This is a genomic window from uncultured Marinobacter sp. (genome assembly GCF_947488835.1).
Lineage (GTDB): Bacteria > Pseudomonadota > Gammaproteobacteria > Pseudomonadales > Oleiphilaceae > Marinobacter.
Map to the genome: position 1 here is coordinate 1787396 of NZ_CANLBK010000001.1, position 57671 is coordinate 1845066.

At 54.0% G+C, this 57671-nt stretch carries 53 protein-coding genes, 1 tRNA gene and 1 other RNA gene (2 of these 55 running past the window's edge); 25 read left to right on the plus strand and 30 right to left on the minus strand.

Features of this window, described 5'->3' with window-relative positions:
- The 7 genes from livM to Q0824_RS08300 all read left to right on the plus strand — a co-directional run.
- A protein-coding gene (livM, locus tag Q0824_RS08270; RefSeq protein ID WP_298449226.1) for a high-affinity branched-chain amino acid ABC transporter permease LivM crosses the window boundary here: on the plus strand, window positions 1–229 show its end. It extends 1043 nt beyond the left edge of the window; the window shows 229 of its 1272 coding nt (coding positions 1044–1272); the start codon falls outside the window, past its left edge; its stop codon occupies window positions 227–229.
- Between the two features lie 6 nt (window positions 230–235).
- Complete coding sequence (gene livG / locus Q0824_RS08275; RefSeq protein WP_298449228.1) at window positions 236–991, plus strand: high-affinity branched-chain amino acid ABC transporter ATP-binding protein LivG; 756 nt, start codon at window positions 236–238, stop codon at window positions 989–991.
- 8 nt (window positions 992–999) lie between these two features.
- Entirely contained in the window at window positions 1000–1701 is a 702-nt protein-coding gene (locus Q0824_RS08280) for an ABC transporter ATP-binding protein (protein ID WP_298449580.1), read from the plus strand.
- 224 nt (window positions 1702–1925) lie between these two features.
- Window positions 1926–2213 carry a TRL domain-containing protein gene (locus Q0824_RS08285; protein ID WP_298449230.1) on the plus strand — a complete coding sequence of 96 codons (288 nt, stop codon included), beginning with the start codon at window positions 1926–1928 and terminating at the stop codon, window positions 2211–2213.
- Window positions 2214–2481: 268 nt separating this feature from the next.
- Window positions 2482–2946 carry a DUF3015 domain-containing protein gene (locus tag Q0824_RS08290; RefSeq protein ID WP_298449232.1) on the plus strand — a complete coding sequence of 155 codons (465 nt, stop codon included), beginning with the start codon at window positions 2482–2484 and terminating at the stop codon, window positions 2944–2946.
- 85 nt (window positions 2947–3031) lie between these two features.
- The gene (locus Q0824_RS08295; protein ID WP_298449234.1) at window positions 3032–4897 is read left to right on the plus strand and encodes a DUF4105 domain-containing protein; all 1866 of its coding nucleotides are present in this window, start codon (window positions 3032–3034) and stop codon (window positions 4895–4897) included.
- Window positions 4867–5745 carry an alpha/beta hydrolase gene (locus Q0824_RS08300; protein WP_298449236.1) on the plus strand — a complete coding sequence of 293 codons (879 nt, stop codon included), beginning with the start codon at window positions 4867–4869 and terminating at the stop codon, window positions 5743–5745. The genes Q0824_RS08295 and Q0824_RS08300 overlap by 31 nt, the downstream gene beginning before the upstream one ends.
- Before the next feature lie 197 nt (window positions 5746–5942).
- On the opposite strand, the gene pnp is transcribed toward Q0824_RS08300, so the two are convergent.
- The 13 genes from pnp to ftsH all read right to left on the minus strand — a co-directional run bounded on the left by pnp (window position 5943) and on the right by ftsH (window position 20547).
- A complete protein-coding gene (gene pnp, locus Q0824_RS08305; RefSeq protein ID WP_298449238.1) occupies window positions 5943–8063 on the minus strand; it encodes a polyribonucleotide nucleotidyltransferase in 2121 nt (706 codons plus the stop codon).
- A gap of 303 nt (window positions 8064–8366) precedes the next feature.
- Window positions 8367–8636 carry a 30S ribosomal protein S15 gene (rpsO, locus tag Q0824_RS08310; RefSeq protein ID WP_298449240.1) on the minus strand — a complete coding sequence of 90 codons (270 nt, stop codon included), beginning with the start codon at window positions 8634–8636 and terminating at the stop codon, window positions 8367–8369.
- A gap of 78 nt (window positions 8637–8714) precedes the next feature.
- Window positions 8715–9644, minus strand: coding sequence for a tRNA pseudouridine(55) synthase TruB (gene truB / locus Q0824_RS08315; protein ID WP_298449242.1), 930 nt, complete (start codon window positions 9642–9644; stop codon window positions 8715–8717).
- Window positions 9641–10087: a 30S ribosome-binding factor RbfA gene (rbfA, locus tag Q0824_RS08320; protein WP_298449244.1), complete on the minus strand. Its 447-nt coding sequence runs from the start codon at window positions 10085–10087 to the stop codon at window positions 9641–9643. The genes truB and rbfA overlap by 4 nt, the downstream gene beginning before the upstream one ends.
- Complete coding sequence (infB, locus tag Q0824_RS08325; RefSeq protein ID WP_298449246.1) at window positions 10087–12648, minus strand: translation initiation factor IF-2; 2562 nt, start codon at window positions 12646–12648, stop codon at window positions 10087–10089. Before infB ends, rbfA begins: the two co-directional genes overlap by 1 nt.
- Window positions 12649–12665: 17 nt before the next feature.
- Window positions 12666–14159 carry a transcription termination factor NusA gene (gene nusA, locus Q0824_RS08330; RefSeq protein WP_298449248.1) on the minus strand — a complete coding sequence of 498 codons (1494 nt, stop codon included), beginning with the start codon at window positions 14157–14159 and terminating at the stop codon, window positions 12666–12668.
- A gap of 54 nt (window positions 14160–14213) precedes the next feature.
- Window positions 14214–14675, minus strand: coding sequence for a ribosome maturation factor RimP (gene rimP, locus Q0824_RS08335; protein ID WP_298449250.1), 462 nt, complete (start codon window positions 14673–14675; stop codon window positions 14214–14216).
- A 317-nt stretch (window positions 14676–14992) separates the two neighbouring features.
- Window positions 14993–15077: transfer RNA gene (locus Q0824_RS08340), tRNA-Leu, on the minus strand.
- Between the two features lie 6 nt (window positions 15078–15083).
- Window positions 15084–15443 (minus strand): preprotein translocase subunit SecG, encoded by a 360-nt coding sequence (gene secG / locus Q0824_RS08345; protein WP_298449252.1) that lies wholly within the window; start codon window positions 15441–15443, stop codon window positions 15084–15086.
- Between the two features lie 24 nt (window positions 15444–15467).
- Window positions 15468–16238 (minus strand): triose-phosphate isomerase, encoded by a 771-nt coding sequence (gene tpiA, locus Q0824_RS08350; protein ID WP_298449254.1) that lies wholly within the window; start codon window positions 16236–16238, stop codon window positions 15468–15470.
- 76 nt (window positions 16239–16314) lie between these two features.
- Window positions 16315–17658 carry a phosphoglucosamine mutase gene (gene glmM, locus Q0824_RS08355; RefSeq protein ID WP_298449256.1) on the minus strand — a complete coding sequence of 448 codons (1344 nt, stop codon included), beginning with the start codon at window positions 17656–17658 and terminating at the stop codon, window positions 16315–16317.
- Window positions 17658–18488, minus strand: a complete 831-nt coding sequence (folP, locus tag Q0824_RS08360; RefSeq protein WP_298449258.1) for a dihydropteroate synthase — start codon at window positions 18486–18488, stop codon at window positions 17658–17660. The genes glmM and folP overlap by 1 nt, the downstream gene beginning before the upstream one ends.
- A gap of 115 nt (window positions 18489–18603) precedes the next feature.
- Entirely contained in the window at window positions 18604–20547 is a 1944-nt protein-coding gene (ftsH, locus tag Q0824_RS08365) for an ATP-dependent zinc metalloprotease FtsH (protein WP_298449260.1), read from the minus strand.
- Between the two features lie 321 nt (window positions 20548–20868).
- Here ftsH and yhbY point away from each other — a divergent pair, with 321 nt between their 5' ends.
- Window positions 20869–21180 (plus strand): ribosome assembly RNA-binding protein YhbY, encoded by a 312-nt coding sequence (gene yhbY, locus Q0824_RS08370; protein ID WP_298449262.1) that lies wholly within the window; start codon window positions 20869–20871, stop codon window positions 21178–21180.
- Window positions 21181–21267: 87 nt separating this feature from the next.
- On the opposite strand, the gene greA is transcribed toward yhbY, so the two are convergent.
- The 7 genes from greA to grpE form a co-directional block, all read right to left on the minus strand.
- A complete protein-coding gene (gene greA / locus Q0824_RS08375; RefSeq protein WP_298449264.1) occupies window positions 21268–21747 on the minus strand; it encodes a transcription elongation factor GreA in 480 nt (159 codons plus the stop codon).
- Between the two features lie 4 nt (window positions 21748–21751).
- On the minus strand, window positions 21752–24970 hold the full coding sequence (carB, locus tag Q0824_RS08380; RefSeq protein WP_298449266.1) for a carbamoyl-phosphate synthase large subunit: 3219 nt from the start codon (window positions 24968–24970) through the stop codon (window positions 21752–21754).
- Window positions 24971–25059: 89 nt separating this feature from the next.
- Window positions 25060–26190 carry a glutamine-hydrolyzing carbamoyl-phosphate synthase small subunit gene (gene carA, locus Q0824_RS08385; protein ID WP_298449268.1) on the minus strand — a complete coding sequence of 377 codons (1131 nt, stop codon included), beginning with the start codon at window positions 26188–26190 and terminating at the stop codon, window positions 25060–25062.
- Between the two features lie 392 nt (window positions 26191–26582).
- Window positions 26583–27383 carry a 4-hydroxy-tetrahydrodipicolinate reductase gene (gene dapB / locus Q0824_RS08390; RefSeq protein ID WP_298449270.1) on the minus strand — a complete coding sequence of 267 codons (801 nt, stop codon included), beginning with the start codon at window positions 27381–27383 and terminating at the stop codon, window positions 26583–26585.
- Between the two features lie 24 nt (window positions 27384–27407).
- On the minus strand, window positions 27408–28535 hold the full coding sequence (gene dnaJ / locus Q0824_RS08395; protein ID WP_298449272.1) for a molecular chaperone DnaJ: 1128 nt from the start codon (window positions 28533–28535) through the stop codon (window positions 27408–27410).
- A gap of 81 nt (window positions 28536–28616) precedes the next feature.
- Window positions 28617–30536, minus strand: a complete 1920-nt coding sequence (dnaK, locus tag Q0824_RS08400; RefSeq protein WP_298449273.1) for a molecular chaperone DnaK — start codon at window positions 30534–30536, stop codon at window positions 28617–28619.
- 103 nt (window positions 30537–30639) lie between these two features.
- On the minus strand, window positions 30640–31242 hold the full coding sequence (gene grpE, locus Q0824_RS08405) for a nucleotide exchange factor GrpE (RefSeq protein ID WP_298449275.1): 603 nt from the start codon (window positions 31240–31242) through the stop codon (window positions 30640–30642).
- 246 nt (window positions 31243–31488) lie between these two features.
- Between grpE and recN the strand changes: the two genes are divergently transcribed.
- Window positions 31489–33168: a DNA repair protein RecN gene (gene recN, locus Q0824_RS08410; protein WP_298449277.1), complete on the plus strand. Its 1680-nt coding sequence runs from the start codon at window positions 31489–31491 to the stop codon at window positions 33166–33168.
- A 96-nt stretch (window positions 33169–33264) separates the two neighbouring features.
- Here the strand turns inward: recN and fur are convergent, their stop codons facing one another.
- On the minus strand, window positions 33265–33672 hold the full coding sequence (gene fur, locus Q0824_RS08415; RefSeq protein WP_298449279.1) for a ferric iron uptake transcriptional regulator: 408 nt from the start codon (window positions 33670–33672) through the stop codon (window positions 33265–33267).
- A 122-nt stretch (window positions 33673–33794) separates the two neighbouring features.
- On the opposite strand from fur, the gene Q0824_RS08420 reads away from it, so the two are divergent.
- Window positions 33795–34121: an outer membrane protein assembly factor BamE gene (locus Q0824_RS08420; RefSeq protein WP_298449280.1), complete on the plus strand. Its 327-nt coding sequence runs from the start codon at window positions 33795–33797 to the stop codon at window positions 34119–34121.
- Here Q0824_RS08420 and Q0824_RS08425 read toward each other — a convergent pair.
- The 3 genes from Q0824_RS08425 to Q0824_RS08435 form a co-directional block, all read right to left on the minus strand.
- Window positions 34118–34408 (minus strand): RnfH family protein, encoded by a 291-nt coding sequence (locus Q0824_RS08425; protein WP_298449282.1) that lies wholly within the window; start codon window positions 34406–34408, stop codon window positions 34118–34120. The genes Q0824_RS08420 and Q0824_RS08425 overlap by 4 nt on opposite strands.
- Window positions 34408–34851, minus strand: coding sequence for a type II toxin-antitoxin system RatA family toxin (locus tag Q0824_RS08430; protein WP_298449284.1), 444 nt, complete (start codon window positions 34849–34851; stop codon window positions 34408–34410). The genes Q0824_RS08425 and Q0824_RS08430 overlap by 1 nt, the downstream gene beginning before the upstream one ends.
- A 74-nt stretch (window positions 34852–34925) precedes the next feature.
- Window positions 34926–36551 (minus strand): sodium-dependent transporter, encoded by a 1626-nt coding sequence (locus Q0824_RS08435; protein WP_298449286.1) that lies wholly within the window; start codon window positions 36549–36551, stop codon window positions 34926–34928.
- Between the two features lie 178 nt (window positions 36552–36729).
- On the opposite strand from Q0824_RS08435, the gene smpB reads away from it, so the two are divergent.
- Both smpB and ssrA read left to right on the plus strand, forming a co-directional pair.
- On the plus strand, window positions 36730–37209 hold the full coding sequence (gene smpB / locus Q0824_RS08440; protein WP_298449287.1) for an SsrA-binding protein SmpB: 480 nt from the start codon (window positions 36730–36732) through the stop codon (window positions 37207–37209).
- 63 nt (window positions 37210–37272) lie between these two features.
- Window positions 37273–37635: a transfer-messenger RNA gene (gene ssrA, locus Q0824_RS08445) on the plus strand.
- Between the two features lie 105 nt (window positions 37636–37740).
- Here ssrA and Q0824_RS08450 read toward each other — a convergent pair.
- From Q0824_RS08450 to Q0824_RS08465, 4 genes are all read right to left on the minus strand, one after another.
- Window positions 37741–38160: a cytochrome c gene (locus Q0824_RS08450; RefSeq protein WP_298449288.1), complete on the minus strand. Its 420-nt coding sequence runs from the start codon at window positions 38158–38160 to the stop codon at window positions 37741–37743.
- A 102-nt stretch (window positions 38161–38262) separates the two neighbouring features.
- The gene (locus Q0824_RS08455; RefSeq protein WP_298449289.1) at window positions 38263–39012 is read right to left on the minus strand and encodes a copper resistance protein B; all 750 of its coding nucleotides are present in this window, start codon (window positions 39010–39012) and stop codon (window positions 38263–38265) included.
- Window positions 39009–40724, minus strand: coding sequence for a copper resistance system multicopper oxidase (locus tag Q0824_RS08460; RefSeq protein ID WP_298449290.1), 1716 nt, complete (start codon window positions 40722–40724; stop codon window positions 39009–39011). The genes Q0824_RS08455 and Q0824_RS08460 overlap by 4 nt, the downstream gene beginning before the upstream one ends.
- Before the next feature lie 94 nt (window positions 40725–40818).
- The gene (locus Q0824_RS08465; RefSeq protein ID WP_298449291.1) at window positions 40819–41352 is read right to left on the minus strand and encodes a cupredoxin domain-containing protein; all 534 of its coding nucleotides are present in this window, start codon (window positions 41350–41352) and stop codon (window positions 40819–40821) included.
- A gap of 205 nt (window positions 41353–41557) precedes the next feature.
- On the opposite strand from Q0824_RS08465, the gene Q0824_RS08470 reads away from it, so the two are divergent.
- Both Q0824_RS08470 and Q0824_RS08475 read left to right on the plus strand, forming a co-directional pair.
- The gene (locus Q0824_RS08470) at window positions 41558–42223 is read left to right on the plus strand and encodes a response regulator transcription factor (RefSeq protein WP_298449293.1); all 666 of its coding nucleotides are present in this window, start codon (window positions 41558–41560) and stop codon (window positions 42221–42223) included.
- A complete protein-coding gene (locus Q0824_RS08475; RefSeq protein WP_298449295.1) occupies window positions 42210–43544 on the plus strand; it encodes a sensor histidine kinase in 1335 nt (444 codons plus the stop codon). Before Q0824_RS08470 ends, Q0824_RS08475 begins: the two co-directional genes overlap by 14 nt.
- Here Q0824_RS08475 and Q0824_RS08480 read toward each other — a convergent pair.
- Window positions 43494–44546 carry an AraC family transcriptional regulator gene (locus tag Q0824_RS08480; protein WP_298449297.1) on the minus strand — a complete coding sequence of 351 codons (1053 nt, stop codon included), beginning with the start codon at window positions 44544–44546 and terminating at the stop codon, window positions 43494–43496. The genes Q0824_RS08475 and Q0824_RS08480 overlap by 51 nt on opposite strands.
- A gap of 141 nt (window positions 44547–44687) precedes the next feature.
- Here Q0824_RS08480 and Q0824_RS08485 point away from each other — a divergent pair, with 141 nt between their 5' ends.
- The 4 genes from Q0824_RS08485 (at window position 44688) to Q0824_RS08500 (ending at window position 48755) form a co-directional block, all read left to right on the plus strand.
- Window positions 44688–45485, plus strand: coding sequence for an SDR family oxidoreductase (locus Q0824_RS08485; protein ID WP_298449299.1), 798 nt, complete (start codon window positions 44688–44690; stop codon window positions 45483–45485).
- Between the two features lie 20 nt (window positions 45486–45505).
- Window positions 45506–46561, plus strand: a complete 1056-nt coding sequence (locus Q0824_RS08490; protein ID WP_298449301.1) for a hypothetical protein — start codon at window positions 45506–45508, stop codon at window positions 46559–46561.
- A gap of 75 nt (window positions 46562–46636) precedes the next feature.
- Window positions 46637–47095 carry an AtaL-like protein gene (locus Q0824_RS08495; protein WP_298449303.1) on the plus strand — a complete coding sequence of 153 codons (459 nt, stop codon included), beginning with the start codon at window positions 46637–46639 and terminating at the stop codon, window positions 47093–47095.
- Window positions 47096–47195: 100 nt separating this feature from the next.
- Window positions 47196–48755 (plus strand): BCCT family transporter, encoded by a 1560-nt coding sequence (locus Q0824_RS08500; protein WP_298449305.1) that lies wholly within the window; start codon window positions 47196–47198, stop codon window positions 48753–48755.
- Between the two features lie 59 nt (window positions 48756–48814).
- On the opposite strand, the gene Q0824_RS08505 is transcribed toward Q0824_RS08500, so the two are convergent.
- The gene (locus Q0824_RS08505; RefSeq protein WP_298449583.1) at window positions 48815–49699 is read right to left on the minus strand and encodes a LysR family transcriptional regulator; all 885 of its coding nucleotides are present in this window, start codon (window positions 49697–49699) and stop codon (window positions 48815–48817) included.
- Between the two features lie 104 nt (window positions 49700–49803).
- Between Q0824_RS08505 and Q0824_RS08510 the strand changes: the two genes are divergently transcribed.
- The 7 genes from Q0824_RS08510 to Q0824_RS08540 all read left to right on the plus strand — a co-directional run.
- The gene (locus Q0824_RS08510) at window positions 49804–51243 is read left to right on the plus strand and encodes an aldehyde dehydrogenase family protein (protein WP_298449306.1); all 1440 of its coding nucleotides are present in this window, start codon (window positions 49804–49806) and stop codon (window positions 51241–51243) included.
- A gap of 16 nt (window positions 51244–51259) precedes the next feature.
- Window positions 51260–52237, plus strand: coding sequence for a dipeptidase (locus Q0824_RS08515; RefSeq protein WP_298449308.1), 978 nt, complete (start codon window positions 51260–51262; stop codon window positions 52235–52237).
- Between the two features lie 76 nt (window positions 52238–52313).
- Complete coding sequence (locus Q0824_RS08520; protein WP_298449310.1) at window positions 52314–53870, plus strand: BCCT family transporter; 1557 nt, start codon at window positions 52314–52316, stop codon at window positions 53868–53870.
- Window positions 53871–53921: 51 nt separating this feature from the next.
- Window positions 53922–55676, plus strand: coding sequence for a hypothetical protein (locus Q0824_RS08525; protein WP_298449312.1), 1755 nt, complete (start codon window positions 53922–53924; stop codon window positions 55674–55676).
- A complete protein-coding gene (locus Q0824_RS08530) occupies window positions 55673–56440 on the plus strand; it encodes a DUF3726 domain-containing protein (protein ID WP_298449314.1) in 768 nt (255 codons plus the stop codon). The genes Q0824_RS08525 and Q0824_RS08530 overlap by 4 nt, the downstream gene beginning before the upstream one ends.
- 10 nt (window positions 56441–56450) lie before the next feature.
- Complete coding sequence (locus Q0824_RS08535; RefSeq protein WP_298449316.1) at window positions 56451–56828, plus strand: RidA family protein; 378 nt, start codon at window positions 56451–56453, stop codon at window positions 56826–56828.
- Window positions 56829–56973: 145 nt separating this feature from the next.
- Window positions 56974–57671 carry the 5' portion of a chemotaxis protein gene (locus tag Q0824_RS08540; protein WP_298449318.1) on the plus strand. Its footprint extends 190 nt past the window's final position, so only the first 698 of its 888 coding nucleotides appear in the window; its start codon is at window positions 56974–56976; the stop codon falls past the right edge of the window.

The window sequence follows — 57671 nt, forward strand, 5'->3', positions numbered from 1 at the left end:
CCTTGAATCCGCCATCATTCTGGCAATCGTGGTTCTGGGCGGCATGGGGTCGCAGCTTGGCGTCATATTGGCGGCTATTGCGGTAACAATCCTGCCGGAACTGGCCCGGGAGTTTTCCGAGTACCGCATGCTTATTTTCGGCGCTGCCATGGTGCTGATGATGGTATGGCGTCCACAAGGTTTACTGCCTGTGCGCCGTATCCAAATCACACTGAACAAGCAGGGGTGACAGACAATGCTTGAAGTAAAAAATCTGTCCATGCGTTTTGGCGGCCTGCTGGCAGTTGACGGCGTTTCACTGGACGTACAGGAACGGGAAATCGTCTCGATCATCGGCCCTAACGGCGCCGGAAAAACCACCGTATTCAACTGCCTGAGCGGGTTCTACAAGCCCACGGGCGGCAAGGTGATTTTTGAAGGCAGGGAAATACAGGGCACTCCGGACTACAAAATTTCCCGCCTGGGCATGGTGCGAACCTTTCAACACGTGCGCCTGTTTACGCAGATGACCGTTGTGGAGAACCTGCTTGTAGCCCAGCACCGTCACCTCAACACCAACATGCTTGCTGGCCTGCTGGGCACCCCCAGCTACAAGGAACGGGAACAAAAAGCACTGGACCGAGCAGCCTACTGGCTGGAGCGCGTTGGTCTTCTGGACCTCGCCAACCGGGATGCAGGCAACCTGGCTTACGGCCAGCAGCGGCGGCTTGAAATTGCACGTTGCATGGTCACCGAGCCCAAACTGCTCATGCTCGACGAGCCTGCGGCTGGCCTGAACCCGGCGGAAACCAAAGAACTCAATCAGCTGATCGTGAGCCTGAAGGAGGACTACAACGTTTCCGTAGTGCTGATTGAGCACGACATGAGCCTGGTAATGGATATTTCAGACCGGATTAACGTCATCAACCAGGGCAAGCCCCTGGCTAGCGGCACACCGGAAGAAATCCGCCACAACGACGACGTGATCAAAGCTTACCTGGGCGAGGCCTGACCATGAGCATGCTAGTACTAGAAGATGTCCACACCCACTACGGCAAGATCGAGGCCCTCCACGGGGTTTCTGTTGAGGTTAACAAAGGTGAGATTGTCTCTTTGATCGGAGCCAACGGGGCCGGGAAAACCACCCTGCTGATGACAGTGTGCGGAATGCCTCAAGCCAGTTCCGGGCGCATCATTCTTGAGGGTCGGGATATCACCAATGAACCTACTGCGCAGATCATGCGCTCAGGTTTAGCGATAGTGCCCGAAGGTCGGCGTATATTCTCCGGCCTGACAGTTGAAGAGAACCTGCACATGGGCGGATTCTTCACCAGCAAATCCGAGATCCGCAAAAACCAGGCTCATGTATACGAACTTTTCCCTCGCCTCAAAGAGCGTGAGCATCAACGCGCAGGCACCATGTCGGGAGGCGAACAACAGATGCTGGCCATAGGCCGGGCGCTGATGAGCAACCCCCACATGATCATCCTGGATGAGCCGTCCCTTGGACTAGCGCCGCTGATCATCAAGCAGATCTTCGAGATCATCGGACACCTTCGTGATGAAGGTATTACCGTGTTCCTGGTGGAACAAAACGCGCACCAGGCACTGCATCTTGCAGATCGAGGATACGTGCTGGAAACGGGCAAGATACGTTTGCACGATACGGGCAAAAATTTGCTTGAAAACCCGGACGTGCAAAATGCCTATCTGGGGGGATAGCTAGTTTAACCAGGCCGAAGCTGGCGCATCACATGAGCCCGCTTCGGCTATCAAAGATCAGATATCTCTCTGCCACCCAGACTGCCCCGATCAAGAATCAGATCGTTTTCAACTCAGTGTGCAACTATTACAACCTTTGACAGTTAGTATTTTGAGCAAGTGTTAAAGTTCCCGCGGCCAGGGCATCAGCCCTACAGTTAAAATTTTTAGCGGGACAAAGAAACATGAAAAAAGCATTTGTAGCAGCAATACTTGCGGTCGGTCTAAGCGGTTGTTCAGCTGTAGCAATGAATTCCGGAAACACCGCCGACCTGAATCAAGTTGATTTCCAGAAAGAGTTCAAAACTGGAGAAGCCTGCGAAACTTCAGTTTTACTTTTTGGCCCGTTTGGCTACTCGTCTGTTGTCGACGCTGCCAAAAATGGCGGCATTTCCAAGGTCGAGGTAGTAGAACAGCGCTTCAACAGCTACATTCTATTTGGCCAACGCTGCACTGTGGTTTACGGCGAATAAAGAGCTCACTGATCTTACCAAACCGGAGCCTGCTCCGGTTTTTTTATACCTCCTTTTTATTTCAGCAACATGATAAAAATGAAATAGTCTGGCGAAATCAAATAGTCACAGAGGTATAGACTTGCCCTTGTCAAATCTGCACTATACTCAAGGCAACGGTCTTAATGCCTGTCTCCACGGGAGCCCGTCAGGGCCGTTCCCCACTGCCAGCAACCGAGCTGGCCATGTGGATTTTGCGACGACTGTATAAAATACAAAGGAGTGGATAATGAAAAAATTGATCGCAGGTGCAATTCTTCTGGGTGCCTCTTCCATGGCTTTCGCCCAACCTGGCTGTGGCGTTGGCGCCATGATCTGGAAAGGCCAATCAGGTATTGCTCCCCACGTACTGGCTGCTACGACTAACGGCACATTTGGCAACCAGACCTTCGGCATGACCTCCGGCACATTGGGCTGCACGACCAACGAGTCTGTTCAGTCAATGGCCATGTACATGGACAGCAACATCGATAAAGTAGCTCGCGATATGTCGCGCGGCAACGGCGAGAACCTGGAAACTCTGGCAGTTCTTCTGGGCGTTGAAGCAGCAGATCGTGGCGATTTCCGTCAGGTTCTGCAGGACAACTTCGCTGCTATCTTCCCAAGCTCCGACACCACTTCTGGTGAAGCAGTAGACGCAATCGTCGCTCTGCTGGAGAAGAATGAGTCGCTGAGCAAGTACGTAGCGGCCTAATAGCTATGCTGCAGGGATGCATCAAGCGCCAAGGATGGCGCGCTCCCCTCGCTTGAAAACACCCGACCGGAACTCGTATTTACCCATGGGCAACACGCTTCGCATTGGGCCAGTGGTGCTTTGGCTCTCCGTCAGTTTACCTCTGCAGGCTCAAACTCAAGCCAGTGACCTTCCGCTCCATCTGGATCCGGCCTGGCTCACGCTCATTCACTACCAACCCGACCTGCTCGGTAAGGGTCACACCAGCCAAGCCGACGACCCGGACTTTTTTCTGAGCGAAGAAGGCAAAACCTCTCCCAAGGCCGAGTTGGAAGCGACTCTGGAAGCTATACAGCAAACTGGTGGTGGCGATAACCATGCCCGATGTCGTTTCCCCGCACGGGATTCCTGGCTTCGCGAGCATCTTGATTTACCAACAACAGAAATAGAATGCCCCGGTTATGAAAAGTGGACCGAAACGCTAAATACTGAAAGCGTTACTCTGGTTTTTGCGGCGTCTTATCTGAACAGCCCATCGTCAATGTTCGGGCATACATTCCTGCGACTGGACCCGCCCCAGGAAGACGATCAAACCAATCTGCTGCTCGCCAATACAATTTCCTACGCGGCTGATGCCGCTGCCCACGACAGCGAACTGCTGTTTGCCTATCGTGGAATTTTCGGCGGTTACCCCGGTATTACAACTATTCAGCCCTATTACGAAAAAATCCGGCTCTACTCGGATATAGAGCACCGGGATCTCTGGGAATACAAACTGAACCTGAATCAGCAGGAAGTAAACTTCATGCTGGCTCATGCCTGGGAAATCCGGGACCGTAATTTTGACTACTACTTTTTCGATGAAAACTGCGCCTACCGCTTACTGGCACTCATCGACATTGCCCGCCCGGGCACCAACCTACTGGGCGAAGTCAGCACTCATGCCATACCATCCGACACCGTTCGCTGGGTAGTCGATAAAGACCTGGTTGACGAGGTGTACTACCGCGCATCAGCAGCCACGGCTGTGGCCCATAGTTTGTCTGCACTTCCGAAACCCCAACAGACTCTTGCCGCTGCAATCGCAAATGGCTACGTGGCTCCGAACAGCGACGAAGTACTTGCCCTACCACCTCAGGAACGGGCCCATCTGCTTGACGCTACATACGATTACGTACGCTATCAAAGCGAAGCAGATAGTTGGCCAAGAGAGGTCGCTGCGCCTTTATCCCATAGCCTGCTGCGCGAGCGCAGCAAAATTGACGGCGTAGCTTCCCTTGATCAACCACCAGAGCCACAGATTCGTGATGATCAAGGGCATGACACCTTCCGCGTAAGCTTGGGAGCCGGGCAACTGGACCACCGCGAGTTTACCCAACTCACGTTCCGGCCAGCCTATCACGACGTTCTTGATCCTCCGGCCGGCTATCGCAGCGGGGCCCAGCTACAATTCCTGCGGCTGGATGCTCGCTACTACACCAACAATGACGAACTGCAACTGGAACAGCTTACGGGTGTTGAAATCCGCTCCCTGAGCCCGAGAGATGCGTTTTTCTCGCCGTTATCCTGGCAAGTGGGCTTCGGTGGTCGCCGTACCGATACCGGTAACAAACGGGTTCTGGCGCCCTATCTCGAAGGCGGTGCGGGTGGAAGCTGGCGCATGGGCCAGCAAACACAGGCCTTCGCCGTCTTCACTGGCGATGTGGAAATCGATGACGACCTCCGTCGCGGCTACGACGCGGCACCCGGCGCTGACATCGGCCTTTTGCACCAGAACAACCAGTTCAGCCTGCTGGCCGGCGCAAAAACCAAAGCCTGGATTGTCAGCAGCCAACACCGGCAAGATCAACTTTACGCTAAGGGTGACTGGCACTTCGGCCGCGAATTCAGCCTCTTCGCTGAATTCACCCGAGAAGAACACTACGACAGGTACCAGAGCACATGGCACGCCGGATTCCACGCTTACTTCTGAAACCACACTCTCTGAAAGCGCCCCTGCTGGCGCTTTTGGTCACAGCCGCAGCCCTGCTACAAAGCGGCTGCAGCAGCCTGTTCTTCTTTCCGGACAGGAACACCTACATAACCCCCGACCGCCTCAACCTTAGCTACGAAAACGTCCACTTGGACACAGCCGACGGCGAAACCCTCCACGGTTGGTGGCTACCCGCCAAAGGCGAAGCACAAGGCACCGTCTACTTCCTCCACGGCAACGCCCAGAACATCAGCAGCCACCTGCTAAACATCGCCTGGCTGCCGGCTGAGGGCTATAACGTCTTCACCATCGACTACCGGGGCTACGGTAAATCAACAGGCGCACCAGACATAGAAGGCGCGCTGCATGATTCCGACACCGGTTTACGCTGGCTAGCCACAAAGGCAGAAACCCAAAATACCCCCATCTTCCTCCTCGGCCAAAGCCTCGGTGGTGCATTGGGGCTTACCCTCGCCAGCGAATGGGTACAAAGAAACGAAACCCCGGAACTCAACGGCGTCATCCTCGACGGCACCTTCTCCGGCTTCCGCGGCATCGCGAGAGAAAAGCTCTCCGAGTTCTGGCTAACCTGGGCCTTCCAGGTCCCCCTGAGCTGGACCATCCCGGATGACTACGAAGGCGTAGACCTTATTGCCAACATTAGCCCCACCCCCGTTATGATCATCCACAGCGTGCGTGATGGCATCATCCCTTTTCATCACGGGCAGGCGCTTTATGAAGCGGCTCGTGAGCCAAAGCAATTCCTTCCGACAGATACACCACATTCGGCTACGTTCATCATTCCTGCTTATAAGGAATCCGTACTGGAGTTTCTGAAGAAGAACTGATTTAGTAGGCGGCAGGCATAGGGGAGGGCTTTTCAAAACTGTGCGGAGCCAGGGATGGCGGAGCCAAGCGTACAGGGAAGTATTCACAGCGTGTTTTGAAAAGCCCTCCCCTATGCCTGCCATCTCCGAGCTAGAGTTCGGAAAACAAAAAACCCGCCAATCCATAGGAAAGGCGGGTTTTTACTAGCTGCTAACTATCAGTCAGAAAAGTCAGTCGGCTGCTCGCCTTCTTTCACTTCCTTCATAGACAGCTTCACACGGCCACGGTTATCAACATCCAGAACCTTAACCAGAACTTCCTGACCTTCGCTTAGCTCGTCAGTCACGTTCTCAATCCGGCGCTCGGAAATCTGGGAAATATGCACCAGACCATCCTTGCCAGGCAGAATGTTAACAAAGGCACCAAAGTCCACAATGCGCTCAACGCGACCCTTGTAGATAGCACCAACCTCAATCTCAGCAGTAATTTCCTTAACCCGGTTAACCGCTGCCTGAGCCGCTTCCTGGTTGTCTGCGTAGATCTTCACATTACCGTCGTCATCCAGATCAATGGACGCGCCAGTCTCGTCACAGATAGAACGGATCATAGAGCCGCCCTTACCGATAACGTCGCGGATCTTCTCCGGGTTGATCTTGATTGCGGTAATGCTCGGAGCGCGCGGAGACAACTCGGTGCGCGACTCAGAGATAACCTTGTTCATCTCAACCAGAATGTGCTGACGCGCTGCATAGGCCTGCTCAAGGGCAAGCTCCATGATCTCGTCAGTAATACCCTGAATCTTGATGTCCATCTGCAGAGCAGTAATACCGTCTTTGGTACCGGCAACCTTGAAGTCCATATCGCCCAGGTGATCCTCATCACCCAGAATGTCGGTCAGGATGGCAAACTTGTCGCCTTCCTTGACCAGACCCATGGCGATACCGGCAACTGCTGCCTTCAGCGGAACACCAGCATCCATCAACGCCAAGCTTGAACCACAAACAGACGCCATAGAACTGGAGCCGTTGGACTCAGTAATCTCGGACACCGAACGAACGGCATACGGGAATTCTTCCAAAGTCGGCATAACCGCCATCACACCGCGCTTGGCAAGACGGCCATGGCCAACTTCACGACGGCCAGGGGTGCCAACACGGCCCGCTTCACCTACCGAGTACGGAGGGAAGTTGTAATGGAACAGGAACGGGTCCTTACGCTCGCCTTCCAGAGCGTCGATGGTTTGCACGTCGCGGGAAGTACCCAGAGTCGTCGTAACGATTGCCTGGGTTTCACCACGGGTAAACAGAGCAGAACCGTGAACGCTTGGCAGAATGCCCACTTCGATTTCGATCGGACGAACGGTTTTGTTGTCACGGCCGTCGATACGTGGCTTACCATCGATTACCTGCTGGCGAACAACGGTCTTCTCAACTTTCCCGAAGTTCTTTTTGACTTCGTCTGCGGAAGGCTGGCCTTCCTCTTCGCCTGCAAGCTTTTCAACTGCAGCCGTTTTAATTTCACCAAGACGCGCGTAACGAGCCATTTTGTCGTGAATGCCATAGGCCTCTTCAATAGCACCGGCAAACTCAGACTTGATCGCGGCCAGCAGTTCGGTGTTTTCAGCAGCTGGCTGCCAATCCCAACGGGGCTTGCCATGTTCAGCGGCGAATTCTTTGATCGCTGTTACAGCAGTCTGCATTTCCTGGTGTGCAAACAGCACGCCACCCAGCATCTGATCTTCGCTCAGACCTTTGGCTTCGGATTCAACCATCAGAACCGCGTCTTCAGTACCCGCAACCACCATGTCCAGCAGGGAGGTTTTGAGATCTTCAAAACTCGGGTTCAGGAAGTAACCGCGCTCATTGGTGTAGCCAACACGGCTCGCACCAATAGGACCCGCGAAAGGAATACCAGAAATTGCCAGGGCAGCCGAAGCGGCCAACATAGCAGCGATATCCGGATCCTGTTGCTTGCTGGACGACATAACCGTACAGATAACCTGCGTCTCGTTCATATAGCCGTTCGGGAACAGCGGACGAATCGGACGGTCGATCAAACGGGATGTCAGAGTTTCTTTCTCGGAAGGACGACCTTCACGCTTGAAGAAACCGCCGGGGATTTTGCCCACGGCGTAGGTCTTTTCAAAATAGTTAACGGTCAGCGGGAAGAACGGCTGACCCGGCTTGGCTTCTTTGGCGCCAACAACAGTACCCAGAACCGAAATATCACCCACGGTGACCAGAACGGAACCTGTAGCCTGACGAGCAATACGGCCCGTTTCCAGAGTGACGGTTTCGCCACCCAGTTCAAATGATTTCTTACGCGGTTGCAGATCCACAACGAACTCCTGCGTTATCTGTTCAGAATGATTGAAGTGTGATTCTGAAGACACTCTGCCTGAAAGCTAACAGGCTGTTGTAAAACCCCGGCTGGATTATCGGTACGCTGACATCGCGTGCCGCCCGGGCTTTCAACAACCTGCTATCAAATTCAGCTTTCCAATACGACAGAAAAGCCCAGTCTCACAAAAGTACTCAATGCAGTGACAAAAAGCACAACCGGCAGGCCCCCTGAGGAACCCGCCGGCTGGTGACTACTTCCGGAACAATACCGGAGCAGCCGTCAGGTCGTAAGACCGGATTTAGCGACGCAGACCCAGGCGCTTGATCAGCTCCAGGTAACGGTCGCCGTTCTTCTTACGGAGGTAGTCCAGCAGCTTACGACGCTGGTTTACCATCCGAATAAGACCACGGCGGGAATGGTGATCCTGCTTGTTGATCTTGAAGTGGCCCTGCAGCTTATTGATGTTGGCGCTCAGCAGTGCAACCTGCACTTCCGGGGAGCCTGTATCACCTTCAGCTTGCTTATAATCTTGAACGATCTGTGCTTTTTCGCTGGCAGACAATGCCATAAATCACCTCAATGTTTGCGATGCTGTCAAATCCGGCCGAACCGCGCATCTCTACAGCCCGGCTAAACAGCGGTAAACCTAACGCTTTCCGCTGTCACTCACCAATCGACGAGGTACCAGTTTGGTTTCCTCGCCTTCCGGCAATGCTTCTGCCAGCCCTACAAAACCTTCGTTGCCATAAATGCGAACGAAGCCGTCGTAAGCCTGACCCGGTATTCTAACCGGTTGTCCATTCAATATCGACACCAACGGCTGCCCCGACAGACGGTGCTCCGGGAACATGGAGAGCGCTGCATCCGGTGCAACCAGAAGGCCATCCAGACTTTCATCACGCTCGCGCATCGCCTCTAAATCAGGCACTGCGTGTACATCCTCCAAGGTAAACCCTGCGGCCAGCGTGCGCCTGAGCTCAATTACATGAGCACCGCACCCCAAGACCTCGCCGATATCTTCGACGAGTGAGCGAATGTACGTACCTTTGGTGCACTTAACCGCAATATCCAGTTCATTTTCACGGACAGACAGAAGCTCAAGCTCATAAATGGTTACCGGACGTGCCGGGCGCTCAATTTCAATGCCTTCACGGGCATATTCATAGAGCGGACGTCCATTGTGCTTGAGCGCGGAATACATGGAAGGAACTTGCTGGATATCACCACGAAACTGCTCAAGCACAGGCTCAAGCACTTCCGGTGAAAGATTTTCTGGCACTGGTTTTGTAGCGACTACGGCGCCTTCACTGTCGCCGGTTTCGGTACGTTCACCGAGGCGCGCAGTGGCGATATAGGCTTTATCGCTATCCAGCATCATCTGGGAAAATTTTGTCGCTTCACCGAAACACAGGGGAAGCACGCCAGTTGCAAGCGGATCGAGGGCACCGGTATGGCCAGCCTTGGCAGCACCATAGAGACGCTTAACCTGCTGCAAAATGCCGTTGGAGGTGATACCCAACGGCTTATCGATTACCAGAATGCCATTAACTTCACGGCCTTTGCGTCTGCGGCTCAAGCGTTTGACTCCGGATTACTCTCGTTATCACCCTCATTGCCACCTTGGCTGGCATCATTCCGCTCAACGGCCGACTTGTCACCGACCGCTTCGCGAATGAGATTGTCCATTCGGCGGCTGTAGCCCTGGAGTGCGTCGAAGTGAAACCGAAGCTGCGGTATAACCCGCAATTTCATAGCTCTTCCCACTTGCCCCCGCAGGAACCCTGCTGCTCTGTTCAGCACAGAAATCGAGTCCACGACTTCAGGAGACTCAGCAGTGAGCTCCTCGGTAGTCAGCAGCGAGACATAGATGTCGGCGTAGCCAAGGTCACGACTGACCTTGACTGCATTAACCGTTACCATGCCTAACCGCGGATCCTTCACCTCACGCTGAATCAGCAGGGCAAGCTCACGCTGCATCTGATCGCCGATGCGATCAATACGACTGAACTCTCTAGGCATTAGGCCCCCGTGGATTCGAGCTTACGCTCGACCCTGACACGATCAAAGACTTCGATCTGGTCACCGACCTTCACATCGTAGCCCTTAACACCGATACCACACTCCATGCCGTTACGGACTTCAGGCACGTCATCCTTGAAGCGACGCAGGGATTCCAGCTCACCTTCAAAGATAACCACGTTGTCCCGCAGTACACGAATCGGTTTGTTCCGGTATACGTTGCCTTCGGTCACCATGCAGCCAGCTACCTGGCCAAACTTTGGTGAACGGAACACGTCACGAACGTCAGCAATACCGACGATGTCTTCGCGGAACTCAGGTGCCAGCATGCCGGTCAAGGCGCCCGTCACATCGTCCAGAAGGTTGTAGATGATGCTGTAGTAACGCAGATCCAGACCTTCCTGCTCAACTAACCGCTTGGATGCTGTATCAGCACGAACGTTGAAACCGAAGATAACAGCGCCGGTCGCCATCGCAAGGCTCACATCTGTCTCGGCAATACCACCAACGCCAGAAGATACAATTTTCACCTGTACTTCTTCGTTACCCAGGTCCTGCAACGACTTGGTGATCGCTTCCAGCGAACCGCGAACGTCTGTCTTCAGAACAACGTTGAGGGTTTTAACCTCGTCCTTGCCCATGTTCTCGAACAGGTTCTCCAGCTTGGCTGCTTGCGCCCGCTGTAAACGCTGCTCGCGCTCACGAATGTGGCGGAATTCAGCCAGTTCTTTCGCTTTGCGCTCATCGGCTACGGCAAAGAATTCATCGCCGGCGTTCGGCGTGCCGTTCAGGCCCAGAATCTCAACCGGAATTGAGGGGCCAGCTTCCTTGACTTGCTTACCGGCCTCATCGGTCATTGCACGAACCTTACCGAAGAAAGAACCAGCAACAACCATATCGCCCTGGCGCAGAGTACCGTTCTGAACCAGCACAGTGGCTACAGAACCACGGCCACGCTCGAGGCTGGATTCAACAACAACACCATTGGCAGGCGCATCAGGAGAAGCTTGCAGTTCAAGAATCTCGGCCTGCAGCAGAACCGCTTCCAGCAGAGTATCTACACCTTTGCCAGACTTTGCAGAGATGGGCACAAACTGCACATCACCACCCCAGTCTTCAGGGATAACTTCGATGGCAGCCAGTTCGTTCTTCACCCGATCCGGATCTGCCTGTTCCTTGTCCATCTTGGTGATAGCCACAACAATGGGCACACCGGCAGAGCGGGCATGCTGCACCGCTTCTTTGGTCTGCGGCATTACGCCATCATCGGATGCAACTACCAGGATAACGATATCCGTGCACTGGGCTCCGCGAGCGCGCATCGCGGTGAAAGCCGCGTGGCCCGGGGTATCCAGAAACGAAATCATGCCGTGGTCGGTTTCAACGTGGTAGGCACCAATGTGCTGCGTAATACCACCGGACTCACCTGAGGCAACCTTGGTACGCCGAATGTAATCCAACAGCGATGTCTTACCATGGTCAACGTGGCCCATTACACTCACAACAGGGGCACGCTTGGCCTTTTCCTGACCTTCCACTTTGAACTCGCTGAGCACGTCGTGCTCAAAGGCGTCATCACTAATCGGCTTGGCCTTGTGGCCCAACTCCTCAACAACCAGTGTCGATGTTTCCTGGTCCAGAGGTTGGTTAATGGTTGCCATCACGCCCATGCCCATCAATGCTTTGATGACATCACCGGATTTGACGGCCATCCGCTGGGCAAGATCCCCAACGGTAATCACTTCAGGAACTTCTACTTCTCTGACCATCGGTTTGGTCGGCCTCTCGAAGCCATGACGCTTCTCTTTGGGTTTCTTTTTCGCCCGCAGCGGTTTGCGCAGCGTGGTGTCATCATCATCATCCGAGACTACCAGCGGTGCATCTGAAGGACGACTGCGTGGCCCACGATGTCCAGCCTGCTTCTTCTTGGGCTTGCCATCTTCGGCATCGTCGCCACGTTCGCGAACTTTTTCTTTCTTTTTCTTGGGCTTGCGGTCTTTACCATCGCCCTCGGGCGGTGGCATCGGAATGTCTTCCGGAGCGACCACTGGCTCAGGCTCTGCCGCCTTCTTGGGCTCAGCCTTTTCAGCGGCAACCTGCTCTTCTGCAGCCGGCACTTCTGCCTTCGCTGCCTCTGAAGGAGCCTCTGTATCAGCCTGCGGAGCAGTCACTTTAGGCGTTTGCTCTGCCTCAGGCTGTTCCAACTTCTGCTCTTCCGGCAACTCTTCTGCTACTGGTGCGGGCGTTGCCACTTCTGGCTCCGGCTGCAGCTCCGCACGCTTAACATAAGTGCGGCGCTTGCGTACTTCCACGTTGACGGTCTTGGCTTTACCAGCCTTGAGCGTTGTTGTGGTCTTACGCTTAAGAGTAATCTTGTTCGGCTCAGCGCCTGCTTCACCGTGGGTCTTTCTCAGATAGGTCAGCAGCTGCTGCCTCTCATCACTGGATACAGCGTCGTTTTCCGAGCGGGCCTTCAGGCCAGCTTCCACGATCTGTTTCAGCAAACGATCCACGGGAGCGCCTACATCTTCGGCCAGTTGTTTTACCGTTACTTCAGCCATACTGGTCTCCTCCCGAATTAAGCCTGGTCTTCAAACCAGGGGGCGCGTGCTGCCATAATCAACTGGCCTGCACGCTCTTCATCCATACCTTCGATATCGAGCAAATCATCAACCGACTGCTCAGCCAGATCTTCCATGGTACGTACACCCATGCCGGCGAGTTTAAACGCCAGGCCACGATCCATTCCGTCCATGCCCAGAAGATCTTCTGCCGGTTCTGCACCGTCAAGAGCCTCTTCACTAGCCAGAGCCTGATTCAACAGGACATCTTTAGCACGGCGGCGCAGTTCGGTAACTGTGTCTTCATCAAAACCTTCAATTGCCAGCATTTCTTCCATGGGTACGTAGGCAACCTCTTCAATGGAGGTAAAGCCTTCATCGATGAGCACGCCGGCGAACTCTTCATCCACGTCAAGATGCTCGGTAAAGGTACCAACCAGAGTATTGTACTCCTGCTCCTGGCGTTCACCGGCCTCTTCTTCAGTCATAACGTTCAGAGTCCAGCCTGTCAGCTCGGTCGCCAGGCGCACGTTCTGCCCGTTACGACCTATAGCCTGCGCCAGGTTATCTGCCGCTACGGCTACTTCCATGGTGTGGCGATCTTCATCCATTACGATGGAGGCTACTTCAGCCGGGGACATCGCGTTAATAACCAGCTGTGCAGGGTTATCGTCCCACAGCACGATATCGACACGTTCACCGCCCAGTTCATTGGAAACAGCCTGAACACGGGAGCCACGCATACCTACACAAGCACCAACCGGGTCAATACGACGGTCGTTGGTTTTCACTGCAATCTTGGCGCGGGAGCCGGGATCACGGGCAGCACCACGGATCTCGATCAAATCTTCGGCAATCTCTGGAACTTCTATACGGAACAGCTCAACCAACATCTGCGGAGCCGAACGGCTAAGAATCAGCTGCGGACCACGGTGATCCGTACGGATTTCCAGCAAAAGCGAGCGAACCCGGTCGCCCATACGAAAGGTTTCGCGCGGGATCAGGTGCTCTCTGGGCAGCAAGGCTTCCGCATTAGCGCCAAGATCCACAATAACGTTATCCCGCGTAACCTTTTTGACGGTACCTGAAACGAGCTCACCAACGCGGTCGCGATAGCTGTCGACAATTTTGCTACGTTCAGCTTCACGAACCTTCTGGAAGATAATCTGCTTTGCAGCCTGAGCTCCGATGCGACCAAAGGCAACCGACTCCGCCTTCTCTTCGTAGGTATCGCCCGGCTTCAGCTCGGAATCAATTTCTTCAGCTTCCTGAAGTGTCAGCTCGGTGCCCAGAGCGGGTACCGCATCGTTGTCAACAATCAGCCAGCGACGGAAAGTTTCATACTCTCCGGTACGACGATCGATGGATACGCGAACATCCGACTCTTCATCTTCGTAGCGTTTTTTTGCAGCGGTGGCCAGTGCCAGCTCGATTGCCTCGAAAATCACTTCCTTCTCGACGCCTTTTTCGTTCGAGACGGCCTCAACTACCAGCAAGATCTCTTTACTCATTGGATTGCCCTGCCCTGAAAATAAACTGTGCATCTACTGAGTTGTTCAAATAGCTCACTCGAATACCGGAATGATTTGGGCCTTTTCAATGCTGTCAAAAGGCAACAGATATTCGTGATCGTCTACAACAATCACGACTTCGTCGCCTTCCACACCTTTTATAAGCCCTTGAAACTTGCGCCGACCTTCAAACGCCATGCGCAAGCGAATTTGTACTTGATGCCCCACAAACGCCTGATACTGCTCAGGCCGGAACAATGGCCGATCCATTCCCGGTGACGAAACCTCAAGCGTGTATTCTGTCTGGATGGGATCTTCCACATCCATAACACCACTGATCTGGCGGCTGACTTTCTCGCAGTCGTCGATACCAATGCCCTTCTCGGCATCGTCTATAAAAACCCGCAGCATGGATTGATAGCCCTTGGAGCGATACTCAATACCCCAATACTCGTAACCCAAACCTTCGACCACAGGGCGAAGAATGTCTTCCAATTGTTTAAGCTTGCCTGACAAGTTAGGCGGTCTCCGTATGAAATTTACCGGCCCAAAAACAAAAAAAGGGCTGTTGATCAGCCCTTTTTACGCACCAGGGCCTGTTGCGCCAGGCCCCTTAATCAAAAAGCCCCGATAACCGGGGCCTTTTGTTGCAAGAACTCGCAGGAAGCAAACCGGTATACCGCTTCCTGCTGACAGACACCTGGCCTGCCAGAAACCCGACAACAAAAGATGCCAGACTTCAATATCCGCCGGAGTATAGAGACGCCGAACGGACTGGTCAAGGACTGCTCAAAAAAACGGCCTGGATAATCCAAGCCGTTTTCTCTCTTAATTGGTGCCCAAGGCCGGACTCGAACCGGCACAGCTTTCGCCACTACCCCCTCAAGATAGCGTGTCTACCAGTTCCACCACTTGGGCAACACCTTACTCGAGCTCGGGGAGTTCAGACGCCCCGCTCCCGGTTTCGCTTTCAGCAGCATCTTGAGCAGGAGTTTGACGAGATTCCTTAACAGTCGGAATACCGGCCTCTCCAGCCACTTCAGCGCGCTGCTTGGCAAATACTGCCAGCGAAAAACTTGTTACAAAAAACACGATTGCAAGCAAGGTTGTCATGCGGGTCAGAAAACTGCCACTGCCCTGACTACCGAATACAGTTTGCGACGCGCCGCCACCGAAGGCTGCACCTGCGTCCGCACCTTTGCCTTGCTGGATCAGAACAAGACCCACCAGCGCCACCGCGATCACCACGTGCACAACGACTACTAGTGTCTCCATCCAATCCATATCGATTCTCGCAAACCTTTAACTTTATGCACCCGCCGGGACACCCCGGCAAATACTAACAAAATCTTCCGCGACCAGCGACGCGCCACCAATTAAACCGCCGTCTATATCGGGCTCAGAAAAAAGCGCCGGTGCATTATCCGCTTTTACACTGCCGCCGTAAAGCAATGAAATTTCTTCGGCCGGGGCACCCATATCTTTAAGGACACCGCGTATTGACGCGTGCATTGCCTGAGCGTCATCTGCGGTCGCCGTTTTACCGGTACCAATTGCCCAAACCGGCTCGTAGGCGACTACGATATTCTGCCAAGCCCTACCATCTGCTGCGCAAGCAACTGATGCCAACCCAGCACGCACCTGGCCGGCAACGACCGCTTCTGCTTGCCCGGACTCACGCTCTTCAAGCGACTCGCCAACGCACACTATAGCCGTTAAACCACTGGCGAGTGCAAGTGACACCTTTTCCGCGACTTGCTCGTCGGTTTCACCGAAAAGCTGACGACGCTCTGAGTGCCCAACCAGCACATAGCGACAGCCGGCATCTTTTGCCATTTCCGCAGAAATCTCTCCGGTATAGGCGCCTGACTGCCACCGCCCTACATTCTGGACGCCAACTGAAACTGCATCCTGAGCCAGCCTCAACACATCCCCGACATAAAGTGCGGGAGGAATAATAACAACCTCCACGCCATTATCAAGAGATCCGGTCTCAGACCGGACATAGCCAACCAGTTTTTCCGAAAGGTCTTTCGACCCGTTCATTTTCCAGTTACCGGCTACAATCCTGCGACGCATAACAGTTCCCGAATGTAAGGGAGGGCGCACTATACAGCAGTCCCTCATAACAGACAACCGCCTGAAATCAACAAAATCAGGGCGTTGAGTTTTCTACAACTTTCACCAGTTTTTCCACAACGCGACGTATATCATCGGCACTCCGGCCTTCCGCCATCACGCGAATCAAGGGCTCAGTTCCCGATGCCCGCAGCAAAATCCTGCCTGCATCACCAAGCTCCAGCTCTGCGCTCTTCACGGCCTCGACAATATCCGCACGACTAAATGGATCAAAACGCTGCTCTACACGCACGTTAATCATGGTCTGGGGCAACTTACTCATGCCTTTACGCATCTCAGCAAGCGTTTTTCCAGACTTCCAGATAGACAATAGAACCTGAAGCGCCGAGACGATACCGTCACCGGTGCTGGTGCAATCCCGGATGACCATATGCCCGGAGCCCTCGCCACCAAGCACCCAATCATTTGCGATCAGCCGCTCCATGACATAGCGATCGCCAACATTGGCACGCTCGAACGATATTCCCATTTCTGTCAGCGCCAACTCAACCCCAAGGTTGGTCATCAGCGTGCCGACCACGCCACCCTTCAGGCGACCCTCTTCAAACCTTTGAGCAGCCATTACATACAGCAGCTCATCACCGTCAACTTCGGAACCGTCGCGATCAACCATCAACACCCGGTCGCCATCTCCATCGAAGGCTATACCCAAGTCCGCATCTTTATCGATAACTGCCTGCTTCAGGGCACCAAGATGCGTAGACCCGACATTCAGATTAATGTTCAGCCCGTCTGGCTCAGCACCAATAACAAACACCTTGGCACCCAGCTCACGGAACACTTTTGGCGCTACGTGGTAAGTCGCGCCGTGCGCGCAATCCAGAACAATCTTCATGCTCTCAAGCGTGAACTCGTTTGGAACCGTGCTCTTGCAAAATTCAACGTAACGCCCTGGCGCATCCTCTACTCTCGAGGCCTTACCCAACTCTCCCGGGCCACAGACCTCAATAGGCGTCTCTAGCCAGCGCTCAATTTCCGCCTCCAAAGCATCATCGAGCTTGGTACCCTCAGCGGAGAAGAACTTGATGCCGTTATCGTGATGGGGATTGTGGGAAGCACTGATCACAATACCTGCCGACGCCCGAAATGTTCGCGTCAAGTAAGCAATCGCTGGCGTAGGCATAGGGCCCAGCAGCCTTACATCCACGCCTGCCGCCGATAAGCCCGCCTCAAGTGCAGACTCGAACATATAACCTGACAAGCGGGTATCCTTGCCAATCAGCACGCTGTTGCGCTGACCGGTTTTTTTGAAAGCCTGCCCAGCTGCCCAGCCCAGATGCAACATAAACTCCGGCGTAATCGGGTGCTCACCAACCCTGCCGCGTATGCCGTCCGTACCAAAATACTTTCTTCCGGCCATTAACCTGCCCCCTTTACGGCCGTCGCAATCTTGACGGCATCCATAGTTTCCCTGACGTCGTGCACACGAATAATACTGGCACCTTTCATTACAGATATTGTCGCGGCCGCGAGGCTCGCCGGCAACCTTTCATCAACATCTCGGCCCGTAATATGACCAAGCATGGACTTTCGGGACATGCCGACCAGCAAGGGATGCCCCAATGCCCGCAGCTGTTCCAGATTGGCAAGCAGGCGTAAATTATGCTCAAGATCTTTCCCGAACCCAAAGCCCGGGTCCAGAATAATGTTCTCAGCGGAAATTCCAGCTTGCGCAGCAAGGCGAACGCGCCGGGTTAAAAACTCCCCGACCTCTCGCATTACATTCTGATATTCGGGGCGCTCCTGCATGGTTTGCGGCTCGCCCTGAATGTGCATAATACAAACAGGCACAGCGGCAGCTGCTGCCGCAGCCAACGCCCCCTCTCTTTGTAGTGCGCGCACATCGTTAATAAGCCCGGCCCCCAGTTCTACCACCTGCGCCATCACTGCCGGAGTACTGGTATCCACAGAAACGACCACATCGAGCTCACGCGAAATCGCCTCAACCACGGGACAAACCCGATCAAGCTCCTCCTGAGCCGACACAATCGCCGCACCAGGCCGGGTTGACTCACCACCAACATCAATAAATGCAGCGCCGTCAGCAACCATCTGGCGGGCTTTCAGAAGCGCCACATCAAGCTGATTGAACCGACCGCCATCGGAGAATGAATCTGGCGTCACGTTGAGAATACCCATTACATGGCAACGGGACATATCCAACGTTCGTCCGGCAAACTTCATTTCCATAAAAAACCTTTCTGGACTGGCATACCTGAACCGGGGAAACAGCAACTTGCAAAAACAAACGCCGCCCGTAAGCAGGGCGGCGTTAATCAGCTAAAGCGCTTTGAAGCCAGGAAGCTTAGTGCTCTCCCGCCGGGCGACCAACATCTGGCCGCTTGCCATCTTCAGCGGGATTGGATTCAGAAGCAGTGCCGGAACCGCCAGCTTTGGCGCCCCCTGCAGACCCTCTGTCATCCCAGCCTTTGGGCGGGCGCGGGGTACGACCTTCCATGATGTCATCGATCTGATGACGATCAATGGTCTCGTACTTCATCAAAGCCTCAGCCATGGCATCCAGCTTATCCCGGTTTGCGACCAGAATCTCTGTTGCCTTCTCATAGCAAGTATCAATGATGTTTCTTACTTCCTCATCAATGCGCTGCGCCGTTTCAGGAGAGTAAACAGTTTGCGCCTGGCCTGCAGAACGACCAAGGAACGGCTCCTCGCTGTCGGTATCGTACTGCAAAGGCCCAAGCTTCTCAGACAATCCCCAACGAGTGACCATATTACGGGCCAGACTGGTGGCACGCTCGATGTCATTCGAGGCACCGGTGGTAACGCCGTCAAAGCCCAAGGTCAACTCCTCTGCAATACGCCCGCCAAACAGGCTGCAAATGGAGCTAATCAAGAAGCGCTTACTGTGGCTGTACCTGTCCTCTTCGGGCAGGAACATAGTTACACCCAGAGCGCGGCCACGAGGAATGATGCTCACCTTGTAAACCGGATCATGCTCGGGCATCAACCGGCCTACAATCGCGTGACCCGCCTCGTGGAACGCCGTATTCAGCTTTTCCTTTTCGCTCATCACCATGGACTTGCGCTCAGCGCCCATCATGATTTTGTCTTTCGCGAGCTCAAACTCTTCCATGGAAACCAGGCGCATGTTCCGACGAGCCGCAAAGAGCGCTGCCTCGTTAACCAGGTTCGCCAGGTCGGCACCGGAGAAGCCCGGAGTACCGCGCGCAATCAACGCAGGTTCAACACCTTCATCCAGGGGCACTTTTTTCATGTGCACCTTGAGGATTTGCTCGCGACCGATGATATCTGGCAAGCCAACAACCACTTGGCGATCGAAACGACCTGGTCGCAGCAGCGCCGGATCCAGAACGTCCGGACGGTTAGTAGCCGCAATAACGATAACGCCTTCGTTACCCTCAAAGCCGTCCATTTCAACCAGCAACTGGTTCAGGGTCTGTTCACGCTCGTCGTGACCACCGCCCATACCCGCGCCACGATGGCGACCGACCGCATCAATTTCATCAATAAAGATGATGCAAGGGCTCTGCTTCTTCGCCTGCTCAAACATGTCCCGCACGCGCGATGCACCAACACCAACAAACATCTCAACGAAGTCCGAACCGGAAATCGAGAAGAAAGGAACCTTGGCTTCGCCAGCAATGGCCTTGGCCAACAGGGTTTTACCTGTACCCGGTTGCCCCACCATCAATACGCCTTTGGGAATGCTGCCACCCAGACGCTGGAACTTGCTGGGATCCCGAAGGAAGTCCACCAGCTCCTTAACATCCTCTTTGGCTTCATCCACACCGGCCACATCAGCGAAGGTGGTTTTGATTTGATCTTCGCTCATCAGGCGCGCTTTGCTCTTGCCGAACGACATGGGGCCTTTGCCGCCACCGCCGCCCTGCATCTGCCGCATGAAGAACACAAACAGCGCAATAATGATCAGAATCGGGAAAGCCGCGACCAGCAGCTGCGTCCACAGGCTCTGGCGCTCGGGCTCTTTGCCGATGACCTCCACCTTGTTCGCCAGCAGATCGTCCATCAGCTTGTTATCCGCCACCTGGGGCCGAATTGTCTGAAACTGGGAACCATCGCCACGGGTGCCCTGGATTTCCAGGCCATCAATAGTGACTTTGTTGACCTGACCCTGCTGGACCATTTCAACGAATTGGGAGTAATTGACTTGCTGACCGGTGGTGGTGGGAGAGAAATTCTGAAACACCATCAACAGTACAGCGGCTATTATCAGCCAGAGAACCAGATTTTTTGCCATATCGTTCAAGGATCATCACCTGTGAATTGAAGAGCAGGCCATCGAAGGAACTACTCTTTTCTGACACCTTACACCAATTATACGTCTATCCACCAGAAACGGCCCACCCGTAACGGCCACAGAAAAACGTAGCTGCGGATCAACCTGAAAACGTTCCTGAACGCCGGATAAATCCCCATGTTCCTTGTATGTGGGCCTTATCTCGGAAATTACAACGCCTGCAGGGTGATCTGTATACAAGGTTGTCTGCTACAATCCGCCGATTATACGACGTTGCCAGCGATTATGCCGCTGACCTTTTGTTAATTGCACCGATAAAGAGATTAAATCATGAGCCTTTCAGCGGAACAGCGCCGGGAATACCGGGCCATTGCACACAACCTGAAGCCCGTCATCATTGTGGGCGACAAGGGCCTCACCGAAAACCTCCAGGAAGAACTGGAGCGCGCCCTGAACGACCACGAGCTGATCAAAATCAAAGTGGCGAGCCAGGATCGGGAAGCCCGCCATGAAGCAATCACCGCCCTGTGCGAAGCCAGTGGCGCTGAACTAGTGCAAACCATTGGCAAGATTGCCGTCCTTATGCGCAGAGCCAAAAAGCCAAATCCGAAACTATCTAACCTCCTGCGCCTCAAGAACTGACTTTTTTGTAAGCCATAAAACAAAAAGCCGGCTGCGTATCACACAGCCGGCTTTTCTTTGTGCGCTGGATTCACCAGCGCTGCAACATCAGATGTACTCAACCTTTCCGATTTCGTACTCCACAGTGCCAGACGGAACACGGATGGCAACAACATCATCTTCGCTCTTGCCTACCAACGCTCGAGCGATGGGTGAAGATATCGATAGCTTACCTTCCTTGATATCCGCCTCATCCTCACCGACGATCTTGTAGACCACCTCTTCATCGGTATCCACATTCAACAGATGAACCGTGGTGCCAAAAATCACTCTGCCGGTATTTTCCATTTCCGTTACGTCGATCACCTGCGCTGCAGAAAGCTTGCCTTCAATTTCCTGAATCCGGCCTTCAATAAAGCTCTGCTGCTCTCGAGCTGCGTGGTACTCGGCGTTCTCTTTGAGATCGCCGTGCTCACGAGCATCCGAAATCGCCGCGATAACCCGCGGACGATCCTTGGATTTCAGCTGCTGGAGCTCCTCACGTAAGCGGGCTTCGCCCACTTTGGTCATAGGCACTCTATCACTCATAATCTTACTTCCCTGCGTGGAGGTCTTGCAGGCGGCGTACTGTACGCTCCGGGCCAAATTTGATGGCCCTACAGAAGGCTTCGCCGCCCGCCAGTGTTGTTGTATAAGCTACTTTGGTCTGCAGGGCCGACTGGCGAATTTGCGCCGAATCAGACACAGCCTTGCGACCTTCGGTAGTATTAATAATGAGCTGAACCTGGCCATTCTTGATTGCGTCCACAATATGCGGGCGCCCTTCGCCAACCTTGTTCACCCGCTCCACTTCGATACCCTCAGCACGGAGCGCTTTCGCAGTTCCAGTGGTAGCAACAAGTTCAAAGCCAATAGCCACCAGATCACGAGCGACCTGAATTGCACCAACCTTATCTACATCACGAACCGACATAAACACGGTTCCGCTGGACGGCAAACGCTCGCCAATCGCCAGTGACGCCTTGGCAAAGGCCTCATCGAAGCTATCACCAAGCCCCATCACTTCACCCGTGGACTTCATTTCGGGCCCAAGGATCGGGTCAACCGACGGGAACTTGTTGAACGGGAATACGGATTCCTTTACCGCATAGTAGCTCGGCACAACTTCTTTGGTGAAGCCCTGCTCGGCAAGTGAGGTGCCCGCCATAACACGCGCCGCGACCTTGGCCAGAGACACGCCAATAGCCTTGGATACGAAAGGTACCGTTCTCGAAGCGCGCGGGTTGACCTCGATCACATATATCTCGTCATCCTGCCAGGCCAACTGAACGTTCATCAGGCCGACAACCTCAAGTTCGAGAGCCATCTTCCTTACCGCATCACGCATGGCATCCTGAACTTCCGGTGGCAGCGTATAAGGTGGCAAGGAGCACGCGGAATCACCAGAGTGAATACCTGCCTGCTCAATATGCTGCATGATGCCACCAATGACGACATCTGTACCGTCGCAGATGGCATCGATATCTACTTCAATGGCAGCATTCAGGAAGTGATCCAGCAAAACCGGGCTGTCGTTGGAGACCAGCACAGCGCTGCGCATGTAACGCACCAACTCATCCTCACCGAACACAATCTCCATTGCCCGACCACCCAACACGTAGGAAGGGCGAACAACCAGCGGATAGCCGATTTTACTGGCTGCAACAATTCCTTCTTCGAGGCTGCGTACGGTGGCATTTTCAGGCTGCCTGAGCCCAAGGCGCTGAATCATTTGCTGGAACCGCTCACGATCTTCCGCGCGGTCTATCGCATCCGGACTGGTACCAATAATGGGCACACCGGCCGCTTCCAGGCCACGGGCCAGCTTCAAAGGTGTCTGCCCGCCGTACTGGACAATCACACCTTTGGGCTTTTCTATGTGGATAATTTCCAGCACGTCTTCCAGCGTAATCGACTCAAAATACAAACGGTCAGAGGTATCGTAATCGGTGGATACCGTCTCCGGGTTGCAGTTGATCATGATGGTTTCGTAGCCATCTTCACGCATGGCCAATGCCGCGTGAACACAGCAATAATCGAACTCGATACCCTGACCAATCCGGTTGGGCCCACCACCAATAACCACGATTTTCTCGCGATCGGTTGGCTCAGCCTCGCACTCCTCCTCGTAGGTGGAGTACATATATGCGGTATCGGAGGAAAATTCTGCCGCACAGCTATCCACACGCTTGTATACGGGGCGAATATTCAGATCGTGCCGCAGCTTACGCATGCTCACGTCTGTAATGCCCAGCAATTTCGCCAAACGGGCATCTGAGAAGCCTTTGCGCTTCAGTCGGAACAGGGTGGCGTGATCGATATCGGGCTTACCGGCAGATTTCAGCGCCTGCTCTTCACGAATGAGATCTTCGATCTGCACCAGGTACCAAGGATCTACATGGGTATACTCGAATACATCTTCCACGGTAAGCCCGGCACGAAAAGCATCACCTATGTACCAAACACGCTCGGCACCGGGAACACTGAGCTCGCGCGTCAGGGTCTCACGAGATGTTTCAGAGGTGTACTCTTCGAGCTGCTCATCAAAACCGTCCGAGCCCACTTCCAACCCGCGAAGGGCCTTTTGCAGGGATTCCTGGAAGGTACGACCGATGGCCATAACCTCGCCCACAGATTTCATCTGGGTGGTAAGGCGTGCGTCAGCCTGAGGGAACTTCTCAAAGGTAAAGCGGGGAATTTTCGTAACGACATAGTCGATGCTGGGCTCGAAAGATGCCGGCGTGATACCACCGGTAATTTCATTGCGCAGCTCATCCAGGGTGTAACCAACCGCCAGCTTGGCAGCGACCTTGGCAATCGGAAAACCCGTTGCCTTGGAGGCCAGCGCCGATGACCTGGAAACCCTTGGGTTCATTTCAATAACAACCATACGGCCGGTGTCCGGATGGATACCAAACTGCACGTTGGAGCCGCCGGTTTCCACACCGATTTCACGCAGAACCGCCAGGGAGGCATCTCGCATGATCTGATATTCTTTGTCCGTCAGTGTTTGCGCTGGCGCAACAGTGATGGAGTCGCCGGTGTGGACGCCCATGGCATCGAAGTTCTCGATGGAGCACACGATAATACAGTTGTCTGCCTTGTCGCGAACCACTTCCATCTCATACTCTTTCCAGCCAATCAGCGACTCGTCGATAAGCAGCTCTTTGGTTGGTGAGAGATCCAGCCCGCGGGTACAGATTTCTTCAAACTCGTCCCGGTTGTACGCAATACCGCCACCAGAACCACCCATGGTGAACGAAGGGCGAATGATGCATGGGAAGCCAATGTCATCAGCAACCTTCCAGGCCTCTTCCATGGAATGCGCGATAGACGCGCGGGGGCACTCAAGGCCAATTGCCTTCATGGCCTTATCGAAACGGCTGCGATCTTCTGCCTTGTCGATGGTGTCGGCGTTAGCGCCAATCATTTCCACACCGTACTGGGCCAGCACGCCGTGCTTTTCCAATTCCAGCGCGCAGTTCAGTGCTGTCTGGCCGCCCATGGTTGGCAGCACGGCATCAGGCCTTTCTTTTTCAATAATCTTGGCAACGGTTTGCCATGTAATCGGCTCGATGTAGGTGGCATCCGCCATCACCGGGTCGGTCATAATGGTGGCCGGGTTCGAGTTAACCAGGATGACGCGGTAACCTTCCTCACGCAGGGCTTTACAGGCCTGGGCTCCGGAGTAGTCAAATTCGCACGCCTGCCCGATTACAATCGGGCCTGCGCCCAGAATCAGGATGCTTTTAATATCGGTCCGTTTTGGCATGTCTTGGTAAACCTGTCAGCAACATTTAAATTCTTGCAGCGCATAAACGCGGCGCGTGTCTGGTGTGGCGCTTTTGCCATAAATCGGCTTTAGGCCGTTCTGGCTTCCATCAGCTGGACAAACTCATCAAACAATGACGCCACATCACCGGGACCCGGGCTTGCTTCGGGATGCCCCTGAAAACTGAATGCTGGCTTGTCAGTACGACGAACGCCCTGCAAAGTGCCATCAAACAGCGACTTGTGGGTAACTTCCAGCACATCAGGCAAGGATGCTTCATCCACTGCAAAGCCGTGGTTTTGGCTGGTAATCATGACGGTGCCATTGGGTATCCGCTGAACCGGATGGTTTGCACCGTGGTGGCCATGTTTCATTTTCATGCTTTTCGCACCGCTGGCGATAGCCAAAAGCTGATGCCCCAGGCAGATGCCAAACACGGGAATGTCGGTTTCAAGCACGTCCTGAATTGCCTTGATCGCGTAATCGCAGGGCTTCGGATCGCCCGGGCCGTTAGACAGGAAGATGCCATCCGGATTCATGGCCAGCACGTCTGAGGCAGGGGTTTGGGCAGGCACAACAGTGACTTCACAGCCGCGGGAGGCAAGCATGCGCAAGATATTGAACTTAACGCCGTAATCCCAGGCCACTACTTTAAACTTGGTCTCGCCGCCTTCTGCGTAACCTTGGCCAAGCGTCCAGTCTCCCTGGGTCCACTTGTACGGCCTTTCGCAGGTAACCACTTTTGCCAAATCCATGCCTTCGAGCCCAGGAAACGCGTTTGCGAGTTCCAGTGCGCGCTCAGCTGTGGCGCCAGCACCAGCCACAATGGCGCCGCTTTGTGAGCCTTTGTCGCGGAGGATGCGCGTGAGGCGTCGGGTGTCTATATCGGCTATTCCGACAATGTTGTTGCTTCGCAGGTATTCGTCGAGCGATCCGCTGCTGCGCCAGTTGCTGGCAACCAGTGGCAGGTCGCGGATAATCAGGCCGGCAGCCTGTATACGGTCTGATTCTACGTCTTCTTCGTTTACACCTGTGTTCCCGATATGCGGGTATGTCAAGGTAACGAGTTGGCGGGCGTAGGACGGATCGGTCAGTATTTCCTGGTAGCCGGTCATCGCGGTGTTGAACACCACTTCGCCGCTGGTTTCGCCGTCAGCGCCAATGGCGGTGCCGTAAAACAGGCTTCCGTCTGCGAGTGCAAGGATTGCGGGTGTGCTCAAGGCTTGTATCCTCATCGAGTGGCGTTTCGTTTCGTCACGTGCAGGAACGCAAGCGCAAATTCAGGTCGCAAAAAAGCGAGAGGGAGTAAAAACTCCGTCCCGCTTATTGTTATCCGGGGACTTTTTGGTCCCTTGGGCTTTTCGAAGCCTACGCTTGGTGCAGTTAAACCGCCTTATTGTATGAAATTTGCGGTTTTGTGTCCATGTAAAATCGCCCTGCTTTAGAGCATGCCTGAAACACCGGCCGGCACTTGAGATCTTTGCTCCGGGAACCGCTACGAGCACATCCATGTGCGTTTGTCTTCGGCCGTCCGTGGCCTACGACATTCCCGGAGCAAAGATCCCAAGCCCCTGCCTCAGCAAATACCCTCAGCATTCCCCAAAAAGAACGCTCACTTCAAGCTCAAAACATCCTGCATATCATACAAACCGGCAGGCTTATCTTTCAGCCACAGAGCGGCACGCATGGCGCCTTTTGCGAAGGTCATCCGGCTGCTTGCTTTGTGAGTAATCTCGATGCGTTCGCCTTCGGTGGCGAACAGTACGGTGTGATCGCCCACTACATCGCCGGCACGAATGGTTTCGAAACCGATTTCCTTACGGGTGCGCTCACCGGTAAAGCCTTCACGGCCATAAACTGCGCACTCTTTGAGATCGCGATCCAGTGCATCAGCAACCACTTCGCCCATGCGCAGGGCGGTGCCGGAGGGCGCGTCTTTTTTGTGGCGGTGGTGGGCTTCGATGATTTCAACGTCGTAGTCGTCGCCCAGTGTTGCTGCAGCGGTGCGCAGAAGGTTGAGCACCACGTTAACGCCGACGCTCATGTTGGGCGCAAACACTACCTGGGTAGATTCTGCTGCCATGGCCAGCTGCTGCTTTTCGCCATCGGTGAGGCCAGTGGTTCCGATAATCAGCATTTTACCGTTGGCTGCGCAGAACTCGGCGTTTTCCAGGGTGAGATCCGGGAAGGTGAAGTCGACAAGCACGTCGAAGTCGTCTTTCACGTCAGCCAGGGTACCCGCCATCTTCACGCCGGTTTTGCCGATGCTGCTCATTTCGCCGGCATCGGCTCCGATGAGGCTGCTGCCTGGCTCGACGATAGCCGCGCCCAGTTCAAGCCCTTCTGTGCCGTCGACTGCCTCAATCAGCACTTTACCCATGCGCCCGGCGGCGCCGATGATTGCTACCCTCATGGCCTTTTCCTTATATGAAGCTGATCAGAATTTCATTTCGTCGAAGAAGCTCTTAACACCCTCAAACCAGGACGTTTTCTTCGGGGCATGGTTTGTGCCGTTGTTGCTGCCGTCGAGCGTTACCTGGAACTCCTGAAGCAGTTCTTTCTGGCGCTTGGTCAGGTTAACCGGCGTCTCGATAATCACGCGACACAAGAGATCACCTGATGGACCTCCGCGTACCGGGCTAACACCTTTATTGCGCAACCGGAACAATTTGCCTGTTTGGGTTTCGGGCGGAATTTTCAGTTTCACGCGACCATCCAGCGTTGGCACTTCCAGCTCACCACCCAGCGTGGCGTCAATAATGCTGATAGGCACTTCACAATATAGGTTGCGGCCGTCGCGGGTAAAGATTGAGTGCTCACGAACCGACATCTGCACGTACAGGTCGCCAGACGGGCCACCATCTATACCCATCTCGCCTTCACCGGAGAGCCGTATACGGTCGCCGGTATCAACTCCGGGCGGCACTTTAACGGAGAGGGTTTTCTCTTCCTGCACCCTGCCCTGACCATGGCATGACTTACAGGGGTTTTTAATAATCTGGCCTGAACCACGACATGTGGGACACGCTTGCTGCACCGCAAAGAAACCTTGCTGCATACGCACCTGCCCCATACCTTTACAGGTACCGCAGGTTTCAGGGCGAGAGCCTTTTTCGGCGCCACTGCCATCACAGGTATCGCACTCCCGATGTCCGGGAATGGTAATTTTTACTGTTTTGCCTTTTACCGCTTCTTCAAGATCCAGCTCCAGGGTGTAACGCAAATCCGAACCGCGAGTGTTGCGGCCGCCTCGGCCACCGCCACCAAAGATGTCGCCAAACACATCGCCGAAGATGTCGGAGAAGTTGCCGCCACCGCCGAATCCACCACCGGCCTGCCCATCTACTCCGGCATGACCATACTGGTCGTATGCCGCACGCTTGGACTGGTCTGCCAGTATTTCGTAGGCTTCGCTGGCCTCTTTGAACTTGTTCTCAGCGTCTTTGTCTTCCGGGTTGCGGTCGGGGTGATACTTCATCGCAAGCTTTCGGTATGCCCGCTTAACTTCTTTTTCGTCCGCGTCCCGGGAAACTCCGAGAATGTCGTAATAATCGCGCTTGGCCATGCTTTAAAACCCTGTTTTTTAAACGCGGAAAACGCGGATCAGCTCCGCGTTTTCCAACCAACTACTTGATAAACGTCCGAATTACTTCTTTTCGTCGTCTTTAACTTCTTCAAACTCGGCATCCACTGCATCGTCGGCGGACTGAGCTTCTTCCTGTCCACCAGCTTGCTGCGCCTGCCCGTCCTGATCTGCGTACATCTTCTGAGCCAACTCACCCGACACTTCTGTCAGCTTCTGAGTTTTAGCTTCGATGTCATCTTTGTCGGAACCGGCCAGTGCGTCTTCCAGATCCTTGATGGCAGCTTCGATAGACTCTTTCTCGCTATCGCTAACTTTGTCAGCGGCGTCTGCCAGAGTCTTACGCACAGCGTGAACCATGCCGTCACCCTGGTTACGAGCCTGAACCAGCTCTTCAAACTTGCGATCTTCCTCAGCGTTCGCTTCGGCGTCCTGCACCATTTTCTCGATCTCGTCATCGTTCAAGCCAGAAGAAGCCTTGATTACGATGGACTGCTCTTTGCCGGTAGCCTTGTCTTTCGCAGACACGTTCAGAATACCGTTGGCATCGATATCGAAAGTTACTTCAATCTGCGGCACACCGCGGGAAGCCGGTGGAATGTCGGCCAGATCGAAACGACCCAGAGACTTGTTCTGTGCTGCTTGCTTACGCTCACCCTGAACCACGTGAATGGTAACCGCTGTCTGGTTATCTTCTGCCGTAGAGAAGGTCTGCGACTTCTTGGTCGGAATCGTGGTGTTCTTGTCGATTACCGGTGTAGCCACGCCACCCATGGTCTCAATACCCAGGGTCAGCGGAGTTACGTCCAGAAGCAGAACGTCTTTCACATCGCCAGACAGTACGGCGGCCTGAATCGCCGCACCCATTGCAACAGCTTCGTCCGGGTTTACGTCCTTACGAGCTTCTTTGCCAAAGAACGCCTTAACTTTTTCCTGAACCAGTGGCATACGTGTCTGACCACCAACCAGGATAACTTCGTCGATCTCACCAACGCTCAAACCTGAGTCTTTCAGGGCAACCTTACAAGGCTCGAGGCTGCGCTCAACCAGATCTTCTACCAGAGACTCAAGCTTGGAACGGGTCAACTTCACGTTCATGTGCTTGGGGCCGCTGGCGTCTGCTGTGATATACGGCAGGTTAACGTCGGTCTGCTGGCTGCTGGAAAGCTCAATCTTGGCCTTCTCACCCGCTTCTTTCAGGCGCTGCATGGCCAGCGAGTCGCCGCGCAGATCAATGCCACTGTCTTTCTTGAACTGGTCAGCCAGGAATTCGATGATTTTCATATCGAAATCTTCACCACCCAGGAAGGTGTCACCGTTGGTAGCCAGAACTTCAAACTGGTGCTCGCCATCAACATCTGCAATTTCGATGATGGAGAGGTCAAACGTACCACCACCCAAGTCGTAAACAGCTACAGTGCGGTCGCCGGTTTTCTTGTCCAGACCATAAGCCAGGGCTGCAGCGGTCGGCTCGTTGATGATGCGCTTTACTTCCAGACCAGCAATTCGGCCAGCATCTTTAGTAGCCTGACGCTGACTGTCGTTAAAGTAGGCCGGAACGGTGATAACCGCTTCCGTTACCTTCTCGCCCAGATAGTCTTCTGCAGTCTTCTTCATTTTCTTCAGAATTTCTGCAGACACCTGGGGAGGCGCCATTTTCTGACCTTTAACTTCTACCCACGCATCGCCGTTATCTGCTTCGGCAACTTTGTAGGGCACCATCTTGATGTCTTTCTGAACAACGTCATCTTTGAATCGACGACCAATCAGTCGTTTGATGGCATAAATGGTGTTCTGCGGGTTGGTAACCGCTTGGCGCTTGGCTGACTGACCCACCAGAATTTCATTGTCATCGGTGTAGGCAATGATTGATGGGGTAGTACGATCACCCTCGGCGTTTTCGATAACCCGGACCTTGTCGCCATCCATGATGGCAACACACGAGTTGGTGGTTCCAAGGTCAATTCCGATAATCCTGCTCATTTAATCACTCCAGTTCTTCTGAATGCGGTACTTAATGGTTGCCCGGAAAACATGAATCCGGTTAGTTTTGCTTAATGGCTATATTGGCGCTTTGGGTAGCTTTTCAAGCCTGCTCGTCAATTTTTGGTGCATCCTGAGCCTTGGCCACCATCACCATTGCAGGACGCACTACGCGCCCGTTCAGCAGATAGCCTTTCTGGATTACCGCTACCACGCTGTTTGGCTCAGCATTGGGTGCAGGCACCATCGACATGGCTTCGTGCTGCTGGGGATCAAATGGCTCACCCACCGGGTTCAGGGGCTCCACATTGAACTTCTTCAAGCTCGAAACAAACAGATTGAGCGTCATTTCAACGCCCTGACGGATAGAAGCCACCAACTCACCAGCACCTTCCTGGCCTTCCGTGCTCTCAACCGCCTTTTCTAGACTATCTGCTACAGGTAGCAGCTCCTTAACGAACTTTTCCAACGCAAACTTGTGCGCCTTCTCAACATCCATCTCCGCACGGCGACGCACGTTTTGCATTTCCGCATGCAAGCGCAGCATTTGCTCTTGTGAATCCTGAAGCTGCTCTTTCAGGGAATCCAGCTCGGAAACCTCTTCCTGCTCCACTCCCTGCTCGCCAGACTGCGCATCTTCAGCAGCGGCATTGGCGGCTTCATTCAACTCATCCAACTGTTCGTTGCGGTTTTCTTCGGTGCTCATGAATACTCCTGCCAGATCTTCGGCGGCCGGCTTACACGCGGCCAATTGAACATAGGCTCTGACTCGACGGAGCCAGAAGAATGCTATTGCGAACCGATATGGGGCTCACCTCTCAGGTTTCAACCATTAAAAGCCCCATTCCTGAAGAAAATATCTGCCAAATGATTGCAAACCCGAAAACCCCTGTATATATTCACAGTCACTGTATGAACGAACAGTATATTTTCAAGAGCGGAGGTTTTCTGCATGCTCACACAGCTCACCGTTTCCAACTACGCGATCGCCGAAAGAGTAGAACTGCAATTCAGCAAGGGCATGACAGCTCTCACTGGCGAAACAGGCGCGGGCAAATCCATTGTTCTGGATGCACTGGGGCTGGCCATGGGCGGTCGCGCCGATGCGGGTGCAGTGCGCCATGGCGCGAAGCGTGCAGATATTACGGCGACCTTTGATGTTTCGAGCATTCCAGACGCTCTACAGTGGCTGGAAAGCCACGAACTGGATGACGACAGCGACTGCATTCTGCGCCGGGTCATCAGCAAGGACGGGCGGTCTCGCGCCTATATTAACGGCCAACCCTGCCCTTTGGCGCATCTGAAAGATCTGGGCGGACTGCTGATGGACATTCACAGCCAGCACCAGCACCAATCACTTTTACGAAAAGAAACCCACCGTAAATTGATAGACGAATACGCAGGCGCCGAAGACCTCGCCAATCAGACTCGCGAAGCATGGAAGGCCTGGAGCCAGATTCGTACAAAACTGATCGAGCGCCAGCAAAATGCAGAGGAATCGGAAGCCCGGCTGCAGCTACTTCGCTATCAAGTGGAAGAACTTGACCGTCTTGCACTGGAAAACGGTGAGCAGGAGCTACTTGAGCAAGAACAGGCACAACTGAGCCAGGCCGACGCCATTCTTCACAATAGTCATCAGGCAGCTCTGCTATGCACGGAAGATGACACCAGCGCCGCGGGCTTATTGCGCCAGGCGCTGCAACAACTCGCGCAGTTGCCGGTTGAAATACCCGCGCTGGCCGACACGATTCAAATGCTCAACGAAGCGCAGATCCAGATCAGCGAAGCCGGCGACAATCTTCGCCACTTTGTGGATGACTACGAAGCCGACCCTGCCCGCCTGTCCGAAGTTGAGGACAGGCTAAGCGCGATCTACCAGATGGCACGCAAACACCGCATCAACCCCGAGGAACTGATGGAGCTTCACTCGCGGCAAAGTGCAGAGCTGGCAGAGCTGGACGGTGGCGAAGGCAGCCTGGAGCAACTGGAGGTGGATCTTGAAAGCCACCGCAACGCGTTCAATGAGCTGGCCGGTAAACTCTCCGATATTCGTGCTAAAGCAGCAGGGGAGCTGGATCAACGCATCGCAAGTGAGCTTGCCCAGCTGAGCATGCCGTCGGTTCAGTTTGTTACTCACCTGAGCAGTAACAATCAGAACGAGCCGTCACCTCACGGGCTGGAAGAAGTAGAATTTTTGGTGAGCGCCAACCCAGGGCAACCGGCAAGGCCTCTGGCAAAAGTTGCTTCCGGCGGCGAACTTTCACGAATCAGCTTGGCAATTCAAGTGGTGGTTGCGCAAACATCCACCACACCAACCCTGATCTTTGACGAAGTTGACGTGGGCATTGGCGGCGGTACTGCAGAGGTGGTCGGCAAGCTGCTACGTTCGTTGGGGGCTAATGGGCAGGTTATCTGCGTCACGCACTTGCCGCAGGTTGCAGCTCAGTGTCACCAACACTTGTTTGTGAGCAAATTTACCCAGCAAGACGCGACTTTCTCAAAAATCGAATCTCTGGATGACCAGGGAAGAATATGCGAAGTGGCAAGAATGCTTGGGGGCGTTGATATGACGGAGCACACCCTGGCCCACGCAACGGAAATGTTTTCTAAAGGACAGGCTACCCACCACTGAACGGTGGCACCAACCACTTCCCCCTCTCGACCCTGAGAGCTATTGGGGCAGGCTTATCGGCCTGCCCCTTTTTTTGAGTTGTTGACGCTTAGGTAATTACTTGAGGGGCTTAACGTAAAGAATCAGGCTGTGCTCTACAATTTCATAGCCGTGCTCTTTCGCAATTATTTTTTGACGCTCTTCGATGATCTCATCGACAAACTCAACCACCTGCCCGGTCTGCGTGCAAACCATATGATCATGATGATCTTCGCCAGCCATTTCGAATACGGCATGGCCGCCTTCAAAGTTGTGACGCAACACCAGCCCCGCCGTCTCAAACTGAGTAAGCACGCGGTATACAGTGGCCAAGCCCACATCATCACCCTGATCCAGAAGCCGTTTGTACACATCTTCTGCGCTGAGATGATGGTCCTTGGCGTTTTCCAGGATGTTGAAAATTTTCACTCTTGGCAGAGTTACCTTGAGACCGACTTTTCGTAGTTCGGCGTTTTCAGATGACATGTTACTATTCACTCTTTGGTGTGCCTCACGGCTTCCGGTATGATGAAGCCGCCATTTAACGGTTAACCCGTGCCACACCTGCCCTTGGCAGGCGATTTCAAGATAGAGGATTTCCTCCGGCGATGCAAAAGCTCACAGCTCTCATTCTCACTATCATTCTCTCCGGTTGCGCTTTCCCGGGCGTATACAAGATCAATGTTCAGCAAGGCAACATTGTTACCGATGAAGAGCTGTCCAAACTCAACGAAGGCATGCCCCGCAGCCAGGTTCAGGCGTTGCTCGGGAGCCCTTTGATGCTCAACCCGGTTGATAGCTCCCGGGAATACTATGTATACACATTCCAACGCAGAGGGGGCCCTATCGAAGAGCAGCGCATCATCGTCTATTACGACGCTGACCGTTACACCCACTATGAAGCAGAACTCCTGAACGAAACCCCGGCTTATTAATCTGCCACAGACTTCTTTTTAGCCCGGTTTAACCGCGCCTGCTTCGGATCAATCTGGAGCGGGCGATATAATTCAACTCTATCCCCATCTCGCAGTTCGTGATCCGAAGGCTTTTTTATTACCTTGCCGAATATCCCCATATTGATGGAATCAACATCAATCTCCGGAAAAATAGCGGCAATTCCTGAAAGCCGAGCTGCGTCCACAGCCGTTGCGCCATCAGGCACTTGTACCGATATTATTTCCTGCCTGTCTGGCCGGGCGTAAGCTACCTCAACTCGAAGCATCACACGCCTCCCTTGTATATATCGTCGGCACGACGACAGAAAGCATCCACCATGGTTGTCGCCGCCTGATTGAAAACAGGCCCAAAGGTCATACGCGAAAGCGAGCCTGTGAACTCAAACTCCAACGTCAGAATCACCTTGCAGGCATTATCATCCAGCGCTTTAAAGTGCCAGCGCCCCTTCAGGTTACGAAACGGACCATCCACCAGACTCATTTCAATGGCTTCTGGCATCAGCAACTGATTGCGGGTGGTGAGCTTGTGGCGAACCCCTCCCTTTGCAATTTCCAGCGACGCCATAATCTGCTCAGGATCTTGCTGATGAATCTCGGCGCCTGCGCACCAGGGGAGGAACTCGGGGTAGCGGGCAATGTCATTGACCAAGTGAAACATGCGCTCCGCAGAGTGCATAACCAGAGCTGTTTTATCAATCTGATGAGCCATCGGAACCGGTTGTCCTGCTTACGAATACACTTTAAGGCTGATTTCAGGCCCTGCGGCCGCAAACACACCTGCAATCAAACGCTATGATAAAGGATATCACCGTCTTTGGGGGCATTTTCCGGGAGGGACTGCGGCTGGTCGGATTTGTTGTCAGTCGTTTGCTCTGCGGGCACCAACTCACCCGCATCCTCACCAGCTCCATCACCGGCAGCCCCTACCCCACCCGCCTCAACCGGCTGTGGCGGGATGCCATTCTGTTCCTGAAGCACCAGCCCTGGCCCGGGTTCGCACCAGAGTGCCTCGCTGCCGGTGTCGCACATGTTCACCAGTGAGCTTGCTGTGTAGTGAATACCTATGTAGGCAGCGACAAGAGGCAGGACCAGGCGCATAACCCAGAACCAGATTGTGCCAAACAGCCCCGGGGTTTTTCCGAGCATGCTTTTTGAAAGGTTGCGTGTCAGGCACCAGCCGGTGAAGAGCGCAATAAGAATCGCGACTAGCGGAATCATCAACCCGCCGGTTAACAACTCAAGCCAACGGAATACCGTGGCGCCACCCAGCCGGTATTGCGACCACAAATTGAACGAAAACAGCGAAGCGAGCCCAGCAAGCCAAACGGACAACCCCACCAATAACACAGACAACCCGCGAGGCGCACCTGTCCACTCACGGAACCATCCAACGACCGGTTCCAGCAATGCGAGAGCCGTTGACCAGACAATCATCACAACCATCAGAAAAACAGTTGCGATAACAAACTGACTTGCCGGCAGCTCGGCAAGCGATACCGGAAGCGACACAAACAACAGGCTAAAACCGCGCTCCCCATCAAAAACGCTGCTTTGCGTAGCCATGGCGAAAATCATTAACCCTGCCAGAATCGCAACCAGGGTATCCATCAATACAACAGCCAGAATGGATCGTTTGAGCTGCGTGTTCGGAGTGGTGTAAGCACCTAGAACCGCCCACACACCCATTCCCAAGCCCAAGGTATAAAAGGCATGAAACAACGCCGCACTGAGGCTTGTCCATGTGAGATCCTGCGGATGCATCTCGAGTATTTGGGTCATGGCGCCGTCAATCCGGCCGTACCAGGTGGCAAGCCCAAATAGCGCCAGCATGAGTATCAACGTACCAGGCACAACAATCCTGAACGCGCGCTCAAGCCCCCCAACCACGCCCTGCCCAGACACCCACAAAACCATCACCAGAAAAAACCCGTGCCACCCCATGAATACGCGAAACTCACGAGGATCAGAAACCAATGCGGCAAGCACGCCTGTCGCCTCCGCATGCCCTGCTCCTGAAAACCGACCGACGGCGCCATAAAACACGTAAGCCAAGGCGATCGACCCGAAAACCGCCGTAAACGACAGAACCAGAAATGCGCTCAATATACTGAACCGACCTACAGCCATCCAGGCTCTGGAACGTTTCGCACTGCGTATCAACCCACCCATCGCCAGCACAATTCCGTGACGGGCGTTTCGACCGATGGCCGCCTCAGTAATCATCAAAGGTAGTGTGACCAGCAACAGGCAACCGAGGTATAGAAGAATAAACAGCCCGCCACCATGCAGGCTCGCCAGATACGGGAACTGCCACAGGTTTGCCAAGCCGACAGTTGCGCCCACTGCAGCCCAGAAGAAGGTTGATTTTCGGGTAAACGACCCGATATGTGTTTGGTATGGCGTAGGCATTTTCGCCTCGGAAAGTGTCTGGTCCAGTATTGTAGCCGAAGGACTCCTCCGCGCACGAACCATGCATGCCTTCGAGGGCGATTTCGTGACCAGTCTGGCACTCCTGAGCTACAATGCGCTTTTTGCCGACCTGCGATTGGCCGGCCCGTTCATTCGTCCGCATCCGGATAATTGATTCATGAGCAAGAAAAAACCCGGTACGCCGAGCAGTACCATCGCCCTTAACAAAAAGGCGAAACACGAATACCACATAGAAGAACGCTTCGAAGCGGGTATGGTTTTACTCGGCTGGGAAGTGAAATCATTGCGAGCCGGCAAGGCCCAGATAACCGACGCCTATGTATTGTTGAAGGACGGCGAAGCTTTCCTGCTGGGTGGGCACTTTCAGCCCCTGACCGAAGCCTCTACCCATGTTATTGCCGATCCTACTCGCACCCGCAAACTGCTGCTGCACGCCAAGGAGCTGGCCAAACTGATCGGGGAAACAAGCCAGGCAGGCCAGACTTGCGTGCCTTTGGCGCTGTATTGGAAGAAGAACAAAGTGAAGTGCGAGATTGCCCTGGTAAAGGGCAAGAAGCTGTTCGACAAGCGCGCTACCGAGAAAGAGCGTGACTGGGACCGCCAAAAACAGCGCATTATGCGAGAAAACACCACTTGACGGTACAAGCCGCAACAAACAAACCTTGAAGTTGTGGGATTAGCCCACATATACTGTGAGTAAGGGGACGACATGGCTTCGACGCTGGTGGCGAACCCTTGGGTGCATGTCGAGATGGCAGCGAATCTCGTTAATCCAAAGCTGCAACGCAATAGTCGCAAACGACGAAAACTACTCACTAGCAGCGTAAGCTGCTAGTCGTCCTGACTGGGTCGCCCGTAGCCCAGAGCTACATCTCAGGACGTCATCGCTTACGGGATGCTCCGTTATCCAGAGTTCACTGGCTAACGGCTAAGATTTAAAGAACTCGCCTCTTACACCCTGGCCTTCGGGTCGTTCGAGGTTAAATCAATAGAAGGACATAAACATGTAGATCTCAAGGCACAGTGCTGGCGGACGCGGGTTCAATTCCCGCCGTCTCCACCAACCAAGAGTTTTAGGGGGGTCCACCAAGATCCACTGAAACGCCCTAAAGCCCCGGAAACGGGGCTTTTTTATGTCTATCACATTCATATTGATCCAAAAGCCAAATTACATCCCACTCCGTTCAAACCATGCATCATAGATCCGCTTATCCCATTTACTCTGGAAGAATGCGATCGCGGCTTTTTGATCCTCCTTGGAGAGTACATCTCCAAAGGCGGGCATTTGGCCACCCATGGGAGCGCCACCTTGATTGATCGTGCCCATCAGCATGTCGAATGGATGGTGCCAGGCGTGCCCCTTTCCGTTAAGCGGTGGCGGCGGGAAGGAGCCATCCTCAAGCCGCTTTCTCCAATTAAAGGCACCTTGTGCGTTGGATCCGTGGCAACTCGCGCAGCTGTCGTCGAATACGGTCGCGCCACGCTCGACCTGGGCTAAGGTGTACCAGCGGCCATCTACCGTCCCGTCACTGCAGCCAGTCATTAATCCTACAATTAGAATTCCAAATGAAATTTTCACCTTACACATTATTTACCGCCTCTTTCCTGGCAGACGACTTCAGCAATACCCGCTCGGCCACTCCTATTACAAAGGGATCGGCGTTCATCAATCCTCCTTTCATTTCTTCTCTTAAAAGGAGAGCCGCGCGCCAATAACCGCAAACCAATCCTCTATGCTAACGCCATCCGCCCTGGCAAAATCCGCTGTATCACCGTATTTGCGTTCGTGAACAACACCAACGTAGGGCGAGAAAGCGCGGTCAATCATGTCGTAGCTCAGTCGTAACCCGGTTTCTGTTGATACCAGGCCCTTCCCTACTTCAATTTCACGGTCCTCACTGAACGCAACCGTGGCATCCAGCGTCGCCGTGAGTATCCAGTAATTGGTGAGCAGCAACTCATACTCTGCATCGAGATCAGCGGAGGTGTCGCCGTCCTTGCTCACGTAAAGGTTCGCATCAATTTCAATCCACTGCGGCGCCAGGCCTGCCACACCGAGAACTGCATAGGTTCGATCCGGGCCTTCCGGAGTGTCGAATCGTACCCCGGCCTTTGCATCGAAGAATGTTGATATCGGGATTTGCCCTACCAACTGGTTTTCGAGTTTTTCGTAAGCTTGCTCTTCAAAGGAATACTCCCCACTGGTAAGCCAGTGGGCTTTGAAATTGTCAGTGCCGTAAAAGAAATCCGCGTCCCAAACGCCTATTTCTTCATCATTGTCACTGTAACGGTATTCAAGTTCTTCGAACTGCGCGCCCCACACCTTCAGCGGTTGCTTACGCTGAGTGGTATCCGGCATCCGCTCTTGAGCAGACGCCAGCGCCGGCATGACACTCAAGCTAACAACCGCGCTTGCAATCAACGGCATCCAAAGCTTCATACGTCACCCCCAACTTCGCTCGGCTGCTCACTGGATGCGGCCTGTGTAGATTCCGGCCCACCCTCAACAATCACTTTCCGGAACATGCCAGCCGCCATGTGATAAGTCAGGTGGCAATGGAAGGCCCACTGCCCAGGCGCATCCACTTCGGTTTCCATGTAAACCGTGGTACCAGGCTGCACACTGACGGTGTGTTTGATCGGATTCCACTGGCCAGCACCGACATCGAGAATCGACCACATACCGTGCAGGTGCATGGGGTGCGTCATCATGGTTTCGTTCACGAATTTGAAGCGAACTCGTTCGCCATATTTCAGGCGTATGGGATCAGCGTCTTCATATTTAACGCCATTGATACTCCAGGTGTAGCGTTCCATGTTGCCAGTAAGCCGCAACTCGATTTCTCGTGCAGGTTCCCGTTCTTCATAAAGAGGCTTCTGTGCTTTCAGATCGGCATAGGATAGAAATTTGCCGCCATTGGCTGCGGTTGGAACCAGCCCGCTACCTTTAGCGTAAAACGGATCACTTGCACCGCCTTCAGGCATCATCATGGCGCTATGATCCATACCCTCCATATTGGAATGGTCCATATCAGGCATCTCAGCCATTTTGTTTGCACTGCCCATGCCACCGTGACCCATGCCGGGCATATCCCCGTGATCCATTCCCGGCATGCCGCCCATGTCCGCCATGGTCAATCGTGCGGGCTCGCGCAATCCGGGAACGGGCGCTTCCATTCCTTCTTCCATTGCCAACGTTGCCCTGGCATAACCGGAGCGCCCCATAGACTCGGCGAAAATCGTATAGGCTTGCTCCTCTCTGGGCCGAACGATCACGTCGTAGGTTTCCGCAACACCAATACGAAATTCATCCACATTGACTGGCTGCACGTTATTGCCATCGGCCTGCACAACGGTCATTTCCAGCCCTGGAATCCGGATGTCAAAATAGGTCATCGCTGACGAGTTGATAAAACGCAGCCGAATTCGCTCGCCGGGTTCAAAGATGCCCGTCCAGTTCTGTTCCGGACCTTTGCCATTAATCATGCCGGTAAAACCCTGCAGATCCTCAACATCGGCCTGCATCATGCGCATGTCGCCCCATGCCAAGCGCTCTTTTACCGTGCTCAGGAAGCCGTTTTCTGAAACGTCCGAAAAGAACTCCCCCACAGCTTGCTGTTTACGGTTGTAGTAATCCGGCGTTACTTTGAGGTTGCGCATAACCCGTTCGCTGGCGTGCGGGTGTTTGTCCGTCAACTGAACTACGTATTCGCGATCGTAGCGAAACGGCTCACGCCCTTCTGGTTCGATGATAATGGAACCGAATGCCCCCTCTGGTTCCTGAAACCCCGAGTGGCTGTGGAACCAGTAGGTCCCCGATTGTGTAATGGGGAACCTGTAGGTGAACGTCTCCCCGGGTTTGATGCCAGGAAAGCTGATCCCCGGAACACCATCCTGCTCGAAGGGAAGAATCAAACCGTGCCAGTGAATAGAGGTCATCTCATCAAGGTTGTTGGTGACATTGATCGACACCTCTTCACCTTCTTTGAAGCGCAATGTCGGCCCAGGGGATTTGCCGTTGTAACCGACGCCCTCTTTCACAAAATCCCCGGTATCGATTGTCACTCGGTCCACAGTCAGGTTGTACTCACCCGCTAAGCCAATAGCGGGCAAAAGCAGGCTTAAAGCGCCTGCGACAAGAGTCCTCTTCATGATCAACTGCTCCTGAACTACTTCTCTTAATCCAAAGATCCCGACGCGCCGGCTATTGAGCGGGCGCGATAAACTCTTACTTGTTCAAAAGGATTCAGTTGAAGTTCACTTCGCCGTACATGCCTGCCTGATAGTGCCCTAGAACGTTGCAGGCAAATTCGATATTGCCCTTTTCGGAAAACGTCCAGATGATTTCCTGGCTCTCTCCCGGCTCTAAAAGCACGCTGTTCGGGTCGTCGTGCTTCATGGACTTGCCGTGCCCCATATCCATTTCCATCATGTCGTGATTGAGCTTGCCGCCCTGAATAGCGCCATGCTCAACCATCATCATCATTTCTTTTTGATGGGCTTCGTGCATATCGGGGGTGCCAATGTTGAATTCGTGCACCAACTGCCCTTTGTTCTGAACCACAAAACGCACCGTTTCTCCTCGTTTGACTTCGATAGCTTCGGGCTCGTAGTAGTTGTCATACATCTCCACTGTAATGCTGCGACTGACATCAGACGTTTTACCCGGTTCGCCGCTCTTGGCGTTGTGACCATGCCCACCTTCGTGGGTACCCGCTCCAAGTGCAGTTAAGGACATTGACATGGCAACTGCTGCAACTGCGAACTTTGCTAGACTCATTAAACCTTCTCCTGTGGTACGGCGTAACGTGCGTTCGAAATCTGTGTTCGCCCCGCAACGTGAGTGATGTGCTAAAACGCTTGATACCATCGCGCACGAACCTGAACTCTTTCTGAAAATCCGGTTTTATTTGCAGTTCAGGCTCAATTCAGTTTGATAAGCGACACTGCTGCCGCCTGTTTTGACTTTAAAGAGGAAGCGACACATGAGACTACTGCTGGTGGAGGATGACCGACTGCTTGCGGAGGGGATTACCAGCCAACTCGAGAAGGCCGGTTTCAGTGTGGATATCACCCACACAGCCAAAGAGGCGGTGATTTTAGGTGAGCAGGAAGACTACAAAGCAGGCGTGCTGGATCTCGGGCTGCCAGACGGAAACGGCCTGGATGTGTTGAGACAGTGGCGATCAAGCAAAGTCACCTTTCCGGTACTGATCCTCACCGCAAGGGGGGACTGGCAAGATAAGGTAAACGGCCTCAAAGCAGGCGCGGATGACTACCTGGCCAAACCCTTTCAAACGGAAGAGCTGATTGCCCGCTTGAATGCCATCATGCGCAGAAGCGAAGGCAGGGTTCACTCAACGGTAAAAGTGGGGCGGTTTGAACTCGACGAGAATCGGCAATGCCTGCAGATCGAAGATGGCACCGAACACAGCCTGACCGGTACGGAATTCCGGTTACTGAGATGCCTGATGGGACGGCCTGGTCATATTTTCTCCAAAGAGCAGCTCATGGAGCAGCTATATAATCTAAACGAAAGCCCCAACGAAAATATTATCGAAGCTTACATCCGGCGCCTGCGAAAGCTGGTTGGCCCAGAAACCATCGCAACGCGGCGCGGTCAGGGATATCTGTTTAATGACGCTGTTTAGAAAGCCTGTTTCCATAAAGGGGGCACTTCTGCTCCTGCTATTACCCGCAGGCATAGGCTTGATGGCCATCGCATGGTTTGTGCATGGATTGCTTCTGGAACGAATGTCCCGGGAATTTGTTGAGAGCCGCCTGATGGATGAAGTGGCTTTTCTGGAGCATCATATTCGCCAGGCTGATGGCCAGACAGACATGCTCAAGACTGGAGATTATTTTGAGAAAGTATTCCATCATGCTTTTGCTATCCAGTCTCCGGCTCAAACAGTCATATCTCCACAATCCTGGCAACCGTTGCTGAGCCCCATGCTGTTATCGAATGACCAGAACAGCATCAGAGTAAAGGGTGCTGAGATTCCGAATGCGCCCTCCGACATTCTCGCCTATCGAAAATCATTTTTGGTAAACGATATACCTTTCACCGTCATCGTTTCAGAAGATATGGGCGCGCTGCAAAACAGCCAAGCCGAACTGCATGCCTGGACAGCAATCGTATCGATTTTGCTGATTTTGTTGCTTGTGGGGATTATCTGGTTTGGCATCAATCTGTCGATGCGCCCCGTGGTCTCGCTTCAGGCTGCTCTCAAACGTCTACAGAGCGGTGATAGCTCCCGGATAAACGTAACAGCTCCGGAAGAATTCCGGCCACTGGTACAACAACTTAACCAGCTTCTGGACTCCCTGGATCAGCGACTTGAGCGCTCCAGGGAAGCGCTCGCGAATCTGTCTCACAGTGTTAAAACGCCCATCGCTGCGGTCAGGCAGGTCCTCGAAGATACCAGTCGTCCTCTGGACAATGATCTGAGGCATGAGATGGGATCGCGCCTGAGTGATATAGACCGGCAGCTGGAAGCAGAAATGCGACGTAGCCGGTTTGCTGGCCCACAGGTCGGTAAAAGCGCCTATCCCGTAAAGCAAGCCCGTGATCTCCTGTGGATGTTGGGCCGACTTTACCCAGAAAAATCATTTGAGCTATCAACGTCACTCACCGACGAGTCTCGCTGGCCCATTGAGGAACAAGACTTGAACGAGATAATGGGCAACCTTCTCGATAATGCCGGGAAATGGTCGACCTCTTTCGTTGAGCTTTTCCTGACGCAGAGCAATGGGGTTGCTCGTATGTCTGTGTCTGACGATGGCCAGGGAGTTAAAGCAGATGAAATGTCCAGTCTTGGTCAGCGTGGGTTGCGTCTGGACGAGCAGACACCCGGACACGGTCTTGGGCTCGCCATCGTGAGAGAAATCGTTAATCGTTACGGGGGGAATGTTACCTTCTCAACCACGTCGAAAGGGGGGTTGAGAGTAGCCGTCGAAATCCCCAATTAGGCTCACTCCCTGCCGCCTATACTCATTCGGCGACATCCCCGTCCACCGAATAAAGCTGCGTGTGAAGGCACTGTGCTCTGAATAGCCCAGTATCAGCGCAATATCGACTAACCCAAGATTTGTCTCTCGCAAATAGCGCTCTGCAATTTCACGCCTCACTGCTCCTACCTCTTTCAGAAAGCTGGTGCCTTCTGCCGCCAGTTGGCGTTGCAGAGTGCGGGTAGAGACACCCATACATTCAGCAACAGCGGCAATATCCAAATGCTGCTCAGATAGCAGTCGGCTTATTCGCCGGCGCACATCGTCAACCAACGGGGATTCTCGTGGCAGGCGTGCCAGTAACGAATCGGCTTGTGCCTCCAGCATGGTTAACATAGCCGGGTCTGAGGTTGTTAGGGGGTGCGCCAAGACGCTCGCGGGAATGCGGATCACAGTTTCAGGCTGTTCGAACCGCACGGGGCAGCCAAAATAGTCCGTATAGGCTGCGCTGCTCTCTGGCGTGGGGTTGATGAAGTCCACTCGCTGCGGCGCGAGATCAGGCGAAGTCAGGCGGCGGAGAAAGTTGACGAGGGCCGTCACGGCTGTTTCGTCTACCAGTGGGCCCGGGCGACCATGCTGTGCATCCCACACCAACTCCATCGCTCCGCCCTCTTCCCTCACAATCAGTGGCGTAACGTCATAGATCAGCCGCTGGTATTGATGGAAGCGGGCGATAGCCTCGCCAAGAGTTTTCGACGCCATGATCACATAGCCCAGCACACCGGCATGGCGCGGGATGATGGTTTGCCCCAGGTGCAACCCCAATCGCGGGTCGTTCAAATGAAGAGCCGCTCGCTCAAGTAGCTGGCGCCAAACGTCGATGGGCATGTCGGCGTTTAACAAGGTGTCCTGAGGTGGCCTGGGCAACTGCAGTAGTTGGTCGCTGTCGATACCTTTACGATCCAGGTACTCGTAGAGCGCCAGGGCAAAGCTGGCCGGAATGGATCGGCGGCGAAGGGTCATATCACTCTCAACATCAGTAGACTGGCGTAAAGTGTTAAAAACGTGGCAGTCTGTGTCAAGCATGTGACCAGGCACTTTGCCACCATTATCCTCGAAAAACCGCCGAACACTTACGACCATTCCGGTCACGGAGTAACTTCGATGCTGTTATTGGTAACGGGCGCAGCCTGTGGCATAGGCGCTTGCATTGTTGAACAGGCCATTCAGGGTGGCCACAGTGTCATCGCAGCCGATATGGACGCCGAGAGCCTTGCCAGTCGCTGGGCGAGTCATGAGAAAGTGCGCTGCGAAACCCTCGACGTTCGTAAAGACGCACAGTGGCAGTCCATGTTCCAGCGCCTTGCCGATGACAAAGTGAAAGTAGACGTGCTGATTAACGTGGCCGGCGTGCTTCGTAGTGGTCGCACCGGAGAGCTATCCAGCGACGATGTTGACTTGACTCTCGATGTGAATGTGAAAGGCGTGATTTTTGGCACCAACGCAGCCGCAGCCCACATGCTGGCCAACGGCCACCGGGGACACATCATAAACATCGGCTCTCTGGCCTCCTTGTGCCCGCTGCCGGGGAACGCTGTTTACGCTACCAGCAAATTTGCGGTTCGTGGTTTCAGTATCGCTGCAGCAGGCGACCTTCGCCCCCGCGGCATTGCAGTGTCGCTTGTCGGCCCCGGTCCGGTTAAAACGGCGATGCTGGATCAGCAGCGGGGCGACGAGAATTCAGCCATGACTTTTGCCAGCAGCCGCGCACTGTCTGCTGATGAAGTTGCCAGAGCTGTTTTAGGGCCAGTACTGCGTAAGCAACCTCTGGAGTACTACCTGCCCTGGCAAGACGAGATTCTCGGCAGGCTGTCCAATACCGTGCCCGCCTTTTTCTTGAGCATGGCCCGCCGCGCCATGGAGCGCGGTCGCAAGAACTTTGAATCCGACAACTTCCGTTGATAACAAAAAAAGGGAACCCTATGACACTTTTCTCACAGATTAAGGATTTTGACGGATCACGCAGCGCATACGGCCAGCAGGCCAGAGTTGAGGACACCCGCGCTGCTGCCGAGGGCTTTCGTAAAACCATGTTGGCGGGACCAAAGGCGCGTTACTTCCGCTCGTTTGATCTGATCAAAGTGCCTTACCCTGCCCGCTACGGGCTACGGAATGCGTTTTCACGGGAACGCTTTGTAGAGTACGTTCACATACAGAACCGTGTGTTTGTGGTGCAGTTTGATACCGAGGAAGGCGTAAAAACCATGTTGGTGTCGCCATCAGACTATGAGCGTAACGGTGAGACGCCTTTCTTCCGCCGCCTGCAGGACAACACCCCGAGCTTTTTCACGAACATGATTGTTGATCGGCAGAGTACGGCGCCGGATATTGTCGCCAGCCTCGGCCTTAAGCCAGAAGACATCGATTACATTACCTACGACCACCTCCACACTCAGGATGTGCGCCGCTGGCTGGGCACGGATAAGGAGCAGGCGATCTTCCCCAACGCCAAACTACTGGTGCATTGGCGCGAATGGGAATCTGCTCAGGATCTGAACCCGTACCAAGCGGACTGGTATTGCCCCAGCGGCATTGCCGGAATTGCCGACGACAAGATCATCAAGTTTGACGGCTCGATCATGCTGGGTGATGGCGTAGCTCTGGTACACACCCCTGGCCACACTGAAGGGAATCACTCCATCGTAGTACACACAGATGAAGGCCTGTGGGTAACCAGCGAGAACGGCGTTAGCGTGGATTCTTATGCGCCTCACCTCTCCACCGCCAGTGGCGTGGCTGCCTATGCAGAAACCATAGGCACTGAAGTCATCATTAACGGCAACACGCTGGAAAACTCTGTAGATCAATACATTTCCATGGTTCAGGAAAAAACCATCGCTGGGCCATCCCAGCGGGATCCGCGCTTTCCCAACGTATTCCCATCCTCCGAGATGACGCCTTTCTGGGCTTTCCCCGGAACCTCCCCTGCATTTTATGTGGGTGAGGCGCAGCATGGAAAATTACACATCCCCGGCTGAACCGGGGAACACTCCTGAGTGGCGCGAACAGCAACCATCTACTAGCTTTCAACACAAGCAACTAGAGGAAACCGCATGGAGTTTGAGCATGTAGTGCAAGTCAACGATCTGAAAGATTCGTCCATTCCGGATCTCACCCGGAAACAACTTTGGGATGGTTTGGTGTTGCGGGCCGAGGCTCCTCATCATTTTGTGATCGGGCTTGAAGAATACGAACTGGACTGGCAAGACGACAAAAACCTGAAACGTAGCCTGGAGTTGCCAGGCATCGTGGTCGATGACCTGGTCACCTTCAATGAAGACCAAAGCGTACATTATGAGATTGTGCCCACAGCCTCGGTTCCCGGGGGGAGCCTCACTATGACCATCGAAGAGCCAGAGCCCCGGTCACTGTTCGTGCGCTTCAGGTATTGCGCCCGGTATCTCAACGATATTGGAGGAGAATTCCCTTACGACCTGTTCGTACAGCAGGCGTATATTGCCGCAGACATAGACACCATTCGAATCATTAGAAACCGGTTCGCCAAGCATTAACCGAGACAGGGTGCAGGCCGTATATCCCGCTATACATTGGTAATAACAAGCTATTTATGGCACTGTCGCGCGCCGGAAATTATTAAAAAAGGTTTAGTTTATGATTAAGGGTAACGACAAATCAGGCGGAGACTATTCCATAGCTCAGCTTGGCGACCCGGTAGTTCTTACTCTCAGCGTTGGCTTTATTGCGCTGTTTGTTGGTTTCTCTTTGTTTGATCTCAAAGGCGTAGCCGAGCTGATTGGTAACGGTTTTGCGTGGACTGCCAAAGTGTTTGGCACTTACTTCCAGATGTTGCTGTTGGCCACCTTCTTTATTGCTATTGGCCTGGCTTGCACGCCCGCTGCCAAAGCCAAAATTGGCAATTTGGCCAAACCAGAAATGAGCACCTTCCGTTGGCTCTCTATCATTATGTGTACTCTGTTGGCCGGTGGCGGCGTATTTTTTGCTGCTGGTGAGCCGATCTATCACTTTGTTGTAACCCCACCAGCGTTCAATACAGAGCCGGGCACTGCAGCGGCGGTGTCCAATGCACTGGCTCAATCCTTTATGCACTGGGGCTTCCTGGCTTGGGCCGTTCTGGGCACCTTGGCTGCAATCATTCTGGCGCACGCCCACTATGTGCAGGGCAAGCCTTTGCAACCACGCACACTGCTTTACCCGGTATTCGGTGAGCGCATCATGAGCGGCTGGCTGGGCAGTGTTGTAGACGCATGCTGCGTAATTGCCATTGTGGCCGGTACTGTTGGCCCCATCGGCTTTCTGGCCACCCAAATGAGCTTTGGGCTGAGCGAGCTGTTTGGCCTGACTGATGGTCTGGTAACACAAATGGCCATCCTGATTGCCTTGGCTATGATCTACGTGACCTCAGCGGCAACCGGCGTTCACCGTGGCATTCAGTTTTTGAGCCGGATGAACGTATTCTTGGCGCTGGCCATCGGAGCCATTATTTTTGTCTTCGGCCCCACTTTGTTCCTCACCAACACCTACTTCCAGAGCATGGGCCAATACATGTCCTCCTTCATGGCTATGGCGACCATGACGGCAGATACCGCCCCGGGCTGGTGGATGCAGTGGTGGACTGTGTTCTTCTTCGCATGGTTTATTGGCTATGCACCGCTGATGGCCATTTTTGTTGCCCGCATCTCTCGCGGCAGAACCATTCGTGAAATGATTCTGGCTGTAGCGGTTATGGCTCCAGTTGCCACTACCATCTGGTTTACCCTGCTGGGCGGTTCAGGCATCTACTACCAGATGACCGGTGTGATTGATCTGACTGAAGCCCTCAACAACTTCCGCTTTGATGTAGCAACTCTGACGGTTGCCCAGGCTCTGCCAGGCGGCGGCTTCATGGCTCTGGCTATTCTGGTACTTACCACGGTGTTTGTTGCCACAACCGGCGACTCCATGAGCTACTCCATTGCGGTTGTGAGCACGGGGCACGACCAGCCGAACACCTTTGTGCGCGCATTCTGGGGCCTGGCGATGGCAGGCATGGCAGGCATTCTGTTGTACATGGGTGCGGGGCAGATCAGTGTGCTTCAGCAGTTCATTGTGATCACGGCCATTCCGGTGTCGCTGATCTTGCTGCCTTCACTCTGGCTCGGCCCCAAAGCGGCTTATGCCATGGCGCGGGAACAGAAGCTGATTCCTGAGTAAACAATACTAATCAGCAGCCTCGGGAGTGTCGCTCTCAGGCTGCTGATGTTCTTGCTCCATCACACCACGTCATACTGCAACTTCTCCAGAACAAAAGAGTGCATAGCTTGAGCCGCTGGGCTGAGCGTGCGGTTTGCCGCCTGCACCAATCCAATTCTTCGAACCACATCCGGATCACTTAACGGGATAAAGCACAGGTTAGCGCTGTGTTCCGGGAAGGCTAATCGCGGCAGGGTTGTTATGCCAGCACCCGCTTCCAGCATGGCAATCAGTGAAATCATGTTGGAGATGTAAAACGCACTGTTCTCCACCAACTCCGTAGCCTCAGTGCCCATCAATAGCCGGGATGTTCCGTTCCGAATCAGCTTTTCGCTCTGCAAGCTACGCCAATCCAGCGACGTTTCCGCAGCAAAGGCATGGTCCTTACGACACACCACCCCAACCTTGTCTTCAAATAGATGGGTGTATTCCAAATCGTCCGTATTTTGCCAAAGACTGGTTATCCCTAAATCAACCTCACCATGCGCCACCATCTGGCACACATAGTGGGCGTTTTCGTCATGCAGGCTGATATTCAGGCCGGGAAACTGCTCAATAAACTCCGCCAGGAACGACGGCATAATCCGACTGGCCACCGAGGGCACGGTAGCAATGTGTATGTGGCCCTGCTGCCCGCCAGCCTGGCTCACGACATCTTTTGAAGTGCGGTCATGCTGGCCTACCAGATCGCGGAACCTTGGCAGGCAGTACTCACCAAACGGCGTTAACTTGTTTTGTGCGCCACGCTCAAACAAATTTTGCCCAAGGCGGTTTTCCAGCTCACGCACGGCCATAGAGATGGCTGGCTGGGTACGGTACAAGCGCCGGGACGCACCGTGAAAACTCCCCTCTTCCACAACCGTAATCACATAGCGTAATTGCTGAATTTTCAGCTCTGGCAATATTGCACTCATCTGATAAGAACTCCTTATCACGCAATCTTTATAATTGATTATTTTTATTATTACATCTTGACTAGTATGAATGCATCGTAAATAAGGAGGTCGTCATGTCCAGTTCGCATCCGCTCTATATCAATGGCCAATGGGTAACCGGGGCTAGCAGTATCACCAACACCAGCCCGTCTGATCTCAGCGATGTTATCGGCCAGTATGATCAGGCTACCAACGAGCAAACCAAAGAGGCCATCAGTGCCGCTCAACGCGGCTTTGCCCAGTGGAGCCAAAGCGGCCTTGAACAGCGCTATAACATTCTGATGGCCATTGGTAACGAGCTGATTGCCCGCCAGGACGAATTGGGCGAGCTACTTTCCCGGGAGGAAGGCAAGCCTCTGCCAGAAGGCAAAGGCGAGGTTTATCGCTCTGGTCAGTTTTTCCATTACTACGCCGCCGAGGTACTGCGCCAGATTGATGAGCGTGCCGAATCGGTTCGCCCCGGTGTAGAAATCGACGTTCGGCGCGAGCCACTTGGCGTAGTAGGCATTATCAGCCCATGGAACTTTCCGATGGCAACCGCCGTCTGGAAAATCGCCCCCGCACTGGCCTTTGGCAACGCCGTGGTATTCAAGCCCGCCAACCTGGTTCCTGCCAGCGCCTGGGCGCTAGCCGAAATCATCAGCAGGCAGGACTTGCCTGCTGGCACCTTTAACCTGGTGATGGGTTCAGGTGGCGAAACCGGCGAAACACTGATCAACAGCCCGGATGTGCAAGCCATAACCTTTACCGGCTCTCTCGAGGTTGGCCGTAGGGTTGCAGCAGCTACCGTGGGCAATCTGGTTAAGTGTCAGCTAGAAATGGGATCAAAAAACGCCCTGATCGTGCTTGATGATGCTGACTTAGACCTTGCCGTAGAGGCCGCGTTCAACGGCGCATACTCCGGCAGCGGGCAAAAGTGCACCGCTTCCTCACGCTTGATCGTTACCGATGCTGTTCATGATGAGTTTGTGACAAAGCTGAAAGCGCGGCTTGAGCAAGCTAAAGTCGGACACGCGCTTGAAGAAGGCGTACAGATTGGCCCCATCGCAGACAAGCGTCAGCTGGAATCCAACATGGCGTGGATTGAGCGCGCCAAGGCCGACGGTGCAACACTCGCGTTTGGTGGCTCCAGAGTAGACGCCAAAACCGACGGCTACTACATGCAGCCTACGCTGTTCACCGACACCACCAATGACATGGCAATCAACCGGGATGAAGTATTCGGCCCCATTGCATGCGTTATAAAGGTACCCGATTACGAAACCGCGCTGACCACCCTGAACGACACCCAATACGGGCTGACAGCCGGCATCATCACCAACTCATTGAAGATCGCTTCAGACTTCAAAGCCCGGGCACAAACCGGCTGTGTGATGGTGAATCTGCCAACCGCAGGTACGGATTACCACGTTCCGTTTGGAGGCCGCAAAAACTCCAGTTTCGGCCCCCGTGAGCAAGGTCAGTATGCCCGTGAATTCTACACCGTTGTGAAGACCTGCTACGTGCGGGCCTGATAAGAGGACGAACTCCATGCTCACCATTGATGGACTTCAATACTCCAACTGGTCCCGGGAGATTTTTGAGCAGATGCATGCCGGCGGTGTTTCCGCCGTGCACGCTACTCTGGTGTACCACGAAAACACGCGGGAGACCCTTTCACGGTTTGGTGATTGGAACCGGCGCTTCGAACAACACAGCGACCTGATCATGCCGGTCTATGAAGCCGAGGATATTCAGGCAGCACAGGAAACTGGTCGAATCGGCATCTTTTTTGGCGCCCAGAACTGCTCACCCATCGAAGATGATATCGACATGATCGAGGTGATGCGTCGCCTCGGTCTGATGATCATGCAGCTCACCTATAACAACCAGAGCCTTCTGGCGGCTGGTTGTTATGAAGCCGAAGACAGTGGCGTGAGCCGGTTTGGTCGACAGGCCATCGCGGAAATGAACCGTGTGGGCATGATCATCGATATGTCCCACAGTTCGGAACGATCCACTCTGGATGCCATTGAACTATCCAGCCGGCCGGTGATTATTTCCCACGCCAATCCTGCTTCGTTTCACCCGGCGAAGCGTAATAAATCGGACAGGGTACTGAAGGCTATTTCGGAAAGTGGTGGGCTACTTGGTTTTTCCGTGTACCCGTTCCACCTGAAAGACGGGCCAGACTGCACCCTCGAAAGCTTCTGCAACATGGTGGCCGATACCGCGGATTTGATGGGCATAGACCACATCGGCATTGGCACGGATTTGTGCCAGGGGCAGCCGCAGTCGGTTCTTGACTGGATGCGCAACGGCCGCTGGTCGAAAGAAATGGACTTTGGTGAAGGCAACAAAAGCAACGCCGGCTGGCCCAGGCCGCTGTCCTGGTTCAAGGACAACCGCGACTTCCCTGGCATTATCGAGGGATTGCGACAGAAGGGATTCAACGAATCAGAGATAGAAAAAATCATGGGTCTTAACTGGCTGAACCAACTGAAAATCGGTACCAAGCCTTTGCAATGAACCTGAAACGCCAGCACGCACGGATGGCCACACAGCACAGATAGAACAAGGTGCAAAAACAAAAAAGGTAGGCATCATGAAAAACAATAACATCAAGGCCGGTGGAGACTACTCGATAGCTCAACTTGGCGACCCCATTGTCCTAACGCTAAGCGTGGGCTTTATCGTTCTGTTTGTCGGGTTCTCGCTGTTTGATCTCAAAGGCGTGGCCGATCTCATCGGCGGCGGCTTTGCGTGGACCGCCAAAGTGTTTGGCACTTACTTCCAGATGCTGTTGCTGGCAACCTTCTTTATCGCTATGGGCCTGGCCTGCACACCTGCAGCCAAGGCCAAGATTGGCAACCTTGATCGACCAGAGATGAGCACCTTCCGCTGGCTCTCAATCATCATGTGTACCTTGCTGGCCGGAGGCGGCGTGTTCTTTGCGGCCGGCGAGCCGATTTACCATTTCGTGGTTACACCACCAGCCTTCACCTCCGAGCCTGGCACAGCGGCAGCGGTACCTCACGCCATGGCACAGTCGTTTATGCATTGGGGATTTTTGGCCTGGGCGGTTCTGGGCACTCTGGCGGCTATTGTTTTGGCTCACGCACACTATGTGAAGGGCAAACCGCTGCAACCACGAACGCTACTTTACCCAGTGTTCGGTGAGCGCATCATGAGCGGCTGGCCGGGCAGCGTTGTAGACGCCTGCTGTGTCATTGCCGTTGTTGCCGGCACGGTTGGCCCCATCGGTTTTTTGGCTACCCAAATGAGCTTCGGGCTCAGTGAACTCTTCGGCCTGACTGACGGCCTGGTCACACAAATGGCCATTCTGATTGCCCTCGCCATCATCTACGTTACCTCTGCGGTGACTGGCATTCACCGCGGCATTCAGTTCCTGAGCCGTTTGAACGTATTTCTGGCGCTGGCTGTGGCGGCCATCATTTTCGCTTTCGGCCCGACCTTGTTCCTCACCAACACCTACTTTCAGGGCATGGGAGAGTACGTTTCCTCCTTCATGACCATGGCCACCATGACGGCCGAAACAGCACCCGGCTGGTGGATGCAGTGGTGGACCGTGTTCTTCTTTGCCTGGTTCATGGGGTACGCCCCTCTGATGGCAATCTTTGTTGCACGCATCTCTCGCGGCAGAAGCATTCGCGACATGATTCTGGCGGTTGCCGTTATGGCGCCTATCGCTACCACCATCTGGTTTACCTTGCTGGGCGGCTCAGGCATTTACTACCAGATGACCGGCGTGATCGACCTCACTGAAGCACTGAACAACTTCCGCTTTGATGTGGCCACCCTCACGGTCGCCCAATCCCTTCCCGGTGGCGCATTCATGGCGCTGGCGATTCTGGTGCTGACCACCATTTTTGTCGCCACCACCGGTGACTCCATGAGCTACTCGATTGCCGTTGTAAGCTCAGGCCACGACCAGCCCAATACCTTTGTTCGCGCATTCTGGGGTTTGGCGATGGCAGGCATGGCAGCCATCCTGCTGTACATGGGTGCCGGGCAGATCAGTGTGCTCCAACAGTTTATTGTGATCACCGCTATTCCGGTGTCGCTGGTACTGCTTCCATCGCTGTGGCTTGGGCCCAAAGCTGCCTATGCCATGGCACGAGAGCAGAAACTCATATCCTGACAACTTTGAAAACCAGCCTGTAGATATGCCTGTAAGGGCAAGGGTGAGATCATGATTTCAGCAACCTCAGCATCCGCACCACAAGACAACTTACGCCCTGCAAGCGAGGTAATGAAGCTGGAACGACTGGGCAGCATGTTTGCCAGCCGGCTCAGCTTTGTTAGATCGCTAATGCGAAAAATGATCGCTGAACGTTGGCAGATTACCAATACGGTGTTTGATCTGGATGCAAAGGGCCACGGCCTGGCGATCTACCGCATCACAACACCGGGTAACTACTACGAGTGTGTGATTTTTTCCAGGGATTTGGAGCCAGAACAACGGTCCGACCGGGTGATAGCGGAAGCATGGGATGTCACCTTTGCCCTGGTTGAAGGTGAAGCAGAAAGCTCGTTGCTGGAGCAGATGGCGGCAAACGTTCCTTTGCAGGAGGCAGGCCGCCAGCACCCGAGGGTGCTTGTGCTCTCGCGGGCCAACAAAAGCCTGCGCAATTTCAGCCAGTTTTTAGCGGCTCTTTCCGAGGGAAAACAACCTGATCCTGCGTGGCTAACGGCCGTTGGATATCTCTACAGAACCACAGCAGTTTATGGCAACGGCAAGTTTGGCATTGCAGACTTCGCCCGGCTTGAACGCAACCCGGATTTCAATCGTCCATTTGCAGCCCAGATGCTGGCCGTTTACGTGCTGCGGCAGTTCTCAGTGGAACAGCTGAATCATCTGGCAATAGTACAATCGCCCGGTCAGGCAGTACCTTTGCACCCAGAATTACAGCGCTATTTAGGCATTGGTAACTCCACAGGCCTTGGCATGGCTCCGTTCCTTATCAACCACCCACAACTGATCCAGCAGTGGGTTTACGGTAGGGAGCGTGCTCTGGCCTCTGCCCGTGCAGAGCCTGCAAATGAACAAACCCACAAGGCGTTGCGATCTCTGATGGCTCGCGCTCTGAAGCACTTGCAGCAGACCCTTACTGAAGATGAAGAGCAAACCCTGCGCAATCGGGAAACATCCAGGTCAGTCATCGAAACCATAGAGTGGCTCGACCGCACGCCCGCGCACGAAGGGCTTTATGAAGAGCTTATAAGTTGGGCTGAGAAACATTGTTCACTGGAAGCTCAGGAACTCATCAACACCATGCTGATAGAGCTTTATCCGGAACTGGTTGAGGCTATTGATGATGAGCTGGGCTGCCAGGAATCCATGGACCTGAAGCCAGACATGAAAGCCTCGAAACTGCGCGACTTGATCCACGAGAAATTTGATTGGGCTCTGAGTTACCGCGAGGACTGCCCGGATGACAACTTCTGGTTCTGGTATCGCTCCGTCGAAAAAGAAGAGCCAAGGTTAGGCGTTCGCGGGACGGAGTCTGGTGCGGAGAAGGAACTGGCCCTCGCGATTGGCCCAAGGATCAGCCGCTGCCTTACAAAGCTCGGTGAATTCCTGGAGAGCAACCCGAATGCCATTGTGGTGGAGTTCCTGATGGCAAACCCGGGGCAAAAAGAGTGCGTGCGCCGCATCCAGACCATCGGAGATACGCCTTACGGTGAGATTCGGGCAAACCTGTGGCACAGGGACATGAAACCCATGCACCTGTTAAGAACCAAGCTGTCGTTTTTTGGTGCCAGCCGGTTTGATCCAAAGTCCGACCGCTGGGTGCGTATTACGTTGTTTCAGGGAGCACCATTACCTTGTGAATTAAACGATCCGAATTTCTCATTGCACCAATTGGATGACTGGGGCTTTCCTCTGGAACCTGACCTCGAAGATATAGAGAACGGCCAGAAAACCCGGGGTGACAAGCTATGAAAGTGTCATACAACGAGCTGCAAGGGCTCTCCCGAAAAGCATTCATAGGCATTGGTTTTGACGATGGCGATGCCAGCGATGCGGCTGACATGGTGGCCTGGATGGAAGCCCATGGCCTTAATGGCTTGGCGGCTCTGGGGAAAGGGCTGGACTTCCTGCTTAACGAAGACAAATCCCAGCCCCCAAAGCTGATTTACCAGGATGCAGATTTGTGCGTTGTAGATGCCCAAAACAAAACGATTTTGGGCCACGCCAGCCTGGCAATTGAACTGGGCTATGCGAAATGCCGCGCCAGAGGCCTCTCGGTTACCAAAATCCGCCACTGCCATAACCGAATGCTGATTGTGGGGTACCTCTCCCGCATTGCCCGCCGTGACATGAGCGTTACCGCATTCTGGCGCAACTCTCACGAGCCACTGACGGAAATTCTTGTGAGTTTCAAATCAGGCGAGGCAGAGCCGGAAATATGTATGTACGGCTTGCCCGCCACGCCAGACGATACCGAACCCAACGATGGCATAACACTGGTGATGGTGAACCACGTAGACCTTCTGCCAAACCTTAAGCCCGAAGCGCCGGCAAATGATCTGATTTTGCAAAACCGCGCGGCAATGCTGGACTGGCATGAACGATCACTCGTCGATGGCATCGAAGTAGACACTGCGCTTTGGGAGCGACTCAAAATGCTGGCAACGAAAATGCTGGTCGAAGCGTCCGACGATTCACGTCAAGGCGCAGGCGCCGGCACAACCGATAACGACTAAGGAGTCACTGATGAACCCATATCCGGTTAAAACAGACTTACCTGCTTCCAAGTCCCCTCTGGCTTGGGCAACCGTGGGCAATGGCCTGCTGTTTACAGCACAGATTCCCATCGATGCAGAAGGAAAGGTTGTGGGTGGCGGTATCGAGCCTCAGATTATCCAGACCTTGGCAAACCTGAAGCACACTCTGGAAAGCGCGGGGAGTCGTGTATCCGACCTGACCCAGGTTGTTATATACGTAACAGACAGGGAACACCTAACCACCGTGAACCGGGTGTACGCAGATTTCGTAGCGGAGCCCTACCCAAATCGGGCAGCCATCATCGTATCGGGCTTTGCACGCGAGGAAATGCTGGTAGAAATCCTCGCTTATGCGGTTGTACCTTGAGCCTCGAACGCTCAGGGCCATCAAAGCTCTGATTTTTCAGGTGATAACAGCTTGTAAGCTTGCTATCGTTACCCGTATCGAATTTGATCTGCCCTCTTTATCGCCGTAGCTAAATGAGAGGGCTATTTTCAAGGATCCGGGTGTTATGTCCAGTAAAGCCAAACAATCCCAGAAGTTGCTGTTATTCAATCTATCCGGCACGCGGCTATTCGGGATTGGCACATTGAAAATCCGCGAAATACTGCCCTTCAAACAACTCACCAAAATGCCTCACAGCCACCCTGCTGTTGTTGGAGCCACCAGTTTCCGAGGCGCGACCGTGCCGGTAATTGATATGGCGGCTGCAATTGGCTATCCGGCTTTAACCGCAGACGAGCAAAAAACGGCGACCATCATTATCACGGACGTTCAGCGGCAGGAAACAGGCTTTCTGGTGCGCGGTGTGCAGAAAATCATCGAAACGGACTGGAAAAAAGTAAAATCGCCACCGTCCATACTGGGCGATAGAGCATTTATAACCGGCCTGCTGGATGTGGAGGGCGAAATCATTCAGCTGTTGGATGTTGAGCTGCTGCTGGCGAACGTATACCCGGAATCACTGGAAACCCGCGATGTTGCACTCACCGACGTACAAAGCGAAGCCCTTAAAGCCCTGAGCATTCTTTTGGTGGACGATTCCAGGGTTGCTCGCAAGCAGCTGTGTGATGTGCTGGACGCCAAGGGCATCTCCTATCAAGTCACCACCAACGGTGACGATGCGTTGCAAATCATGCTGAACGACAATGAGCTCGGGCGTCCTATCGACATTCTGGTGAGTGACATCGAGATGCCCGGTCTTGACGG

Bases quoted from the DNA above. Each gene is read 5' to 3' on its own strand.
- tpiA (WP_298449254.1), bottom strand. From the start codon at position 16,238: ATGCGTCGCAGGATTGTAGCCGGTAACTGGAAAATGAACGGGTCGAAA.
- Q0824_RS08465 (WP_298449291.1), bottom strand. From the start codon at position 41,352: ATGAGTCTAGCAAAGTTCGCAGTTGCAGCAGTTGCCATGTCAATGTCC.
- yhbY (WP_298449262.1), top strand. From the start codon at position 20,869: ATGAGCCTTTCAGCGGAACAGCGCCGGGAATACCGGGCCATTGCACAC.
- carB (WP_298449266.1), bottom strand. From the start codon at position 24,970: ATGCCAAAACGGACCGATATTAAAAGCATCCTGATTCTGGGCGCAGGC.
- folP (WP_298449258.1), bottom strand. From the start codon at position 18,488: ATGGAAATGAAGTTTGCCGGACGAACGTTGGATATGTCCCGTTGCCAT.
- Q0824_RS08425 (WP_298449282.1), bottom strand. From the start codon at position 34,408: ATGCTTCGAGTTGAGGTAGCTTACGCCCGGCCAGACAGGCAGGAAATA.
- Q0824_RS08280 (WP_298449580.1), top strand. From the start codon at position 1,000: ATGCTAGTACTAGAAGATGTCCACACCCACTACGGCAAGATCGAGGCC.
- Q0824_RS08530 (WP_298449314.1), top strand. From the start codon at position 55,673: ATGAAAGTGTCATACAACGAGCTGCAAGGGCTCTCCCGAAAAGCATTC.
- dapB (WP_298449270.1), bottom strand. From the start codon at position 27,383: ATGAGGGTAGCAATCATCGGCGCCGCCGGGCGCATGGGTAAAGTGCTG.
- Q0824_RS08450 (WP_298449288.1), bottom strand. From the start codon at position 38,160: ATGTGTAAGGTGAAAATTTCATTTGGAATTCTAATTGTAGGATTAATG.
- rbfA (WP_298449244.1), bottom strand. From the start codon at position 10,087: ATGCCTAGAGAGTTCAGTCGTATTGATCGCATCGGCGATCAGATGCAG.
- glmM (WP_298449256.1), bottom strand. From the start codon at position 17,658: ATGGCCGGAAGAAAGTATTTTGGTACGGACGGCATACGCGGCAGGGTT.
- recN (WP_298449277.1), top strand. From the start codon at position 31,489: ATGCTCACACAGCTCACCGTTTCCAACTACGCGATCGCCGAAAGAGTA.
- Q0824_RS08470 (WP_298449293.1), top strand. From the start codon at position 41,558: ATGAGACTACTGCTGGTGGAGGATGACCGACTGCTTGCGGAGGGGATT.
- fur (WP_298449279.1), bottom strand. From the start codon at position 33,672: ATGTCATCTGAAAACGCCGAACTACGAAAAGTCGGTCTCAAGGTAACT.
- Q0824_RS08485 (WP_298449299.1), top strand. From the start codon at position 44,688: ATGCTGTTATTGGTAACGGGCGCAGCCTGTGGCATAGGCGCTTGCATT.
- Q0824_RS08460 (WP_298449290.1), bottom strand. From the start codon at position 40,724: ATGAAGAGGACTCTTGTCGCAGGCGCTTTAAGCCTGCTTTTGCCCGCT.
- Q0824_RS08525 (WP_298449312.1), top strand. From the start codon at position 53,922: ATGATTTCAGCAACCTCAGCATCCGCACCACAAGACAACTTACGCCCT.
- Q0824_RS08490 (WP_298449301.1), top strand. From the start codon at position 45,506: ATGACACTTTTCTCACAGATTAAGGATTTTGACGGATCACGCAGCGCA.
- Q0824_RS08535 (WP_298449316.1), top strand. From the start codon at position 56,451: ATGAACCCATATCCGGTTAAAACAGACTTACCTGCTTCCAAGTCCCCT.
- Q0824_RS08300 (WP_298449236.1), top strand. From the start codon at position 4,867: ATGGCACGCCGGATTCCACGCTTACTTCTGAAACCACACTCTCTGAAA.
- Q0824_RS08480 (WP_298449297.1), bottom strand. From the start codon at position 44,546: ATGACCCTTCGCCGCCGATCCATTCCGGCCAGCTTTGCCCTGGCGCTC.
- secG (WP_298449252.1), bottom strand. From the start codon at position 15,443: ATGGATTGGATGGAGACACTAGTAGTCGTTGTGCACGTGGTGATCGCG.
- rpsO (WP_298449240.1), bottom strand. From the start codon at position 8,636: ATGGCATTGTCTGCCAGCGAAAAAGCACAGATCGTTCAAGATTATAAG.
- Q0824_RS08510 (WP_298449306.1), top strand. From the start codon at position 49,804: ATGTCCAGTTCGCATCCGCTCTATATCAATGGCCAATGGGTAACCGGG.
- livG (WP_298449228.1), top strand. From the start codon at position 236: ATGCTTGAAGTAAAAAATCTGTCCATGCGTTTTGGCGGCCTGCTGGCA.
- greA (WP_298449264.1), bottom strand. From the start codon at position 21,747: ATGAGTGATAGAGTGCCTATGACCAAAGTGGGCGAAGCCCGCTTACGT.
- nusA (WP_298449248.1), bottom strand. From the start codon at position 14,159: ATGAGTAAAGAGATCTTGCTGGTAGTTGAGGCCGTCTCGAACGAAAAA.
- Q0824_RS08455 (WP_298449289.1), bottom strand. From the start codon at position 39,012: ATGAAGCTTTGGATGCCGTTGATTGCAAGCGCGGTTGTTAGCTTGAGT.
- Q0824_RS08495 (WP_298449303.1), top strand. From the start codon at position 46,637: ATGGAGTTTGAGCATGTAGTGCAAGTCAACGATCTGAAAGATTCGTCC.
- Q0824_RS08285 (WP_298449230.1), top strand. From the start codon at position 1,926: ATGAAAAAAGCATTTGTAGCAGCAATACTTGCGGTCGGTCTAAGCGGT.
- Q0824_RS08520 (WP_298449310.1), top strand. From the start codon at position 52,314: ATGAAAAACAATAACATCAAGGCCGGTGGAGACTACTCGATAGCTCAA.
- Q0824_RS08475 (WP_298449295.1), top strand. From the start codon at position 42,210: ATGACGCTGTTTAGAAAGCCTGTTTCCATAAAGGGGGCACTTCTGCTC.
- Q0824_RS08295 (WP_298449234.1), top strand. From the start codon at position 3,032: ATGGGCAACACGCTTCGCATTGGGCCAGTGGTGCTTTGGCTCTCCGTC.
- grpE (WP_298449275.1), bottom strand. From the start codon at position 31,242: ATGAGCACCGAAGAAAACCGCAACGAACAGTTGGATGAGTTGAATGAA.
- smpB (WP_298449287.1), top strand. From the start codon at position 36,730: ATGAGCAAGAAAAAACCCGGTACGCCGAGCAGTACCATCGCCCTTAAC.
- Q0824_RS08290 (WP_298449232.1), top strand. From the start codon at position 2,482: ATGAAAAAATTGATCGCAGGTGCAATTCTTCTGGGTGCCTCTTCCATG.
- Q0824_RS08420 (WP_298449280.1), top strand. From the start codon at position 33,795: ATGCAAAAGCTCACAGCTCTCATTCTCACTATCATTCTCTCCGGTTGC.
- dnaJ (WP_298449272.1), bottom strand. From the start codon at position 28,535: ATGGCCAAGCGCGATTATTACGACATTCTCGGAGTTTCCCGGGACGCG.
- Q0824_RS08435 (WP_298449286.1), bottom strand. From the start codon at position 36,551: ATGCCTACGCCATACCAAACACATATCGGGTCGTTTACCCGAAAATCA.
- Q0824_RS08500 (WP_298449305.1), top strand. From the start codon at position 47,196: ATGATTAAGGGTAACGACAAATCAGGCGGAGACTATTCCATAGCTCAG.
- dnaK (WP_298449273.1), bottom strand. From the start codon at position 30,536: ATGAGCAGGATTATCGGAATTGACCTTGGAACCACCAACTCGTGTGTT.
- infB (WP_298449246.1), bottom strand. From the start codon at position 12,648: ATGGCTGAAGTAACGGTAAAACAACTGGCCGAAGATGTAGGCGCTCCC.
- Q0824_RS08515 (WP_298449308.1), top strand. From the start codon at position 51,260: ATGCTCACCATTGATGGACTTCAATACTCCAACTGGTCCCGGGAGATT.
- Q0824_RS08430 (WP_298449284.1), bottom strand. From the start codon at position 34,851: ATGGCTCATCAGATTGATAAAACAGCTCTGGTTATGCACTCTGCGGAG.